This window comes from Acidobacteriota bacterium (genome assembly GCA_040754075.1).
In the GTDB taxonomy this organism is placed as follows: Bacteria; Acidobacteriota; Blastocatellia; order UBA7656; family UBA7656; genus JBFMDH01.
Window position 1 is genome coordinate 57,672 of sequence record JBFMDH010000009.1, and the last position, 57,671, is coordinate 115,342.

The window sequence follows — 57,671 nt, forward strand, 5'->3', positions numbered from 1 at the left end:
AACTGCGTATCGTGTGGCGGGAACTCCTTGATGAAAAAAACTGGCAGGAACGTTTGCAAATGCTCACCTGGACGCGCGTGCATTACCGTTTGCAAACCGTCGAAACCCGGTATAACCAGGCGCAGGAAGTCGCGGGCATTCGCGCGCTTGGCTGGATGCTTAAAGATTTATTCACCTTGAGAATCATCGCGCCAACCGAACCTTCACAAGGCACACCGGCGCACATTCGCGTCTTTGCCGAAAACCCTTTGACCCACCAACCGGTCGCCGGTGTGAATGTTGAAGCGGCGCTTGCGCTCAAAAGTTATGATGAGAAAACTAAAAAAGCGGAAACCCGGCAGGGTATGACTTCAGCCAATGGCAGCGTTGCCTTTGACCTTTTGCCACCAGTGACCGATGAACACGAAGAGCAGATTGAGTGCAGCTTGAAAATTGTTGCCACCCGTCCGGGATTCAGAATAGAAGAAGAACGCGAACTGGATTTTTATGACCGCGCTGCTGCCATCATCACCACAGACAAACCGCTCTATCAACCCGGTCAAATTCTGCATATTCGCACACTGGTTTTTGACGGGTTGTCGCGTCGCCCGCGCAAAAGCGAAAACCTGACCGTCGAAATTGAAGACGGGGAATACAAAAACGTTTTTGAACGCGAATTAGTGACCGACCGTTTCGGCGTCGCTACAGCCGATTGGACAATTCCCGCGACCGCGCCACTCGGGCAATATCAAGTCGAAATTCACAACCAGGATAATCAGCTTGCCGAAGCCAGCGTGCGCATCAGTCGTTATGAATTGCCGACCTTTGTCGTGAATGTCGAACCCGATAAACCGTTTTATCTCCCTGATGAAGATGCTCGTGTGAAAGTTAGCGCCGCGTTCGTATATGGTGAACCGGTAAAAGCCGGGCGTGTGCGCGTTGCCCGCGAAGAAGAGCGCGAGTGGAACTGGAGAGCACAGAAATGGGAGGTTGAAGAAAGCGCGGTATGGGAAGGCGAAGCCGAAAAAGACGGCGCGTTCACCGCCCAAATCGCGCTTACCGATGAACACCAAAAACTCAAAGAATCGGATTACTCTAAATATAGAGACATCAATTATGTCGCGCGCTATACCGAAGCCGCGTCCGGGCGCAGCGAAGAACGCCGCTTTCGTCTGCGCGTCACTAAAGACGCCATTCATCTCTATGTTTTTTCAACCGACATACGACAACCGACTGCCTTGCCGCTCAGGTTTTATGCGGTGGCGAACTATGCCGACGGCACACCGGCAACGGTTGATATGGCTTTGAAAGCGCAATACAAACACCGCTCGGATGAAAAAGGTTTGCCGCCGCTTTTTACAATTCACACGCGCACAGATAAACATGGCATCGCTTTGATTGAACCCGATGCGCGACTACAGGAAGCCGAAGATTTACAACTTGAACTTTCGGCGCGTGACGCGAAAGGGGCTACAGGAGCCATTTCTGAGGAATTGCCGATTTCCGGAGGCGACGCGCTGAGAATCAAAACGCCGCGCGCGCTTTATCATCGCGGCGAACCTTTGCAGGTAGAAATTCAATCAACCAGAGAGAGCATTCCGCGACTGTTGGTCGAACTGTTTGCCGATAATCGTTTGCTTCGCGTCGAAGAGGTCGCGGTTCGTGAAGGTCACGCAAACCTGGAGTTCGACGCGACCGCCGACTTGCGAGGTCGCGTCACGATTGTCGCTTATGACCCGCAGGAAGCAAGCGATTATCGTTGGGACGCCCGGCGGTTTGCGACACGTAGCGTGCTTTATCCGACCAGGCGCACACTTTCGTTAAATGCGCGATTCGAGCGCGATTCGGTGAAACCCGGTGAAGCGACGCGCCTCAGCTTTACCGCAAATGCGCCTGATGGTCGCGGGCGCGAAACCTCGCTTGGCGTGGTGGTCTATGATACGGCGGTCGAAGAACGCGAACGAACCGAATGCGAATCGGGGCAGGGGCGCAATTATTTCGGCGCGTACTATTCGCGATTTTTCAACTGGCACGAGGCGGTTTCGGATGTCACGCTCGGTGACCTCGAACAACTCGACGAAGCGCGCCCGTTTCCCGCCGACCTCGAACTGATTGCCGATGCCCTGTTGCAGCGCACAGGCAACGGCTACCGGTATCGTTCATATTCAGCGCGGGCTGAGGGTGAAAGCGTCGAAGCAGAATTTGATGATGCAATTGAACCATTGAAAATCACCATCAACTGGATACTCGGAAAACCATCGCTTGCCGCATTGCCGCGCGACCGCGAAAGTTTGCAGCGGTTGCTGGCGCGTCACGGCATTGAACTCGACCGCCTCGCAGATTTCTGGGGCAATCTTTACCGGGTGCAATTCGCCGTGCGCGATAAAAATTATACGGTGGATATTTTATCCAATGGTCCCGATGAACAACCCGGTACGAACGATGATTTTCGACTGGTGGAATATTCAAGAGCTTTCTGGGACACCACCTATAACAACGAATTGATCCGCGCGATTGACGGGTTCAAATCGCGGAAAGGTCGTTATCCAAATCGGGTTGCGGAAATTCTCGAGGAACTGCGTTTTTATGGCGCATCGTTTCTTTCTGCCAAAGACCCCTGGGGCGAAGCCTATAAAATCATTTATACCCCTTCGCGTTCGCGTTCGGTTTATGAATTGCGAGTGATGTCGACCGGCAAAAATCGCAAATTCGATAAAGACCGCTACGACGATGACCTCACATTATTTCAACTCGAACGCGATTGGTTTGCCGACAAGCGCGAAGCGATACGCCGCGTTTTAACCACCCGCTTCATTAATAAACAGGCGTTTCCCGAAAACGCTTCGCAATTTGAAGCCTATTTGAACGACAGCGGCATACCTGTTCAAGACCTGCGCGACCCCTGGGGATACCCGCTGCAAATCAATATCAATGAAACGGCGCGTTACGGCGTGCGCCCGCAAGTGACACGTGTAGCGGCGACGGTGAATGCGCCTGCGGTAGACAAGACAACCCTTGAACCGATAACCCAAACGATTCGCCGCATCTGGTTGAGTGTTTCAGTAAAACCGGGATTGGCAACCTGGTTCACCGGGGTGAATGAACCCATCAATTTTTCGGTTGCAACATATGATCAAATCGTGCGCGAAGAATCCCGAGAGGACGCGCTGCAACAAGCGAATGAATCAAAAAACAGCAATCAAACTTCAACGAATCGCAGAAAAGTGTTACCTGCCGGGTTGGGCGGCGCGATAAGCGGAATTGTCGTTGATATGAGCGGCGCAGTGATTCCAGGCGCGACCGTGACCCTGACCAATCAAGCAACCAACGTCGTGTTACAAACCAAAACCGATGATAATGGCTACTATGGATTTTCGAGTTTGAGTCCGGGAAAATATTCTTTAAAGGTCGAGTCACAGGGATTCAAATCATCAGAATTTTTGAGTATTGATGTTCGTCTCTCGGCAACCACGATTGTTGATGTGGAGTTGAATGTCGGTGGCGTAAGCGAAACGGTGATGGTTGCCGCAGAGCCAACTTCTTTGCAAACTGAGAGCACCCAAGTGTCGGCCTCGCAAACGCGCGACCAAAAAACCGCGAGCCTTCCGCAACGCGCCAATCCGGCAACCACGCCGCGATTGCGCCAGGATTTTCCTGAAACCCTGGTGTGGCAACCGACGCTTGTAACCGATGCGCAAGGGCACGCCGAATTGAAATTCAAGGTTGCCGATTCCATCACCACCTGGCGCATGGCGGTTATCGGTTCAACCGAAGACGGTTTGATTGGCACAACAACCGCTGACCTGCGGGCATTTCAACCGTTTTTTGTCGAACATCAACCGCCGCCATCGCTCACCATTGGCGATGAAATCGAAGTGCCGGTCGTGGCGCGAAACTTCCAGAAACGCGCTGCCAGCGTCAACGTCAAACTCGCGCCCGCCGCCTGGATGCAGCTATTTGCAGATGCCGAACAGACCCTGCGCGCCGCTGCCAATGATTCGGCAACGGCGCGCATTCAATTCAAAGCTATCAAAGCGGGCGAGTTCAAACAGGAAGCCTCAGCAATTGGCGACGATGACGGCGACCGGGTTGCCAGACCTGTTGCTGTGCGGTTCGATGGGCGCGACAATTGGCAAACCGCTGCGGATTTGTTCCAGCGCCAAACCACAATGGAGGTTCAGGTGCCAGGTCGCACGATCAACGGTTCATCGCGAGTTGAATTGAAAATTTACCCCGATTTATTTGCTCACGCGGTCGAAGGCATCGAAGGCATTTTGCAACGCCCGCACGGTTGCGCTGAACAAACCACGAGCAGCACTTATCCGAACCTCATCGTATTGCAATATCTGCAACGCACAGGGCGCAAGCTGCCAGCGATTGAACAGAAGGCTTTGCGATATCTTGGTGAAGGGATTGCCCGGTTGCGTTCGTTTGTCACACCAGGCGGAGGATATGCGTACTTCAACGGCTCAAGCCCGGATGTGCCGCTTACTGCCTACATCGCGCGTTTCCTGAGTGAAGCCGGAGAATTTGCAGCGGTTGATGAAGCGGCGCTTGACGGAGCGCGCCGTTATTTAGCCCATGAACAGCGCGTTGATGGTGGGTGGAGCGCCTATGGTTATGCAGGTTCCAATGAATCATCGGCAAGGGTTTCGGCAACCGTTGTTTGCTCACTGGTCTTTTCGCAAGCGCAATCAGCAGCGGATTCAAAGCCTACGGAAAACGACCCGCAAAAAGCCATTGTCAGAGGCTTGGATTTTCTGGCGCGCGCCACACGCGAAGGCGATGATGCTTATGCGCTGGCGCTTTATGTGCTGGCGGCGCTCAAAGCCGGACGGGTAGAGGCGGCAAGCGAATCTGCGAACACACTATTGAAACTGGCAAATGCATCATCGGGCGCATTGCACTGGGGGGTTGATTACACGCCTTATTACGGCTGGGGGCGCGCGGGGAAAATCGAAACCACAGGGCTTGCTGTTGAAGCATTGATGACCCTCAGCCAACAACCTAACGTGAAAGAGCGTGAAGCGTTTGCGCAGGCGGCGCGGCGCGGCTTGCTTTTCATTGTGCAGAGCAAGGATGAATATGGCATCTGGTATTCAACGCAGGCAACTATCAATGCGTTGCGGGCAATTATTGCGGTGGCTTCGCAGGACGACACTGTGAAATTATCAACCTTGAAGTTTGAAATTCAGGTTGATGACGGGGCTTCACAAATCGTTGAAGTGAAGGTTGACGCAGGTGAACCGGCTTTGGTTGATTTGACGGCGAGGTTCCCGCAAATCTTTGACATAGCGGGGACGCATCGCGTGAGCTTGCGAACCGAGGCTTCGCGCACCTTGAGCGCCGCAGTGGTTACCCGTTCAACCTTGAGATGGGATGACAAAGATGCGCGAGGCATCAGCGATGATGGGGCGCTGCGCTTGCGTGTCGGGTTCGACAAAACCGAAATCAAGCAGGGCGAAACCGTCACTTGTACGGTTCACGCCGAGCGCGTCGCATCCGGCTACGGCATGATGTTGCTTGAAGTCGGATTGCCACCGGGGGTGGATGTCGATGTCGAAAGTTTACGTCGCGCGTCGGTATCGCGATTTGATGTCACGCCCGACCGTGTGGTGATTTATCTCTGGTCAAAACCGGGCGGAATCGATTTCAGTTTTACATTTCGCCCGCGACTGAAAATCAACGCCAAAGCGCAACCGTCGTTGCTCTATGATTACTACAACCCGGATGCGCGGGTTTCCGTGCCACCGGCGCAATTTGTCGTGAACCGATAGCTTTGCTTCATCAATTTGATGAAGCAGTAGCGTGAAGAGGTGAGTTGACAACTTTCCTTGATTTCAGCATTCGCCTCGAAAATGGTTTTGGATTTTCGTTGGGTGAATGAAGTATGCCAGTTTAACTCAATTCACCTTTTCACCGCTTCATTTTTTGTTGAGCCAGATGAAGCTCTGGCTAATCCACGCTCACAAATGCGCCTTGCCGCGTGCCTTCACAATTTTTCAAGCGATGTGCTATATTGCTCGTCTTTTGAAATCAGAAATTTTCCATCATGACTTAACCATTAGGAGATTAGCTTGAGCATACTTGTTGATAAAAATACTCGCTTGGTGGTGCAGGGCATCACCGGTAAAGAAGGCACTTTTCACACCAAACAAATGATTGAATACGGCACCAACATCGTTGGTGGCGTCACTCCCGGCAAAGGCGGAACCACCCACGAAGGCGTTCCGGTTTTTAATACGGTTGCCGATTCGGTAAAACAGGCGGGCGCCAATGCCAGCGTCATTTATGTGCCGCCACCGTTTGCTGCCGATGCGATTATGGAAGCCGCCGACGCCGGCATTCCTTTAATCGTTTGCATCACCGAAGGCATTCCGGCGCTCGACATGGTCAAGGCGTTCGATTATTTGCAGGGCAAAAATTCGCGCCTCATCGGGCCGAATTGCCCTGGGATTATTTCTCCCGGCAAATGCAAAATCGGCATTATGCCCGGTCACATCCACAGTGAAGGTCGCATCGGCGTGGTGTCGCGCAGCGGAACCCTCACCTATGAAGCCGTGCATCAATTGAGCCTTGCGGGATTCGGTCAATCAACTGCCATCGGTATCGGCGGCGACCCGGTTATCGGCACCACGCACACAGACGCTTTGCGACTCTTCAACGAAGACCCCGACACCGACGCAGTGATTATGATTGGCGAAATCGGCGGCACCGCCGAAGAGACCGCTGCGGCATTCGTGAAAGAACACATGAAAAAGCCTGTCATCGGGTTTATCGCGGGACAGACCGCGCCGCCGGGCAGACGTATGGGACACGCCGGAGCCATCATTGCAGGAGGGAAAGGAACCGCTGCGGAAAAAATGGCGGCAATGGAAGCCGCAGGCATTCACGTTGTCAAAAGCCCCGCCGATATGGGCGCAAAGGTCGCGGAAGTGTTGGGCAAGTAGTTGGTCGTGCTTTGTACTTTGCGCTTAGTGTTTCGCGTTAATCAGGCTCGTGATGATCAGGTACGAGGCACAAAGTACAAAGCACAATTTCTATATGACCGATAATCAACCGGAAAATAAAAAAGTCAAAAAGAATGCGCGCATCGTTTGCGCCAATGATAATGAATTCTGGACGACGCAAAAACAGTTCTGGAAATGGGTGCGCGAAGGGTTGGTTGATGTGACCGGTCAGCACCCGTTGACCGGTCGTTTCGCAGGCAAACGCGAGCGCTTGCTGGTGATGGTGCGCCATGTCATTTTGGACAATGCCAATCCGATTCACAAACAGGAGGTTTTAGATAGTTACACCAAACTTCCTCCACATATCACCAAGAAGCAGGCTAAAGATAATGAAACGTTAAAGTGAATCTTGGCAGCAATCGGTTTAGGTCTTCCATCGTTTGAGCATCAGCGAAAATTGATTCAGAGGTTTTTTGCTGATGCTCTTGTGTTTTTAATCTTCAATCAATGCTCGAAAAATTATTTAAACTCCGGGAAAACCGCACAACCGTTAAGACCGAAATGCTTGCAGGCGCGACGACCTTTGCAACGATGGCTTATATCATTTTTGTGCAGCCTGTGGTGCTCGGTGCGGCAGGCATGGATGCCGGAGCGGTCTTCACTTCGACTTGTATCATCACGGCGCTTTCCACATTGTTAATCGCTTTGCTTGCCAATTACCCGGTGGCGGTGGCTCCGGCGATGGGGCATAACTTTTTCTTTGCCTATGTTGTGGTGATAGCTCTCGGCATCAGTTGGCAAAAAGCGCTTGGGGCTATTTTCATTTCCGGCATTATTTTCATTCTCGCCTCGGCTTTTCGGTTTCGCGAAAAGTTGATTGCGGCGGTTCCCGAATCGCTTAAAAGTTCAATCGCTGCGGGCATCGGTTTATTCATTACTTTGATTGGCATGGAGTGGGCAGGGTTGGTGCGGCTGCATTCAGAAACCTTGGTGTCGCTCGGCGATTTGAAAAGCCCGGCGGCGATGGTCGCTATCGTTGGCATACTGGCAACCGCCATTATGCTGGCTCGCAAAATCAAAGGCGCGATTTTATTTGGCATCGTCATCGCTGCGCTGGTAGCGATACCGCTTGGCGTTTTGAAAATGCCCGCGTCGGTTGTGAGCCTGCCGCCGTCGCTTGCGCCGACGCTGTTTAAACTCGATATTTGGGGGGCGCTTCGGGAAAATCTGTTTGCAATTATTTTTGTCTTCTTCTTCCTTGATTTATTCGACACCGTCGGGTCACTGATCGGGCTGGCGAAACAATCGGGTTTGATGCGCGAAGGCCAGATGCCGAGAATGGGACGTGCGCTTTTAGCCGATGCCATCGGCACGACCGGCGCGGCAGTGGTCGGCAACACGACGATGGTCAGTTATATCGAAAGCGCCGCAGGAATCGCAGCCGGCGGACGCACGGGACTTACAGGACTGGTCATCGCTGGTTTGTTTTTCGCGGCGATGTTTTTTTCGCCGCTCGTAAGCGCCATCAGTGGCGGCTATCCGATAACTGAAAGTGTGTTGATTGGCGGCGCGTCGGTGACGCGCCGCTTTACGCTTTATCCGATTACCGCTTCGGCATTGATTGTGGTCGGCAGTTTCATGATGCGCAATGTGCGCGATATTGACTGGGATGATTTTACCGAAAGCTTACCGGCGTTTTTGACGATGGCGATGATTCCGCTGACGTTTAGTATCACTGATGGCATTGCATTCGGCTTTATTGCTTATGCGCTGCTCAAACTCGTCAGCGGTCGCTGGCGCGAAGCCCACTGGCTGGTTTACCTCTTTGCCTTTCTGTTTGTGTTGCGGTACGCGGTGCCCGGTCTGCATTAAAGCGCATCGTTGACAAGGGCGTGAGTGAGGCTTAACATACAAACGCAATTTGACAGGCGCGAGTAGCTCAATGGTAGAGCATTGGCTTCCCAAGCCAAGGGTTGCGGGTTCGATCCCCGTCTCGCGCTTCAACAATAACCTTTCCTGTGCAAAAGCATTCCCTAAATCCCGATAATGCCCTTAAAACGCTTGAGCCAACTTACAGGGATTACTTAATTGACAACTTTTTTGCATGATCTGTCGAGTTAAGCATTGAGATAGAATGGATGTAACAACTTCTCAGAAGGCTGACCCAAGGAATCGAGACATCTTTATCACAATCGCTTACAGTTATTGTTGAGGATTTTGCTACAGTTGCAGCGCAATGTGAAAAGTGACGCGGCGACTTTCAGGCGCAACGCGAGTCATGACTTGGGAAATTTGTAGCGAATTGTTTAAGCTCTATCCGGAGCCTGACCTCTTGGCTAACCTCTGACACATTAAAGCCACCATACCTAAACGCCTGGTTTTGCCGCCAGCCACTCATATCCAATTGATACTGCCCCCTAACCGGTTTGTATTATCACTTGTGCGCCGTGTGGTGCTACTTAAGGGTTCCTAAATATTTCATGAGCGCCACCTTCATTGCTGGCTATTTCAGACATAACTCCAGGCGCCGATTTAGTGGATAGCGAACTTACCAGTTCAGGGTAAGTTAATCTCAAATAGCTAAGTACAGTTCCGGGTTTTTCAAGAAGTCGCAAGACCCGTTGGGCCTCCAGTTGCAGGTGGATGATGGTGTATTTTCCTGCGTCGGAAATTAGCCGCTCGTAAGTTCGACTGACAACCCCATCAGGGCGCGGCATTTTTTGAAACCTGTGCTGGAAATGCTTGATTAATATTGCCGTCGAATTGTCGAAACGGCTACTTACGGTCAGCGGTTTAGGTAAAGGAGATTTATAAACCCCTTTATTTGGAGAATAGATCAACTTCAGCAAAGCCTTGACCAATAGTATGTCGTCCCATCCGCCTGAGCCCTTGCCTACCTTAATATCAATATTGGCATAAAAATCATTGTCATCTGCAAATTTTATAACAAAAGCCATAAACACCTCTCTTTTTCAATTTGTTATCAGGTTATCGTTGGAATCAGGCGCCGAAACTCTTACAAAAGACTGAGAATCTGCCGAGACTTTGCCCGGTAGAACGATTGCTTTTAATTTTGTTTCGGGCGTATAATCGCGCCCGCCAACATCTTCAAAAAATTACATCTCCTGCACACGAACTAAAGGCTATGACAGAGGTGGAACAAATGTCTTTAGACGTATCTTCAAAGTATCTTCAAAATAACTTCAAAGCGGATAAACCCGACGATTTATCCAGTTACGAGTTTGAAGATTTTCGTCTCGATGCAACTCATCGGATGCTGTATAAAAATGAAGAGGTCGTTTCGCTGACTCCGAAGCAGGTTGAAACCCTCGTTGCGTTGGTCGAACGCTGTGGTCAAATCGTCAGCAAAGACGAATTGATGAGGCGGCTATGGGCGGATGCGACGGTCGAAGAATCGAATCTTTCGCAAAATCTTTATGTTCTGCGAAAGACGCTCGGTAGATGCGCGAATGGCAAACCGCTAATCGAAACCTTTCGACGGCGCGGTTATCGTTTTAATGGCGCACTAAAAAATTCAACTGAAATTGAACGTCTAGTTGCCTCGGGAACCAAAACACTCGCCTGCACCGAGGAAAAGACGAGCGTGCCAAGCGAAAACGGAGTCGAAACCAAAGCGGTTCAACCGATTCGACCGCATCACAGGCTGAATATTTCCCAGGTGGTCAGCAATAAAAAAATTTTTGCAGTATTGCTGACCACCATTGGTTTAGCCTTCGGCGTGTGGTTAGGCGCGCGACAATTATTGCGAAATTCGGAAAACCATCGTCGTTCGTTGCCAACGATGAACCTCGCGCGATTCACCAATTCGGGCAACATCGTAACCGCTGCCATTTCGCCCGACGGAAAATATGTCGCTACAGTGTTGGATATAAATGGACGGCAAAGTCTTTGGCTGCGACAAACCGCCGCCGCTGCCAGAGGTTTACAATTGACGGCGCCCACAATGGTCGAATTCTGGGGCATTACTTTTTCCAAAGACAGCAATTTTATCTATTACGTTTCGTGGGAAAGGAATCAATCTGATGCCGCACTTTATCGCATTCCCGCCTTCGGCGGGGTGGCGGAAAAAATCCCGGCGTTTTCGCTTGACACACCGATTACCTTCGCCCCTGACGGCAATCGTTTTGCTTATACTACGGCTATTTTAACCGCCACCGCCGAAAGCTATCTGGAGGTTGCCAAGGCGGACGGAAGCGAGCCGCAAACCTGGCTCAAACGTCCCAAGCCCTATTTCTTTGCCGTCTATCCGGGCGGCGCGGATTGGTCGCCTGACGGCAACCATATTGCTTATGCCGCAGGTGGACAAGCGGACAACAAAGAATTAGGAATTTTTGTGCTGGATGTGGAGACTCAACAGGAAACTGCGCTTGCTTCGCGGGGTTGGAATCACATCGGGCGCGTGGCATGGTTGGGCGACGGCAGCGGCATAATATTTTCAGCGAATGAGAGAATGGACGAACCGCGCCAACTTTGGTTTGTTTCTTATCCTGACGGGATGACGCGCAAACTGACGAGTGATTTGCACGATTATCAAAGCGTCAGCGTGACGGCGGACGCGAAAACCTGGGCGGCGATTCAAACTCAGGAAAATTTCGCGATTCTGGTTTCCGCCGGTGAAAATCTTTCCCGACCAAAAGAGATTTTTAAGGAGGTCGGCGCGCCGCGGGAAAAATTTTCATGGACGCCCGATGGCAAAATCGTCTTTGCCTCACGCGTTGGAGGCAGTTGGGATATTTTTATGATGGATACAGATGGCGACAACAAAAAGCAACTGACCAACGATCCGCACGACGATATTTTCCCGGCGGTTTCGCCGGATGGCAAGCACATTTACTTCGTGTCAAACCGCACCGGAAATTCCAATATCTGGCGGATGGAGATTGACGGCAGCAACCTCACACAGTTCACTGACGGCGCAAATGAAACGTTTCCTGAATGTTCTCCCGATGGGAATTGGCTGGTGTTTCAAAGAGGTTTCGGCACCGAAACGCCAACCGTCTGGAAAATTTCGACCAGTGGCGGCAAACCGCAGCCTTTGCAAGAGCGTTTCGCGCAAAGACCGACTTTTTCGCCCGATGGAAAATTGCTTGCTTACGTTAGTTTGGAAGGCGAAATTTGGCGCGTTAAAATAGTTTCGTTTGCAAGTGGCGAATTGATAAAAAGTTTTCCTTTTCCCCTCAACATTGTTTCGCGCACTTTTCGGTGGACTCGCGACGGACAAAATCTGGCTTATATCAGGAAAACAGACGATGTTTTAAGTTTGTGGTTTCAACCTTTAAACGGCGACCCGCCGAAACGGCAGAGCGATTTTAACGCCCAGTACATTGCTTTTTTCGATTGGTCGCCTGACGGAACATCGCTCGCCTTGACGCAATCCACCAAGACGAGCGATGTGATTTTAATGCGCGACGCTGATCAATAATTGGCTCACTCAAAATTGCCCGAACCCCAGATGAACCGGGTGTTATATGGTTTAGCAAACGACTGAAGTTCTGCGCTCGTTGATAAATTGAAAATGCAAACATCTCCTGACAGCAGCGGATGTTTCAAATCATCGAGCACAAGTGACAGTACGATTTCGCACTTCAAGAATTTTTTCAGGTTATTTGCCTGGGCTTGATAAAATCATCCACCGAACTTCTCATTAACGACAAGAAGCAACCTCAACGCAACTTTATCAAATCCAAATTCGGAAAACCTTTGTGCTATGATTGAACAGCACGGTTTTTATCGAATGGGAAATTTGCGATGCCGGAAGCGGTTCAATTTTTGAAAACTTTTCGCGCCCGCCTGGTGCTGTTGCTGGCGGCTTGTCTGGCGCTCACCATCGGCGTCGTGCTGGCGCTCGATTACTGGGCGCAACGGCGTATCAATGAAGAAATTGAAAAGCAGAGACAAAGTGTCGAGGGGGTGATTAACAATGGCTTTGGTGATTTAATGCAAGCCGTCAGCATCGCAACCGCAAGTTTGGGCAGCGACAAATATCTTTATGAAACGATCTCACCCGATGAGATGCCCAAAACTGTCGAAGCCATCATTGTCGCCAATAGTTCCGGCAAAATTACTGATAGCTCCGTAGAAAAATTTATTGATGATGGCAAGACCATCACGGTTCCAGATCAAAGCCAGAAAATTTATGTTCTTTCCGGCGACCCGTTTGTCGGCGCAGTTAATAACCAGGGGTATGCAGAGAAAACCTATTATTACTCGACTGACACCGCCAACCTGGGATTGCATTGGATTGTGATTGTGATGAAGCAGGACGCCATCATCAGTCAAATCAGCGCCGAAACCAACAAACTGGCAAACAGTAATCAGGAACTCTCGAATATACGGCAATGGCTGACGACCATCTTGTTGCTTTTTGCGCTGGCAATCGCGGTTGTTATCGGCTGGCAATTCACCCGTCCGATTCAGGAACTCGCAAGCGCCGCCCGCCGCGTCGCCGATAGCCAACTTGATTTTCGCGTCAACGTATTTCGCAATGATGAAGTGGGGCAACTTGCGGAAACCTTCAATGAAATGATTGACGGACTCAAACATAAACGCGAACTCGAAGAAAAGCTCAATCAGGCGGAACGCGCAGCGGTCATCGGTCGGCTCACCCAATCGGTGGCGCATGAAATCCGCAATCCGCTCAATGTTATCAACCTTTCAATCGACCTGGTGCGCAATAAATTTGCGCCCGCCGATGACCAGCAACGCGGGCAGTTCACGCGATTACTTTCTTCAATCAAAGATGAAATCGTCAGGCTCAATCGCATGGTGAGCGACCTGTTGAATTATGGTCGTCCGGCAAATCTCGCCGTGCATACTTTCGATATGCGTTCGCTCGTGGATGAAACAATTGCTTTGATTCGTCCGCAGGCTGACGATCAAAGTGTTGAAATTCAACTTGACGAAGATAACCTGCCTGCCGAAGTCAACGGCGACCGCGAAAAATTGAAATCCTGTTTATCGAATATTGCAATCAATGCGTTGCAGGCGATGCCATCGGGCGGCAGCCTGATGGCGAGCGTGCATAAAATGAACGGTCATGTTGAAGTCAAAATCGCCGATACCGGCACCGGCATCAGCGAAGAGAATTTAAATAAAATTTTTGAACCGTATTTTTCAACCAAACAGACGGGCTTCGGGTTGGGGCTTGCGGTGACCAAAAAAATTATCGAAGAACATCAAGGGACGATTGATGTGCAAAGCGAGATTGGACTCGGCACCACCTTCAGTGTGAAACTTGAAGCAGCGAAAGATAAGGACTGAGGACTGAGGACTCAGGACTGAGCGGAAAATAAATTTTCGGACGAGGTTTCATTGAGGATGGATCAAGCGATTACTCAGTCCTCAGCCCTCAGTCCTCATTACTGGAGAAGGGAATGGCAAGGAATAAAGTTTTAGTTGTTGATGACGAAAAGAATCAGCGCGAAATTTATATGATGATTCTGGAAGACGCGGGTTATCAGGTGACCACAGCGCAAAGCGGCGAACAAGCCGTCAAGTTTGCCCGCGAAAATAAATTTGATCTGGTGCTCACCGATTACAAAATGACCGGCATGGATGGGGTGCAGTTGGTCAATGAACTTTATGACCTTGACCCGTCGATTATCGTCGTGATGATGACCGCGCATGGCACCGTCGAATCCGTCAAAAGCGCCATGCGCGCGGGCGTCTATGATTATCTCGAAAAGCCTGTTGATCAGGAGCAATTGTTGAATGTCGTGAGAAGCGCGCTTGCCGGACTCGTTGCCATTGACGATGAAATCATCGGCGGGTCCGAAGAAATCGAGCGCGTCAAGAAGATGATTTTGAAAGTTGCCGGTTCGACCTCGACCGTGTTGATTCGCGGCGAATCGGGTTCCGGTAAAGAACTCGTCGCCCGCGCCATTCATAAAGCCAGTCCGCGCCGCAATGAAATTTTTCAGGCGGTCAACTGCGCCGCAATCAATGAAAACCTCTTGGAATCGGAACTCTTCGGACATGAGAAGGGGTCGTTTACCGGCGCGCATACGCAAAAGAAAGGACAGTTTGAAATTGCCGACAGAGGCACGTTGTTTTTGGATGAAATCGGCGATTTGAGTGTGCCGATGCAGGCAAAAATTTTGCGCGCCTTGCAGGAACGCGAAATCATGCGGGTCGGCGGTACGCGCCCCATTAAAGTCGATGTGCGGGTGATTGCCGCGACCAATCGCGACCTCGAAGCAATGGTTAAAGACGGGCGCTTTCGCGAAGATTTGTATTATCGGTTGAATATCATTCCGATTAATTTGCCGCCGCTTCGCAATCGCCGCGCCGATATTCCTCTGCTCATAGATTTTTTCATCGCCAAACACAGTCGCAACGCGCAACGGCGCATTAAAGGCATTACCGCTTCGGCAAAAAATGTTTTGATGAATTATTCGTGGCCCGGCAATGTGCGCCAACTCGATTCGGCAATCGAACGGGCAATTCTGCTTTGCGAAGGCGATGAAATCACCGTCGAAGATTTGCCGCTTGAAATTCGTCAGGAAGGCACACCCGCCGGTAATTTCAATTTCAAACTGCCACCCGAAGGCATCTCGTTTGAGGAACTCGAACGCTCGCTGATTACCCAGGCGATGGAACAGACCGGCTGGAATATCACCCGCGCCGCCAAACTCCTGGGATTATCGTTTCGCACCCTGCAATATCGTCTGGAAAAATTCGATATGAAAAAACCGACATCGGAATAAATGCGAGGGGTAACGCCTGTTAGTGGCGTGCAGTATTTGGTCATCGTCGGTTTGCCGCATAGCCGCCAGCAGTTTGATAACTTGTCACTGCACAGCGGTATAAAGCGTTTGAAGTCGCGTTGAGTTCATGTTAGCGTGTGCTGCGTTGTTTTCGCTTCCCGTGATCACTTTGCGATTCGATTTGAAAGGTGCCCAGCCTGCAATGCTAAAAAAATTCATTTCGCTACTCGTTTTCTATCTTGTCCTCTCCTGTCTGGTTTTTGCGCAGGAGATTGCGCCCCCCAAGCTTGAACCAAAGCCGACAACCGAAAAGCATGATGCCTTGATTCGCGATGGTATCGCTTTACATGACAAAGGAAATTTTGACGGCGCGATTGCCAAATATCAGGAGGTCTTAACGGAAAATTCCGAAGATGTGCTGGCTCTTTACGAACTTGGCTATTCCTATTTCGCCAAAAGCGATTATAAAAAAAGCCTTGAAATAGCTTATAAAGGCACACAGTACAAATCGAAATATTTAGTCGGGTTTTACGTTCTGATCGGCAATAATCTTGATAATCTGAATGAATCCGAAAAAGCCATTAAGGTTTACCAGTCGGGGCTAAAACTCTATCCCGATAACCAACTGCTGCATTTCAATCTGGCAGTAACCCTGTTGCGTTTGAACAAAACCGACGAAGGCAAAAAGAGTTTGAAAAACGCCATGATGGCTGACCCCAATTATCGCAGCAGCCACTATTTATTGGCGCAACTGTACCATAAGGAAAATTATAAAATTCCCGCGATTCTGGCGATTTGCCGGTTTCTGGTTGTCGAACCCGACTCGCCACGTTCGGCATCTGCGCTTCAAGGGTTGCTGAGTTTACTCTCAGAGGGAGCGACAAAGGGCAAAGATAATCAAATTAATATCGTCATCAATACCGATTCCAAAAACGATGAAGGCGATTTTGGCGCTCTGCAAGGCGCGCTGGCGATTATGAGCGCCGCAAAACATCTGGATGAAAGCAAAAAGAAGAGTGAAGTACAGTTGTGGGTTGAATCGCTCACTTTGCTTCTCTCGCTGATGGATGAAGCCAAAGATGGGAAAAAACAACCGGGGTTTGCGTGGAATTATTACCGCCCGTATTTTATCGAAATCAGGAAACGAAATTTTACAGAACCATTTGCTTACTTCATTCTGCAATCCAAACAATCTCCCGAAGTGCAAAAATGGCTGGTACAGAATTATCAGAAGGTGAATGAGTTTTTAGCGTGGTCGAAAAGTTATCAATGGTACAACGGAAAATAAGATTGAAGAATCGAGATTGCGTGGCTGCCTGAAAATGAAAAGTCTCAGAAGAAAAGAGTTTTCGGCGGTCTCTTTTAATCGAACTGTTTAAACCGCATTTCTCAGATGCCTGGTTATCTTCGGACTCTCAGTAGATTCCGACATCATAGGGCGATTCATCGGCGAGGTGTTGTAGGCGTCTGGAAAAAGTGGTTAATTCGTCTTTCCGTTGCGCCTCGGTCAAACGAGCAGGCGCGTAAACGATTTGTGGTTTGAGCACCTCGAAGCCGACAAATTGTAAGATGCCACGATGAATCGGACGTAAGATTCCAGCCATATCGCCATTGAATCCGCCTTTGCGAAACGCCTCTTCGGTTCCTCCGGCGGTCAGAGAAAGCAATGCCCGCTTTCCACGAAAAGCGCCGGTTTCGTAGTAACGCCCATTACCATAGGTGCGACCCAGCGCAAACACCCGATCAACCCACCCTTTGAAAACCGCTGGCAAGCCAGCCCACCATAAAGGAAACTGCCAGACCATCACATCGCACCATTCGATTTTTGCGATTTCCGTTTCAATCTCATCCGCAAATCCACGCATTTCGGTGGCGTGCATTTCTTCGAGCTGCGGTTTGAAATAGTTCGGGTTTTGAATCGTCGTAAAGTTCTTCCGACTGGAAACCGGATCGAAGCCCATCGTATGCAAGTCGGAGGTTTTGACTGCGTTGCCTGCTGCAAGGAACGCTTCACAGGCAGTTTGAAACATCGCGGCATTAAAGCTTTGCGGTTCGGGATGCCAATAGACAATAAAAACATTCATACACCAACTCCTTGCCACAGGGATTTTTCAAAACTATTCACACTTTTTCGGATTGACCATCCGCTCAATGCTTTTAATCTAACGAACCGAAGCTATTGAGGCAATCCCCCACAACTGATGAATTATTCCTGAAAAAGATTATTTTTATTGGTAAATCTGCGCTTGACCGGTGTTGACTTTCAGTAACCTTTTGCTTCAAAAAGCGCCGATGGATTGCAAAAAACGTTGCGATTATGAGCGTCACGGAAAGTGAACTTCTGAATATTTTGATTGCTGTGGAACTTCACGACTATGGAAGGCGTTCAAAACACCGATTTGAAAAACTCAAATTTTTTGTGCTAGCATCCAGACAGTTCAATGATGCAACGATTGGTACAACTGGTTTTGGTAATGGCGATGCTTTGCGGCGCGATGTCGCAAACGCTTGCCTGCGTGAGCGGTACCAGCGATCCGCATTCCTGTTGTCGGATGCTCACGGCAAACCAAAGCGCCGTGAAAATGCGACTCGCAACCGGCAGCCATCGTCAATCCGGTTCGCTGCCGCCCTGCTGCAAAATCTCGGTTCCCGAAGTTCCACAATCGACAACGGTCAATCATCAAAATATCCGGCAACCCGCTTCTACACCGACTATTGATGAACAAACAAGCGGCAAGGCTTTTGTTGAAAACCTGTCAGCCGCCGCAAAATCCTTAACGTGTAAGCGGCACAATTACTCGCCACCTCATTTTATTCTCCAATGCGCGTTGCTGATTTAATCGGCAATTCCTCTCATTGTTTGATGTCCACCCTCAAAGGCATTCGTTTGCCTGAACCATAGTTTTTAATCTTGCCGACTGATATTGAAGTCTGCAAAAGGAGAGGAACATGAGCAAACCTACAGGCTGGCGCGTCGGGAAAAATCACTACTCGCGCCGCCACATTAACCTTTATGCTTTATCGCTTTTTGTTTTACTTTCAGCGGTAGTCTTTCTTTCTGAGGGAGCGACCGACGCTTATGAAGGTGAGCAAAAAACCAAACCGGCGAACACAAATTTAACGACACTCGCTCGCGGACTAAATCACTTTGAGGCGCATTGCGCCGTTTGCCATGCCAATTCCGGCAAAGCCGATAATGAAAAAGGCAAAGCCCTGAGCGCGGCTGATTTGACAGCCAAAGAGATACAAGCGAAATCTGACGCGCAGTTGACGAAGATAATTCAAAACGGCATACCCGGAACCGCAATGCCTGCTTTCGGCAAAACCCACAGCCCGATGGAAATTAAACAGCTCATCGCCTTCATTAGAAAATTACCGACCTTGACGGATGCCGAACGAGAAAAAATCAGAGCCGCTACGCCGCCGGATGCGCGACATCAACACACGACTCACACCGAACACCAGGGCGACCAACACAAAGACAAACAGACGAACGAGCATCAACACAATATGCAATCGCAAAAAACTGCTGATGAACAACCCCTCTATATTTGCCCTATGCACGCGGATGTACAATCGAATATGCCGGGCAGTTGCCCCAAGTGCGGAATGAAGTTGGTCAAAAAAACTTCCGCATCGTCCGAACACCAAGACTTAAAAATGCAAAACCCTGATGGACAACCTGCGACACAAAAGAATGAATCGCACGCAGACCACAAAATGAATGAGATGAGAGTTCAACAAAATGCGCCGGATACGCCCTCAATGACGCTTGCGGAACTTGAACAACAGGCTTTGAAAAATAATCCGACGCTGGCGCAAAGCGAACTTGCGGTTCGCGCCGCCGAAGGCAGACGCCTTCAAGCGGGACTTTTGCCGAACCCGATTATCGGTTACAGCGGCGAAGAGTTTGCCTTTCGCGCCTTTTCAAATAAGAGCGAACATTTCTTTTTTGTTGAACAGGAAATTCCCCTTGGCGGTAAATTGAAAAAATCGCGGGCGGTTGCCGAGCAGGAAAAATTGCAAACCGCTGTGCTTGCCGAAGCCCAACGGGTTCGTGTTTTAAACACTGTGCAGATGCTTTTTTATCAAACCCTCGGCGCGCAACAACTGGTCGAAGCCAAAGCTGAACTTGCGAAAATCATCCACGAAGCCGTGAGCATTTCCGAAGAGTTACTCAACCTCGGACAAGCCGACCAGCCTGACCAACTCGATGTTGAAATCGAATCGCAAAAAACCGAAATCGAATTACTGAATGCCGAAAATAATCTGGCAAAATCCTGGCAACTCTTAGCGACCGCTGTCGGCAATCCCGCACTTGCGCAAACCCGACTTGCAGGCGATTTGGAAAAAAGCATTCCGACATTCGATAAAGAGACAGTGGCACAAACGCTCTTGCAACAAAGCCCGGAAATGAAAGTCGCAAGCGTCAACCTCGAACGCGCCCGCGCGGCGCTGACGCGCGCCAAAGCCGAGCGGGTTCCCGATATGGTTTTGCGCGGCGGTTTCGGTTACAGCACCGAAAAACTCGAACTCGGCAACGCGCCGTTTCCGAAAAAGACCGGACCCGAAGCGCGCATCGAAATCGGATTTCGTCTGCCGATTTTTAATCGCAATCAAGGCGGCATCGCCGCCGCCGAAGCGGAACTCGCAAGCGCCGAACGCGAAATCGCCCGCGTCGAACTCGCGATACGCGCGCGACTCGCGCAAGTCTGGACAAATTATCAAAACGCTGAACGCGCGGTAGCGCGTTATCGCGACGCAATTTTGCCGCGCGCCAAAAAATCTTATGAACTCTACACCGCAAGTTTCGCGCAAATGGCGGCGGCTTATCCGCAGGTCTTAATCGCCAAACGTTCGTATTACCAGGCGCGAACTGAATATTTGAATGCGCTGGTTGCGCTCTGGCAAAACGGCATCAGCATTCAAGGCTATTTGCTTACCGGCGGGCTGGATGGCTCGGCAACTCGCATGAATGAAAGCGAAGCAACACAGGGAGGAGAACGTCATGAATAAAGGTCGAAGAAATTTTTTAAGAGGTTCAGCAATGCTTGGCGCTGGTGCGCTCGCAAGCAGCAAAGTTTTAGCGCAACACGAAGGGCATCAACATTCAACGGAAGAAAAGAAGCCTGCAACCAAAGTGACGACCAAAGCAAGCAGTCAGGCAACGGTTCAACCAAGCGCCAGCGCGCCAGTGCCGTTTTATGCGCCTGACCTTCCAAAGTTGCCCTACACCGTTGAGAATGGGGTGAAAGTTTTTCGCCTGGTTGCCGAAGTCGTGCGAACCGAATTTTTGCCCGCTTCCGAACATATGGATGCGCGCATCGTTGATGCCTGGGGCTATAACGGCAGCGTGCCGGGTCCGACCATCGAAGTCAACGAAGGCGACCGCGTGCGCATCATCTTTGAAAATAAATTGCCCGAAGCCACGACGCCGCACTGGCACGGGCTTGAGGTGCCGATTGAAATGGATGGCACACCGGCAATCAGCCAACCGCTCATCTATCCGGGCGAATCCTTTACCTATGAATTCACCCTCAATCAAAACGGCACGTTTTTTTATCACTCGCACATGGCGATGCAGGAGATGATGGGAATGATAGGTTTTTTCATTATTCATCCGAAAAAACCGCACACGCCGCGCGTCGATAAAGATTTCGGCATCATCTTTCAGGAGTGGGCGTTGCTTCCCAATAACACGGTGCCCAATTCGCTTTCGATGGAATTCAACTGGCTGACCATGAATGGCAAAGCCGGACCCGCCTGCACGCCGATGGTTGTCAAACAGGGCGAACGGGTGCGCATTCGCCTGGTGAATATGGGAATGGATCATCATCCGATTCACCTGCACGGCACGCAGTTTTATGTCACCGGAACCGAAGGCGGGCGCGTACCGGAATCGGGTTGGTATCCGGGCAATACCGTGCTCGTCGGTGTGGCGCAGGCTCGCGATGTTGAATTTGAAGCGAAGTATATCGGCGATTGGATGTTGCATTGCCATTTGCCGCACCACATGATGAATCAAATGGTTTCGATGGTCGGCCCGATGGCGCACGGCGTGCACGGAATGCAAACCGGCAAAGGCATGGAAGAAGGCATGGGCATGATTCGCAAAGGCAATGCGCTGTCGGATGAACTGAGTCCCGCCTTCGGGCGCGGCATGGGCATGACGAAATCCGAAAGAGAGACCTCGAATCTCGTTGGGCAACAAAAGCCAGCAATGAGCGCGGCGCAGGAAACGGTCTACACCTGCACCATGCACCCCGAAGTCAAATCCAACAAACCGGGCGCGTGTCCGAAATGTGGCATGGCATTGGTTCCGCTCGGGCAAGCTGGCAAACGCGCCAAAGGCTATCCGCAGGATATGTGGATGCCGATGGATGATGAGGTCGCGAAACCGGAAACTTACGGCATGGCGAAAGACTGGACGGGCGCAAGCATGGGGATGATGACCTATGTGCGCGTGCTCACCCCGGAAATGTATGACAAGGTGATGGCGCGTATTAAAGAGGGGACAGTTGAAAAATCAGCGCCCGCGCCATCGCATAAACATCATGAAGAAGAGTGATAAAAAACTTGATGTTTATAGAGTTGTTTTAACTTTGTGTTTGCGAAGGCTGTGGCAAAGTCAGGTTCGGAAAAAGCATAAGCCCGGCAAGCATTTTACCGGGAGCGCGGACGTTCGCGCTCCCGGTTAGCCATTTTCCGACTTTGCCGCAATCCGGTTGCGATTTCTCGCCGCTTTACGACAAGCGTATAGTTAAAGCAGGCGAGGAAAGAGAGATGGAGATGGAAAAACATATTGACCCGATTTGTGGCATGACCGTAAATCCTGAAACCGCTGCCGGCAGTTTTGAATATCAAGGGAAAACCTATTATTTTTGCAACCAGAATTGTTTGAACAAATTCAGCCAGAATCCCGAAGCGGCGCTCAGTTCGCCCAAGCAGCCGATGAAGATGCAGCAACCGTTGATGCAGTTATCGTCAAAGAGCAAACCGCTGCCGGTGGTGACGCTTTCAGCTAAACCGAAAACCGATGAAGCAGCAGCTCACATAGACCCGGTTTGCGGAATGACGGTTCAGGCGGACACCGCTGCGGGAACCTATGAGTATCAAGGCAAGACTTACTATTTTTGTTCAACCCATTGCGTCAACAAATTTCGCAATGACCCCGAAAGTTTTTTAAATCCCCAGGCGAAAGCTGCAAAAGATGCCAGGATGCCTGTACAGGTATCGACGAGCGGAACGCCTGTTGAATACATCTGTCCGATGGACCCTGAAGTTCATCAAGACCATCCCGGCGCATGTCCGAAATGCGGCATGGCATTGGAACCTGCAATGCCTGGGTTTCCGGCAACGAAAATTGAATACACCTGCCCGATGCATCCTGAAATCGTGCGCGATGCGCCGGGCGCGTGTCCGATTTGCGGCATGGCGCTCGAACCGCGCACCGTTGTGCTCGAAGAAGAAAATCCCGAACTCAAAGATATGTCGCGGAGGTTTTGGATTAGTCTCGCGTTATCGCTTCCGGTCTTATTTTTAGCGATGACAGAGATGATGCCGGGAATGCCTGTTCAACATGCGATTGGCATGACGCTCACGAACTGGCTGCAATTCATACTCGCAGCGCCTGTGGTGCTATGGGGCGGGTGGCCTTTCTTTCAACGCGGTTGGGCGTCAATCGTCAATCGCAGTTTGAATATGTTTACTTTGATAGCCATTGGCACCGGCGCAGCCTTTCTCTATAGCGTCATTGCGCTGATTGCGCCGCAAATGTTTCCGGCTTCGTTTCGCGGGCACGGCGGCGCGGTGCCGATTTATTTTGAAGCGGCAGCGGTCATCACCACTTTGGTTTTGTTGGGACAGGTCTTGGAACTGCGAGCGCGTTCACAAACCAGCAGCGCGATTAAAGCCTTGCTTGGGCTTGCGCCGAAAACCGCAAGAGTGATTCACGCGGATGGCAGCGAATCGGATGTGCCGCTTGAACAGGTGGGCGTCGGCGATAAATTGCGCGTGCGTCCCGGCGAAAAAATTCCGGTTGATGGCGCAGTCATCGAAGGCGCAAGTTCAGTTGATGAATCGATGGTGACAGGCGAGGCGATTCCGGTTGAAAAATCCGTTGGCAGTAAAGTCACCGGCGGCACGGTCAATCAAAGAGGCGGTTTCGTGATGCAGGCTGAGCGCGTCGGAATGGATACGCTGCTTGCGCAAATCGTGCGACTGGTCGGTGAAGCGCAACGCAGCCGCGCCCCGATTCAACGACTCGCGGATGTGGTGTCGGGCTATTTCGTTCCGGCGGTCGTCGCGATTGCGATTCTCACCTTTATCATCTGGAGTTTCGTCGGTCCCGAACCGCGTTTCGTTTATGCGCTGGTCAATGCCGTCGCGGTGTTAATTATCGCCTGTCCGTGCGCCCTGGGACTGGCTACGCCGATGTCGATTATGGTCGGCACGGGGCGCGGCGCAACCGCTGGCGTGTTGATTAAAAATGCTGAAGCCCTGGAGGTTATGGAAAAAGTCGATACCATCGTCGTCGATAAAACCGGAACGCTTACCGAAGGCAAACCGCGTTTGCTGTCCGTCGTAGCATTGAATGCGCAAAGTGAAGATGAGGCGCTGGCGTTAGCGGCAAGTCTTGAACGCGGCAGCGAACATCCGCTGGCTTCGGCAATCGTCGCGGGCGCGCAGGCGAAAAAACTGACGCTCAACAATGCCGGAGACTTCCAATCGCTTACCGGCAAAGGGGTAGTTGGGCAGGTCAATGGCAAAAAAGTCGCGCTTGGCAATCGCCATTTGATGGATGAACTCGCGGTGGTAATTGATGCAGCGGTTGAATCGCAAGCCGAAACACTGAGAAAGCAGGGGCAGACCGTGATGTTCGTGGTCGTTGACGCACAGGTTGCCGGGTTGCTCGGGGTTGCTGACCCGATTAAAGAATCGACGCGCGAAGCCATCAATCACCTCCATGAACAAGGCATAAAGGTTGTGATGCTCACCGGTGATAATCGCACGACTGCCGAAGCAGTGGCGCAACAACTCGGCATTGATGAAGTGCAGGCGGAAGTGTTACCTGAACAGAAAAGCGAAATCATCAAGCAGTTGCAATCACAGGGCAAATTCGTGGCGATGGCGGGCGATGGCGTGAATGACGCCCCGGCGCTTGCACAGGCGCAGGTTGGCATTGCGATGGGAACCGGAACCGATGTGGCGATTGAAAGCGCCGGCATTACCCTCTTGAAAGGCGATTTGCGCGGCTTGGTGAGAGCGCGCAAATTGAGTCGCGCGACTTTGAAAAACATTCGTCAAAATCTGTTTTTCGCATTTGTTTATAATCTGCTTGGGGTGCCGATTGCCGCAGGGGTTTTGTATCCGGTTTTCGGGTTGTTGCTCAGTCCGATGATTGCCAGCGCCGCGATGACTTTCAGTTCGGTGTCGGTGATTACCAATGCCCTGAGACTGAGAAAACTTGAGTTGTGATTTGAAATGTATAAAAGAGTGGGCAAGTGGCTTTGCATTTTGGCACAATTACCATTTGCCAACCATTCATAATTTATATTTGCTTAAATTCAGCGTGGTTGAAAATCTGCTTTGCGGTCTTGGCGATAACCTTGCGGTTTTGCGAGAAACTATTTCAAATACAGGTTCACGCAAAATTCGCAAAGTCATCGCCGGGCACGCAAAGGTTGGTTGAAAAAATGCTGTATTGATTGAGGGTTTAGAATGAGCGAGAAAATGGAATCGAATCTTGAAAATAAACGGGCACAATTCGCCGGACAAAATCAAAAGAAAAGCCCGATAAAACTCATTGCTGGGGTTGCGGTGATCACCGCGCTTGCCATCGGCGCTTATTTCGTATTCAGCGGCTCAGGCAACGCGCCATCAGCCATCACTGTGAACCAGCCAAGCGCCGACACCATCAACGTTGCGCTTGCGGATTTGGAAAGCGGCAAAGCGAAATTTTTTGATTACACCACCGCAAACCATACGCCTGTGCGCTTTTTTGCAGTCAAAAGCGCCGATGGCAAATACCGCGCGGCGATGGATGCCTGCGACACCTGCTTTCACGCCAAGAAAGGCTACCGTCAGGAAGGCGACCAGATGGTTTGCAATAACTGCGGCTTGAAATTTCACACGAATTTAATCAACGAAGTGAAGGGCGGTTGCAACCCCGTGGGCGTCGCCTGCACGGTTGAAGGCGGGCAACTGGTCATCAAAACCAGTGAACTCGACAGCCGCGCCAATTATTTCCGATAGCTTTTGAAATCATCCTGGTGAGCAATGTTTTCAGAGAGAATGCGGAACCAACGGAAGGTAACGGAATCAACGGGATTTGCTCTTTCGTCTGTTCGGTTATTTCCGTTGGTTCCGTAGTTCTTTCAACCATGACCATGCAGTAGTTTGAGGATCCATCATGCGAATCAGCACCATCGCGTTTGCCAATTTGAAACGTCGTAAAGGCAAAGCCCTCTTTTTAATCGCCGGAATTGCCATCGGCATCGGCACCGCCGTTGCCCTGCTCAGTCTCAGCAATTCCATCAAAGAGGAAATCGGCACCCAACTTGACCAGTTCGGCGCAAACATCGTCATCGTTCCGCAAGCCAACAACCTGTCGCTCGATTACGGCGGCGTGTCGGTGTCGAGCGTGTCGTTCGATGTGCAACAACTGAAAGACGAAGACGCCGAGCACATCCTCGATATTCCCTACCGCAATCGTTTGAGTTTTATTTCGCCGAAACTGCTCGGCGCGGTCAAAGTCGAAAATCAGGAAATTCTGCTTGCCGGGGTGGATTTCGAGAGCGAATTGAAATTGAAACGCTGGTGGCAAATCGTTGGCAACGCGCCGGCGGCGGAAAACGAAGTGCTCGTCGGTTACGAAGTCGCGAAAACTTTAGGGTTGATTGATGAGCCGGTAAATGCAAAACCGCAACCGGTGACCAATCACACGGCAATAGACACGCATGAAGCTGAAAACCCGAAATTCAAAATTGTGCGCGATAAATTGTCGCTTGCAGGGCGTGAGCATCGCGTCACAGGGGTGCTGGGGCAGACCGGAAGCGCCGATGACCGCATCATTTTCGGCAAACTCGCCAATGTGCAAACGATTCTCGGCAAACCGCAACAACTCAGCTTGATTGAAGTGAGCGCGCTTTGCAAAGACTGTCCGATTGAAGACATCGTTTCGCAAATCAGCGAACGCTTGCCACAAGCCAAAGTTTCGGCAATTCAACAATCGGCACGGGCGCGCGCCGAAACCGTTGAGCGATTGACGCGCTTTGCGGCAGTGGTTGCCGCAATCGTTCTGGTGATTGCCGCACTGATGATTTTTACAACCATGATGTCCTCGGTTGTCGAACGCACCAAAGAGATTGGCGTGTTGCGCGCCATCGGGTTTCGCAAAACCCACATCATCAAAGAACTGTTGATTGAAGTTGCAGTCATCAGCGCCTTCGGCGGTCTCGTGGGGTGGGGCATCGGGATGCTTGCAAGCTACACCGCACTGCCTTATTTTGCCGAAACCGCGATTGCGCTGGAGTGGAAGCCGACGGTTGCACTGGTGGCGATTGGCGCGGGACTAGTGATTGGCGCGCTCAGCAGCCTCTATCCGATTCTCAGAGCTTCGCGTTTAGACCCTGCGGAATCGGTTCGTTATGTTTAAAAAAAGCGCCAAATACAAAATTCACCATGCCATTTGTTGCAATCGAAAATATCAGCAAAGTTTACGAATCGAGCGAATCATCAGCCGGGGTGTGTGTGCTTTCGGATGTGCATGCACAAATCGAACAAGGCGAGTTCGTCTGTTTGATGGGGCAATCGGGTTCCGGTAAAAGCACGCTGCTCACCATCGTTGGCGCAATGAATCGCCCGACTTCGGGGAAAGTGTTCATCCATAGAATCGATGTCTATGGGCTTGAGGATGAGCGCCGCGCCGATTTCCGCCGCGAATACCTCGGTTTCGTGTTTCAACAACATCATCTGATGCCTTATCTCAATGCCATTGAAAATGTCATGTTGCCGCTTGCGGCGATTCAGGAGAGCGCCAAAATCAAACGCGAAAAAGCCCTGCGGGTTTTAGAAAGAGTGGGGCTTGCGGATAAAACTTCGAGGCTCCCGAATCAACTATCGGGCGGCGAACAAGGGAGACTGGCAATTGCCCGCGCGCTGGTCAACGAGCCGCCGTTGATTCTGGCGGATGAGCCGACGGGCGCGCTCGACAGCAAAACCGGACGTGAAATCATGGAAGTATTTTTGCAGTTGAACGACCAGGGGCAGACGATTTTCATGGTGACGCACAATCCCGAAAATGCCGCGTTGGCGCACCGCACCATTCACTTGCAAGATGGACGGGTGGTTGATGTGAATGAGTCTATACCAATGGGAAGCGTTTGAAGAGAGGTGAATTTTTGCGCCTCTTGCCTCACCCGGCAGACACCAATAACCGAACCTGGCAATTGAGAGGTGAATAAATTTTAAGTTTGAATAATGCGGGTTATTTTACAGCAACGAGCTTTTTGAAAAATCCGGTCTTTGAATTCGCAGACTCTGCATTAGCCGTTTCAGCAAATTCCCATTTAATCACTTCATTGTGCAATTCGCGCGCCGGACGTTCGGCTCCGCATTCATAACAAACCTGCACCAGTTGATGATCTTCTGAGCGATGTGGCGTTGACCAGTAGTGTCTGCGACTCAGCTTGCAAAAAAAAGACATACTTTTAATTTTCCTTAACGGGAGATTATCTAGCCTCAGCTTTCAATTAAAAGAAGCGAAGCCCCACTCTCTTTGCAACTTTTCAAGGACAATGTTCCTGCATTGACCAAGAAAACCGTACTTTAGAAGCTGAGGGGATAAAGCAAAGTGAGGTTCGAGTATAAGCAATAAAAATAGGGCAGTGCAAGCATTTTTTTTGAAAAACCCTGATTTTATTGGTGATTTTGCGCCCGCCCTCGATTTATGACGGGAAAATAAGACTTTTTTTCGCTTTTTCGTAATCTTCGGGCGTGTTCACATTCTCAAAAAACAACTCGGCATTCGCTAAATCTTCGAGTTCAGCAAACCTAACTCGTCGGGTATTGATGCGCTCAAAAAGCTCGCTCACTTTACGCTCGCCGCTTTCAATCAACTGGGTGACCGCGGGTAAAGCCGCCCTCGCATACAGCGCACAAAGTGGTTCAAGCCGACCTTTCGCATCAAGTGGCACAACCGCCATAGGCTTTAAATCTGCACTGTTGAGTCTGGCGTCAGGAGTCAGGAGTCTGGGGTCTGAGGAGGCAAAAGTTGATTCATCATTTTGGCAGGCATCTTCTTCAATTGCGATGCGGATTAAAAATTTAAACAATTCCCAAGTCACAAAAGGCATATCGCAACCGACCAGCATCACCCATTCGGTCGGACTGTTTGCAAGCGCCGCGCGAATGGCTTCAAGCGGTCCGACATCGGTGTTGACATCGGCAAAAACCGGCAAGCCCAAACGCCGGTATTCCTCAGCGTTGGCAATGATGTTGAGGTTTGCGGTGACAGGTTTTAAAGCGTCAATGACTCTTGAAATCATCGGTCGCCCATCAAGTTCAAGCCAGGCTTTGTCGCGCCCCATGCGTGAACTGCGCCCGCCCGCTGTGATAAATCCGCTAATCGCTTTCATTTTGATGTATATCGTAGACTGTAAAAGTTACCCGGAAAAAATTCAAACCCTTGCTGAGAGAGCGGTCTTTGACCGCGATTCCTGGTATCCACACCATTCGACGGACAAGACGCTTGCGCTCGTGGTAGTATTCACGCTTCTTAAACTATAACTTTGAGAGAAAATTATGAGTTCACAAGAAATCAGCAATCAGGTACTCGCTATTTTTCAACAAACCGGCGCGCTTCTTGAAGGCCATTTTTTATTATCGTCGGGTCTTCATAGCCCGCGCTACCTGCAATGCGCGCGCGTTCTGCAATACCCTGAGCACGCCCAGTGGCTGGGCAAACAAATCGCCGAACAATTCACAGGCGAAGCTATCAACGCAGTGGTCGCTCCGGCAATCGGCGGCATCATCGTCGCTCACGAAGTCGCCCGCGCCCTTGGGGTTCGCGCTCTATTTACCGAACGCGAAAACCAGGTGATGACTTTTCGGCGCGGCTTCGCTTTGGAAAAAGACGAACCGGTGTTAGTGGTTGAAGATGTTGTGACAACCGGAGGTTCCACACGCGACACCATCGAAGCCGTCGAACGCACAGGCGGGCGAGTCGTCGCCGCCGCATCCATCATTGACCGCAGCGGCGGCACTGCCGATGTCGGCGTCAAACGCCTTGCGCTGCACACGCTCGAAGTGCCGACCTATCAACCGGACGCCTGCCCGCTTTGCGCTGCGGGGACGCCCGCCGTAAAACCCGGAAGCCGGAAATAGTAGGCAGTAGGCAGTAGGCGGTAGGCAGTCGCTCTCTCCACAAGTCTCTCGCCGTAAACAAAGGTCAGCTATTTTTACGCTGCCTACTGCCTACTGCCTACTGCCTACTGAAATGCAGAACTACAAAATCATCCTCGAATACGACGGCACGAACTATCACGGTTGGCAGGTGCAGCCGAACGGGCGAACGATTCAAGGTGAACTCACCAGGGTGTTGAGCTTGCTTGAGGGGCGCGAAGTGACCGTGCACGGCGCGGGGCGAACCGATGCGGGCGTTCATGCGGTTGGACAAGTGGCGAACTTTTTTCTTGAACGCCAGTTTCAAGCGGAGAAGTTGCGCGATGCGATTAACGGCAATCTCGAACGCGACATCCGGGTGTTGAAGGTCGAGTTGGTGAGTGATGAGTTTCATTCGCGGTTTTCGGCAAAAGAGAAGACTTATCGCTACGTGATTTGGACGGGCGCGGTGATGAGCGCCTTTGAATATCGCTATGCCTATCATCATCGCGATAGATTGAATGTTGAAGCCATGCGAGAGGCAACCAGTTGTTTGATTGGGCAACATGATTTCAGCGCCTTTACGGTTGCGGCTTCGGAAGTTGAAAGCCATGTGCGCGAATTGCGGCGACTGGATATTGAAGTTGAAAGCGAAGCGCCTGGCGAACGGTTGTTGATTTATGCAACGGCTGAAGGGTTTCTGCGTTATATGGTGCGAAACCTCGTCGGCACCTTGATTGATATTGGCAGAGGCAATCGCGCGGCAAGCGACATGCCTGAAATTTTAGCCAGTCGCGACCGCGCGCGCGCCGGACAAACTGCAAAACCGCACGGGTTGACTTTGCTGAAAGTCGGCTACTAAGATTGCCGCCGACAAATCAGTGCCGATGAATTTCGCCCTTAAATATCGAGAGGCATAATTCACAATGATTGGCAAATTCATCAAGTGCTCGATTGGTTTTGTATCGCTTGTGCTTGTGGCGAGTTTATTCTTGACTGGGTGTATCGTAAGTCAAATGGCAGCTAGAGAAACCGCTGCTTTGAGAGAGATACAAAGAATTCACGAAGCGGAACTAATATATCAAGCAAAGCATCTGCGATACGGCACGCTTGAGGAATTGGCAAACGAAAAGCTTATTGATGAAGCGATAGGCAAAGGCGCAAAGGGCAGCTATAAATTTGAAGTAGAAATCACCGCAGATGGTTTTAATGCTTATGCAATTCCGAAAAATTACGATAGCTGGTTTGGTCAATCTGTCAAACGTTCATTTTTCGTCAATGAAAAAGGCATTATGACTTATGCCGATAAACAGGGACGCCGAGCTGATGCGAATGACCAACGTGTTGAGCAATGAATTGTAGTTGATGTTTTGATGGACAATAAAATCCATAAAAATTTTGCAGGTATCATCGAACCGGGTTCGCGTGATGAAGCGTTGTTTCGTGAGCTTGATTTGACCTGCCTGCCGCGTCACATCGCCATCATTATGGATGGCAACGGGCGCTGGGCGAAGCGGCGCAATATGCCGCGCGTTGCAGGGCATCGCGCCGGTGCAGAATCGGTGCGCGCGTCGGTTGAAACCTGTGCGCGGTTGGAAATCAATTGTCTGACGCTATACGCCTTTTCGACGGAAAACTGGAAACGCCCGAAACTCGAAGTGCAAGCCTTGATGTCGCTGCTGAAAGAATTTTTGAAAAAAGAACTCGGCACCCTGCAAAAGAACAACATCAAATTTCAAACCATCGGACGCGAAGACGAACTCGAAGATTCGGTGCGCCGCGAAATCGAATCGGCAAAACGCGACACCGAAAATAATACCGGAACCGTTTTGAGCATCGCGCTCAACTACAGCGGTCGCGCCGAAATTGTTGATGCCATCAAACGCATTGCGCAGGAAACCGTCACTTTGCATAACGACCCTGATGCGATTTCGGAAGCAGACATTGCGCGCCATCTTTACACCGGCAGTTTGCCTGACCCTGAGCTATTGATTCGCACCAGCGGCGAACTCCGCATCTCAAATTTTTTGCTCTGGCAGATTGCCGAAAGCGAAATCTATGTGACCGAAACCCTGTGGCCTGATTTTCGCCGCCCCGATTTATTTGCAGCCGTCATCGAATATCAGAAACGCTTGCGCGAAAAAGTTGTCAATCGGGAAGTCGAAAGCGATTTGCTGGTTACCACAAGCGGAAAATAGAGAGCTGTTCATACTGACCGGGCAAATCGTCAACCGCAGTTGAGTGAATGATTTTTCACTGACCAAACGATTGCGAGTTGCTTCTGAAGGGATGACAACTTGAGTTTCTGAATTGCCCACAGCTTTAGCTTTGGGGCAAGCAGGCAAGCAGGATAGGCTTTAGCCGAAGTTGAAAATTGCTCAAGCCCTGTGAAAAAAATATGCTTATTCCTACAGTTAAACCTGGAGGCAATTCATCGGAATATCCGGTTCTTAATTGCTAAATCATCTGGAAACTACTTAGCCGCGATGCGGCGAAAAATAATTTATGAAACGCATACTCACAGCCGCTGTCGCGATTCCGATTTTGCTGTTTACTATCTGGAGTTCGATTCCTTATTTTTTCGTGGCGCTTGCCGCCATCGCGGTTTTCATCGCGCTCAACGAATTTTACAATCTCGCTTCGCGCATCGGTTATAACGCCCATAACATCCTGGGTTATGTCGCGGGATTTGGTGTTCTCGCCTGTTTTGTGTTCGACCGGCTTGAGATGGTGGTTGCGGTGCTGACCGGTTTAATTATCCTGTCCTTTGCGATGCAGCTTGCCAAACCTGATGAAATGAAAACCGCGCTCGCCTCGGTGTCGGCAACCGTGATGGGTGTGGTGTACGTGGCTTTGCTTGCGGGGTTTCTCGTCGGCGTGAGAATGGTCGAAGACACGTCGCATACGACAAAACTTGCCGCGAAATTGCTCACGACATTTTTTGCGATGGTGATTTTTACGGATACCGGCGCGTTTTACGCGGGGCGCGCTTTAGGACGCCATAAACTCGCGCTGCGCATCAGTCCCGGCAAAACCATCGAAGGGTTCATCGGCGGATTGCTTGCGGCAATCGGCGTCGGCGCGTTGTGCAAATATACTTTCTTTCCCGAATTGAATTTAATTCATGGGTTGATTTTAGGCGGGCTGATTGGACTCATCGGTCCCGTCGGTGATTTAAGTGAATCGTTGCTCAAGCGCGGCTCGGAGGTGAAGGATTCGGGAACCATCATGCCCGGTCACGGCGGCATGCTCGACAGAGTCGATAGCGTATTATTTTGCGCGCCGCTCGTCTATTTTTACTGGCGGTTGTTCATGGCGTATTTGTAAGCCGTCAAAGATGACTTTGGTTGAAACCTTGAAAGTGGCTCCTGTAGCTGCTTTGGCGTCTTTGCAATTTTGTCGGATGCAAGCAACTCACTACAAAGAGCAGAAGGAGTTATGGCGGTTTGGCTGCTTCATCTCGATTGCAATTTTTATTCTCGGAAGTTATTTCGCCGGACGTTCGGGCGCGAATCCAGATTCCTACAGCAACGATTTCAACGTCTATTATTTTGCGGCGCAAGAAGTCGCTCAAGGGCGCACCCCTTATGACCATTCACTTGGCGCGTGGACGCCGTATCTCTACCTGCCATTGCTTGCCGAAGTCATGTTGCCGCTTACGCTCCTGCCGGTGGAGCAGGCGGCGTTTCTATGGTTTCTGATTAGCGCGGCAGCCATTCTGTTAGCGGCGCGAATGTCCGTATCGCTGACAAATCCTAATCATTTCCCATCGAAAGCGACTTGGATTGCAGCGATTTCGCTTGTGGTTTTATTGCGCTTTATTTTTGATAATTTTGATTACGGGCAGGTCAATCATGTGGTGGCTTTTTTGTCGGTCGCGCACTTTTATTTCGACGCCAGGAATAAAAAGTTCCTGTCGGTTTCGGCATTCGTTTTTGCGGCTTCCATCAAACTTACGCCGCTGGTGTTCATCATTTATCATCTGGCGAAAAAGCGTTGGCAATATGCAGCGGCTTGCGCCAGCGGGTTTGTTGTCTTAACCGCATTGAGCTTTGCGCCCTTTGGTTCGCGTGCCGATGAAGCGTTCACCGTTTTTTGGAAGCGCACCATTCAAAATCAACAAGGGTTTGATTTCGCTTATCACGGCAATCAATCGCTGCGGGCGGCAATTGAACGTATGGTTGGCAATCGTCAAGTCACTGACCCCGCCAGTGCGACGACCACCGTCATCGGCTTACTTTTAATCGGCGTGGCATTTTTTACAGCGATACGCGCACAAAATAATCTCGCGGCAATTGCTGCGTTTTTTTGTTTGACGGTAATGCTCTCGCCGCTCAGTTGGAAACAGCATTTTGTGATATTGATTTTGCCGGTGGTCTGTTTAATCGGCGAAGCGCTGCGTGAACAGCAAAGAAAATATCCCATCTGCATTCTTCTTGTCCTCCTCTTCGCCCTCTTTAATTTGACCAGTCCAAAGCTCATCGGCATTGCGGCGGCTGAGTGGTGCGAAGCGCATTCACTGGTTTTTGCAGGCGCGTTGCTTATCAATATTGCCTGCCTGTACCTCGCCTTGCGTCATCATTCCCGTCGTCTGGTCGGGGAAAACGGCAGCCCCCAATCAATTCCTTAGGCGAAAGGAATTGATTGGCAACCGGATAAAATCGCTCTTGTTGAACGAGCCGCCAAAGCCTGCGGGTTATTTGAGTTTCATTGCTGCTGAGGTCAAGGTCTTCGAGATAGTAGCGAACATTACAAACCGGGCGAATTTAAATCAACGTCGCAAATGCCGGTAACGGCATCCGGGTCGCTCGAACTGACTTGTTGACCTGGGGCGTTCCTCCAGGCTGTTTACGCAGCGCCGGTTCCAATTCGTTGTCGGGTTGAACCAATAAGTCTGAGTGCGCTGACGCTTTTGCCAAAACGATTCATCACACATCCTAAAGCCACAAACCGAATGTTACCGCAGCGTCCGACGCCCGGCGGGTGTGCCGACAATCAGCCCGCGAAAAATCTTCGGTGAAACGCGGCGTAAACCAAACGCTTACCATCTGTCACCGACTGGCAAGCCCTAAAAGCTTTTGTTACCCTCAAGGCGAAATCATCGAGGATAAATTTTATGAGCAAAAGCAAACCTGAAATCCGCAAAGCCGCGACCAGTTCCGGCATTGAATTGAAAACTCTGTTTAAACCCGAAGACGCGCCGGTCGATTATCCGAACGACCTTGCAGACGCCGGTGAGTTTCCCTTTACACGCGGACCTTATCCGACCATGTATCGCAGCAAACTCTGGACGATGCGCCAGTACGCGGGCTTTGCCACGGCTGCGGAATCGAATCGGCGTTATCGCTATCTGCTCACGCAAGGGCAAACCGGTCTATCGGTGGCTTTCGATTTACCAACGCAGATGGGCTACGACTCTGACCACGCAATGGCGTATGGCGAAGTTGGCAAAGTCGGCGTAGCGATTGATTCACTCGAGGATATGGAAATGCTGCTCAGTGAAATTCCGCTCGATCAAGTTTCAACCTCGATGACCATCAATTCGACAGCGGCGATTTTGCTGGCGATGTACATTGCGGTTGCCAAAAAACAGGGCGTGGCGCTCGATAAAATTTCCGGCACCATTCAAAACGATATTCTCAAAGAATACATCGCGCGCGGCACTTATATTTATCCGCCGCGTCCGAGTCTGCGCATCGTCACAGACATTTTCGCTTTTTGCGCCAGAGAGGTTCCCAAGTGGAACACCATTTCGATATCGGGTTATCACATACGCGAAGCCGGTTCGACCGCCGCGCAGGAAGTCGCGTTCACGCTTGCGGATGCGATTTTGTATGTACAATCGGCGGTTGATGCGGGTTTGAACGTTGATGAATTTGCGCCGCGTATCGCTTTCTTTTTTAATTCGCATAATCAGTTTTTGGAAGAGGTGGCGAAATTTCGCGCGGCGCGACGACTTTGGGCGCGGATTATGCGTGACCGCTTCAATGCCAGAGATGCGCGTTCGCAAACTTTGCGTTTTCACACCCAGACCGCAGGCTCTACGCTCACCGCGCAACAACCCGAAGTCAACATCGTACGCACGACGATTCAGGCGCTGGCTGCGGTTTTCGGCGGCACCCAATCTTTGCACACCAATTCGATGGATGAAGCGTTGGGACTACCGACCGAGCATGCGGCGCGCGTTGCGCTCAGAACGCAACAGGTCATTGGTTATGAATCGGGCGTAGCGGATACGGTTGACCCGCTTGCCGGTTCTTATGTGATTGAATACTTAACTGATGAAATCGAAAAGCGGGCAAGCGAGTATATTCAAAAGATTGACGACCTCGGCGGGATGCTCGTGGCGATTGAAAAAGGTTTTGTGCAACGCGAAATCGAACATGCGGCTTATGATTATCAACGTGCAGTTGACGCGAATTCTCAGGTCGTCGTCGGCGTCAATCGTTTCCGTCTGGAAGAAGAAACCGGCGTTCCGGTGATGCGCATTGACGCGCACCTTGAACGCGAACAGATTGAACGTGTGCAAGCGGTGCGCGCCCGCCGCGACAACGTGAAAGCCCAAACTGCATTAGAAAAAATCGAACAGGCCGCAGGCACAGACGAAAACCTGATGCCGCACATCATCGCGGCAGTTGAAAGTTATGCAACGCTTGGCGAAATCAGCGATAGATTACGCCAGGTCTTCGGCGAATATGTTGCCGCAGAGTAAGGAGGTGTATCGTATGCCTATGAGTCAGGATTTCAAAGCCTATCATCGCTCGATAGCTCGAGAGTTCAAATGAGGATAGGCAATTGACCACAGGTGGAATGCACCCGTTCATAAGGATAGGTGCTCGAAAATGAGTGTGCGATATACTTTGCATGAAATCGAATTTGAATGGGATGCGCGTAAGGCTGAATCGAATCTGAGAAAGCATGGTGTCGGGTTTGAAGAGGCTTGCGAAGTATTCTTTGACCCCTTTCTTTATGCGCTTGAAGACGTGGGCGAAAAAGGCGAAGCGCGTGAAGCTGTGATGGGAATGATGACGGACTGGCGACTAATCTACGTCGTCTATGTTGAACGCGAAAATTCGATCAGAATCATTTCGGCGCGTTCAGCTACTAAACAAGAAAGATGGCAGTATGAAAATCAATAAACTTAAACAACGATTGCACAAGGATAGATCGAAAACCAACATCAGTTTGAAAATGCCTGAGGATGTTGTTGAGGATTTAAAATCGGTCGCCTTGCGTCTGGGCTTTTCTAACTATGAAGCATTGATTCGCGCTTATGTCGGACAAGGATTGCGAAATGACTTGGCAAGATTGGAAGCCAATCCCGAAATCTCCAGTTTGATTGATAGCCTTCGTAAACACGGAGTTGATGAATCAGTGCTTGCCAGCGCGATGGCGGATGCTACGAAAAACCGGTTGAATGCGGACAGTTTGTAAAGAAATTGCTATTCGACGGTTGAATTGCAGCCGAAATCCAAAAAAAACTTCTTGAGCCTGACGTTACGTCATAGCTTAGGATGCTCCACGATGAGAGAAACGGCGACGAAAACTGCACGAATTGCGAAGCGTTGGTATCAGGCGAGCGAGTTTGCGCGCCGCGCGGGTGTCACGGTGCGCGCACTGCATCATTATGACCGCCTCGGACTTTTGAAACCGAGCGGGCGCACACCATCGGGGTATCGTCTGTACGCGGAACAGGATTTTGCCCGCCTCCAACAAATCGTTACGTTGAAATTTATCGGCTTTTCTCTCACACAAATCAAAACACTTCTCGAAAAGGACGCTTTCGATTTGCAAAAAATGCTCAGGCTGCAACGCGACATCCTCGCGGAAAAACGCGCCCACCTCGATAAAGCCGTAAAAGCCATTGAGACTGCCGAAAGCCTTTTGACAGCGAACGAAGAACCGAACTGGGAAGCGTTTGCAAAAATCGTGGAGGTTATCAATATGTCAACACCAATGGAATGGACGAAAAAATATTACAGCGAAGAAGCCCGCCAGGAAATCGAAGCGCGCGCCAAACTCTGGACGCCCGAACTGCAACAGAAAGTTGAAGCCCAGTGGAATCAACTCTTCAAAGAGATTGAAGAAGCCGCAAGTCACGGCGAAGACCCGGCAAGCCCGAAATCCCAAGCCTTCGTTGATCGCTGGAACCAATTGGTCAAAGGCTTCACCGGCGGCAATGCGGAAGTCGCTAAAGGTTTGAATCAACTCTATGCCGACCAGACGAATTGGCCCGCAACTTTCAAACGCCCCTGGAGCGATGCGGTAGATGAATTTATGAACAAAGCCCGCGCGGCGCGTAACCCTTAACCCAAACACAAATCATTTCACTTTCAAGTGAGCGTGAGTTGCGCAAACTTTGTGCGGTTGGTGTCCTTGATAAATTTGGTGAGAAATTTGATTTACCCAAATGCCATTGAGGACACCGGTACACCCCCCCCCAGCATTTCCTCTCATTAATTCACAATTGCTTTTCTAAAAAACGCTTCACCAGTTGATTTGTGGTTTCGCCGCGTATATCTTTTTCTCGCTACTTTTCCTCAAAACGGTTCCCGACAAGGTGATGAAAATGGTTGACCCGGTATTCATGAAACGTGTCTACAAAACTTGTCTTGTTCTGTTTTTCGCTTTTTTCTGGTCGCTGGTTTGGCAACCAAGCGAAGCCGCAAGCGATGCTTTCACGGAAAAGGTGCTGCCGATTTTCGAGAAAAATTGCCTCGCCTGTCACGGCGCGAAAATTCAGCGAGGCAGGTTAGACCTGCGCTCGGAAGCCGCGATTTTACGCGGCGGTTCGCGTGGCACGCTCATCATTCCCGGCGACCCGGAAAAAAGTTTGCTCTATCAATTCATCACTCATAAACAGGAACCGGCAATGCCTCTGGGAATGGATAAACTCGCTGACTCTGACATTGCCACCATTGCCGAGTGGATTCGCGGCATCAATGTAAAGTCTGCGCCTGCGGCTATAGAGACAACGCCGGTTCGCGCGCCAGGCGCACCGATTACCGAAAAAGATAAACAGTTCTGGTCATTTCAAAAACTGGCGCAGGTCAAATCACCGGCGGTTAAAAATCGCGCCTGGGTTCGCAGTCCCATTGATGCCTTCATTCTCAAAAAACTCGAAGACCATCATCTTGCGCCATCTTTGCCAGCCGAACCGCGCGTATTGATTCGCCGCGTCTACCTCGATTTAATCGGATTGCCGCCGACACCGGAAGAAGTCGAGGCATTCGTAAAAAGCCCGACCGATGCGGCTTATCGCCGAGTGATTGAAAAATTACTCGCCTCACCGCAATACGGCGAGCGTTGGGGGCGACATTGGTTAGACCTGGCGCGTTACGCAGACAGCGGCGGCTATGAATTTGATGTTGACCGTCCCAACGCCTGGCGCTATCGCGACTATGTCATCCAAGCTTTTAACGATGATAAACCTTATGACCAGTTCATTCGCGAACAATTGGCAAACGACCAACTGAGTCCTGATTCAACCGAAGCCTTGATTCCCACAGGGTTTTGTCGCAACGGCCCGACGGTTGATAACGCTGACAATGAAGAGACCCGCATGGATGAACTCGACGATATGGTGACCACGACTTCATCGGTGTTTCTCGGTTTAACGGTGGGTTGCGCGCGTTGCCACGACCACAAATACGACCCGATTCCGCAAAAAGATTATTACCGCATGCAGGCAGTCTTTTTTGCCTTTCAAAAAGCTGATAAACCGTTTGCCGCACAAGCAGAAATAGAGGCGCATAAGATTCGCAACCGGGAAATCGATGCGCAGGTTCGTCCCTATCGCGAAAAAATTATCGCTATCGAAAAGCCTGTGCGCGATAAATTGCTTGCCGATAAAGTTGAATTCCATGTGCGGCTTGCCGAGTCAACCAATGGTTTCGGCGATAAATCGCGCGAGCAATATCGCGAAGAGACCGCCAAACGTTTTGCCAAAGATGTCCAACTGCAACCCGAAGAAATTGACGCGCTACTGAGCGCCGAACAGTTGCAATCCCGCAAAGCCTTGCAGGAAGAGATAGACAAAATCAATCGCGCGCGCCCGAAATCATTGCCAGCGGTAATGGGCGTAACCGACAGAAAAAATCCCGCACCGGCGCACCTTTTAAAACGTGGCGACTGGCGCAACAAAGGCGAAGCGGTGCAGCCCGGATTCCCAACCGTGTTAGCGGGAGGCGCAGACCTTGCGCCGCAGAATGCGCGATTGCGACTTGCCGAATGGATAGCCAGCGCCGATAACCCGTTGACGCCGCGTGTCGCCATCAATCGCATCTGGCAATACCATTTCGGCAAAGGCTTGGTGAAAACGCCCAGCGATTTCGGGGCGACCGGCGACCGTCCGAGTCACCCGGAATTGCTCGATTATCTGGCTGTACAGTTCATTAAAAGCGGCTGGAGTTGGAAAGCCATGCATCGCTTGATTCTCACCTCAAATACTTATCGACAGGCGAGCCGTTATAACGCCAAAGCTGCGGCAGTCGATACAGAAAATCGATTGCTCTGGCGACAGAATCCGCGTCGCATCGAAGCCGAAGTGGTGCGCGACAGCATTCTGGCGGCAAGCGGCAAACTCAATCCGAAGATGGGCGGCGCAGGCATTTATCCGCGTATCAATCCTGATGTGGTGAATACCGGCTCGCGTCCGCGCTGGCCCTTGAATGCCAAAGACAACGACGAGACCTTTCGCCGCAGTGTCTATATTTTCGTTAAACGTTCGGTGTTGTTGCCATTGATTGAAGTCTTCGATTGTCCTGTGACCACTGTATCTCAACCGGTGCGCGCCAGTTCAACCGTTTCGCCGCAAGCGCTGGCGTTGATGAATAACGAATTTGTTTTGCAACAGGCAGAATTTTTTGCTGAGCGCATCAAGCGCGAAGCCGGTGAAAATATCAATGCCCAAATCGTTCGCGCTTTTATGATGGGCTTGAATCGCCAGCCGACCCGAAAAGAGTTGCGGTGGGCAACGGCATTTATGCAAAAGCAGGCTGCCGGATACCTGCAACGCGGCGATGAAAAACCGGAAGCCGCAGCCCTGCGCGATTTCTGCCATGCGATTTTTAATTTGAATGAATTTTTGTATGTGGATTAACGCAGACTACGGAACACACGGAAAGAGAATACGGAACAAACGGAATTTTTTAAGCGGGGGAATTACCATGATTTGAGAAGAGGCTGAAATGAGCGGTGAGTTGATTTATGAAGCCGAGAGTTATGCGATTAAAGGGGCGTGTATGGAGGTTTATAAAACTCTGGGCAATGGATTTCTTGAGCCGGTTTATCAGGAATGCCTGGAGTTTGAATTGGAACGGCGTAGAATCCCATTTGATTCGCAAAAGCTTCTGACGCTCACCTATCACGGTTAGACGCTCAAGCATAAATACAAACCCGATTTTATGTGTTATGACAAAATTATTGTCGAATTGAAAGCGGTCTCAAAACTGGCTCAAGAGCATAAAGCCCAAGTGATAAATTACCTTAAAGCCACGGGATTGCAGTTGGGATTGCTTTTTAATTTTGGACATTTTCCATTACTTGAACAAATTCGCATCGTGAATATTGAAGGCTTTCGTTAAAAATTTTCCGTTTTTATTCTGTATGTTCCGTAGTTGGTTTGAAACCGTTTAGGAAAAGTCATGAAAAAAGCATTGCCGATATTAACTCCGAAACCGATGACCCGGCGTGAATTGATTTTTCGCGCCGGAGCGGGATTTTCGGGTCTCGCCTTGTTGAGTCTTCTCGATAAAGACGGCGCACTGGCAGCCGAGCCGAATCAAAAAACGCGCACCAGTCCGCTTGCGCCTAAGCCCACGCATTTTACGCCGAAAGCCAAATCGGTCATCTTTATTTTCTGTTACGGCGGACCCAGTCACGTTGATACTTTTGACCCGAAACCCGACCTCACCAGGCATCACGGCAAACCGATGACCGACAAAGGCAAAATCGAAGTCTTTTTCGGCAACCCCGGCAATCTCATGGCTTCTCCTTATTCATTTAAAAAATATGGGCAAGCCGGAATCGAAGTTTCTGAACTCTTTCCGCATACTGCCGCAATGGTTGATGACCTCTGTTTGATTCGTTCGCTGTATACGACGAGCAACAATCATTCGCCGGCTATCTTTATGATGAACAGCGGCAATATGCGACCGGGCAATCCTTCGTTAGGTTCCTGGCTGACGTATGGATTGGGCAGTGTCAACGAAAACCTGCCGGCATACATTGTGATGTATGACTGGCGCGGCGGTCCGATTGGCGGTGCGCCGAACTGGTCTTCGGGTTTTATGCCTGCGGCTTTCCAAGGCACGGCATTTCGTTCGGGCAATGTGCCGATTGTTGATTTGAATCCGCCGAAATGGGTTGACCCGCACCTGCAACGCAATGAACTGGATTTCATTCAACAACTCAATCAGGAACACCAGGAACGTCACGCGGGCAATTCCGACCTCGATGCGCGCATCGCATCATATGAGTTGGCTTATCAAATGCAGACGCACGCGCCCGAAGCGGTTGATATTGCCAAAGAATCTGAAGCGACGAAAAAACTTTATGGTGTCGGTGAAAAGCCGACCGATTATTTCGGGCGTCAATGTCTCGTAGCGCGCAGGCTTGTCGAACGCGGTGTGCGGTTCATTCAACTTTATAGCGGTGGCGGTCATCAACAGGAATCCTGGGACGCGCATTATGGACTGGATGAAAACCATCGGTTGCACTGCGCTGAAACCGATAAGCCGATTGCCGGACTTATCAAGGATTTAAAATCGCGCGGACTGCTCAACGACACTTTGATTGTCTGGGGTGGCGAATTCGGACGCATGCCGATTTCGCAATCTGCTATCGGGCGCGACCACAATCCGCATGGCTTTTCCATGTGGCTTGCGGGTGGCGGCATCAAAGGCGGACAGGTCATTGGCGCAACCGATGAGTTCGGTTACAAAGCCGTCGAAGAGCCTTACTCGGTTCACGATTTGCACGCGACCATACTACACGCGCTTGGATTGGATCACCGCAATCTGACTTACTATTACGGCGGGCGCGACCAACGCATCACCAATTTCGGCGGCGACCCGATTCTTAAAATGTTTGCGTGAGGCTACGCACATTGCCAGTGCGGTTCGCGTGAGCAGGCGGTGCTGACACGGCAGGTGGTTATTTTGATTGGGGAATCAGTCAATGAAAAAGCTTAAATGGGGGGTATTCAGCACAGCTAAAATTGCCGTCGAAAAAGTCATTCCGGCAATGCAGCAGTGCCAGTACGCGGAAATCGCGGCAATTGCTTCACGCGATTTGCAAAAAGCGCAGGCGGTTGCCGAACAACTCGGCATCGCCAAAGCCTATGGCTCATACGAAGCCCTTTTAGCCGATAAAGAAATAGACGCCATTTATAACCCTCTGCCCAATCACCTGCATGTCAGTTGGTCGCTTCGCGCTCTCGAAGCCGGAAAGCATGTGCTCTGTGAAAAGCCCATTGGTTTGTCATCCGCCGAAGGCGAGCGGTTGTTTGAAGCGGCAAAACGGTTTCCGAATCTGAAAATCATGGAAGCGTTCATGTATCGCTATCACCCGCAATGGCAGATGGCTAAACGTCTGGTTGATGAAGGAGCGATTGGCGAACTCATCACCATTCAATCGGCATTTTCCTATTTCAATCGCGACCCGCAAAACATTCGCAATCAGGCAGAGATTGGCGGCGGCGCATTGATGGACATCGGCTGTTATGCGATTTCACTATCAAGATGGTTATTTGACGCCGAGCCGCAGCGGGTTTTCGGTATTGTCGAATACGACCCGCAATTTCAGACTGACCGCCTGGTTTCGGGAATTCTGGATTTCGGACGCGGCACGTCAACGTTTATCTGTTCGACGCAGATGGTCGCTTATCAGCGCGTCAATATATTCGGCAGCGTGGGGCGCATCGAAATCGAAATTCCGTTTAACGCGCCGCCCGATAAGCCCTGCAAGTTGTGGCATCAGGTCGGCGATGAAATCCGCGAAATCATTTTTGAGGTTTGTGATCAATACACGATTCAAGGCGACCGGTTTTCCCAATCAGTCTTGAACAATACAGCAGTACCGACACCGCTAATTGATGCAGTAAACAATATGAGAGTCATCGAAGCGATTTTTGCAAGCGCCAAAAAAGGCGTTTGGGGGTAGATAATCATCAAATTAAAAGGAGGACGAGAGGTGAACAAAATGGCAAAACGCATTTCTTTGAACTATCGAATCGGTATCGGTTGGTTGATAGCTTCGTTGATTTTTTTGGCAGCTTGCAACTCGGCAAACAACGGCAATACATCAAGCCCGACGAAAAAATACAAAGTCGCATTTGTTACCAACAACGCTTCGGATTTCTGGACGATAGCCCGTAAAGGCACAGAGAAAGCCGCCGCCGAATTTCCCAATGTCGAAGTCGAATTCAAAATCAACCCGGACAACACGGCAGCCGAACAGCAACGCATCGTTGATGATTTGCTTGCCAAAGGTGTCGAAGGCATCGCCATCAGCCCTGTAGACCCGGACAATCAATCACAGATGCTCAACCGCGCAGCGGCGCAATCGCTGGTCATCACCCAGGACAGCGACGCGGTCAACAGCAAACGCGCCTGTTATGTCGGCACTGATAATGTCGCTGCCGGTCGTCAGGCGGGCGAACTCATCAAAGAGGCTTTGCCACAGGGCGGCAACATTATGGTTTTCGTCGGCACCCTCGATGCCGCCAACGCGCAGCAACGCTTGAAAGGCATTAAAGAAGCCATCTACGGAACCAAAATCAATATTCTTGATGTCCGCACAGACAACACAGACCGCGTGCGCGCTAAATCGAACGCTGCGGATGCGCTGGTGAAATATTCGGATGTGGCGGCGCTCGTCGGTCTCTGGTCATACAACGGGCCGGCGATTTTAGGCGCGGTGCGTGATGCGGGTAAAATCGGCAAAGTGAAAATCATCTGCTTTGATGAAGAGGATGAAACCTTGCAGGGCATCAAAGAAGGCGCGATTTATGCGACGGTGGTTCAACAACCCTTTGAATTCGGTTACAAATCCATCGAAATCATGTCCAAGGCGCTTGCCGGTGATAAATCGGTGATTCCTGCCGAAAAACAGATTTTCGTGCCGACGCTGACGATTAAAAAAGAAGGGGTTGAAGAATTCATCAGCAAAATCAATAAACTAAGGGGGCGCGCTTAATTCACACGCCATTCATGCACGAAGAAACCCATCAAATTCCTGTTTTGCAAATGCGCGGCATCAGCAAACGTTTTCCCGGTGTAATTGCGCTTGCTGATGTCGCCTTTGAAATTTATGCGGGCGAAGTGGTCGCGCTCATCGGCGAAAACGGCGCGGGCAAATCGACGCTCATGAAAATTCTCGGCGGCGTTGAATCGAGCGATGCCGGAGAAATTCGTCTGGATGGTGAAGTGGTAAACATCCGTTCGCCGCGCCAGGCTTCAATGCTTGGCATCGAATTCATTCATCAGGAATTGCGCGTTCTCGATAACCTCGACGTTGCCGCAAACATTTTTTTGCGTCGCGAACCGACAACCGGCGGCTGGCTCAAACTCATCGACCGCAAACGCATTTACGGAGCGGCTGACCAACAACTCAAAAAAGTCGGCTTGGATATTTCCAGTCGCGCGATGCTCGCCACGCTTTCCATCGCGCAAAAACAATTGGTTGAAATTGCCCGCGCTTTATCTGCCGGGGCGCGCATTTTAATTATGGATGAGCCGACATCGAGTTTGACGCTCAGTGAAACCAACCGCTTGCTCGACATTATTCGCGAGTTGAAAAAACAGGGCGTGAGCATCATCTACATCACGCATCGACTCGAAGAGGCGCAATTGATTGCCGATAGAGTGGTGGCACTGCGCGATGGTCACAATGTGGGCGTGCTCAAACGCGCGGAGATTTCCCGCGAGGTGATGGTGCGGATGATGGTCGGGCGCGATTTGCGGGATATGTTTACCCATTCGACAAATGCCGATGCGGCGCAAAGCAACAGTTTTGCGGTGAGCGAACTCAGAACCTTGAAATATCCGCACACGGCGGTTTCATTCACCGTGAGGCGCGGCGAGCTGATTGGGCTTGCGGGACTCGTCGGCGCGGGGCGTTCGGAAATTGCCCGCGCGATATTCGGAGTTGATGAAAAACTTGGCGGTGAGATTTCGCTTGGCGGCAAAAAACTCGCCATCCATACGCCACAGGATGCGATTCGCGAAGGCGTGTTGCTGGCGCCCGAAGACCGGCGGCAATCAGGGGTGATTGTTGAATTCAACATTCGCGAAAATATTTCGCTTCCGGCGCTTAAAAAATATTCGCGTAGCGGGTGGATCGATTCCGCAAAAGAGACGCGGGTGGCGCAAGAGATGACCCAGGCGATGAATATCAAAGCGCCAACCAGTGAAGTTCAGGTCGCAACTCTCAGTGGCGGCAATCAACAAAAGGTGGTGTTGGCGAAATGGCTGTCGCTTGAACCCAAGGTATTGATTTTCGATGAACCGACACGCGGCATCGATGTTGGCGCGAAAGCAGAAATTTACGCCTTGATTCGCAACCTCGCCGCCAAAGGCGTGGCAATTATCGTCATCAGCAGTGAAATGGAAGAAGTCTTAGGCATCAGTGACCGCATCGCGGTGATGCACGAAGGCAGTGTTGCAGGCATTCTCGAACGCCACGAATTTAGTGAAGAGGCGGTGATGCATCTGGCAACCGGCGGGGAAAGGTAAGTAAAAAGGCAAAAGGCAAAAGGCAAAAGGCAAAAATTGAAAGTAGAAGTTGAGAAAGCAATCTTTGACCGCGCTTCATCCGAAAGTTGAGAGAGCGGTCACAGACTGCGATGCGCCAAAAAAGATAGATGCGGTCACAGACCGCGCTTCATTTCAAAATAAGCGGGGGATGGTTGAGAAATTTTTAAGAACAGGAAAATGAAAAGATAAAGGTTCAGGCGCAGCTTTTGTAATTCAACTCGGCGTTCATCAAGACGTTTGCGCATTCATCGAAAAATCATGAAAAAAGAATTAGGCATTTTTATTTTATTGCTACTGCTCTGCATTGTGGTTTCGGCAATCAATCCGCGATTTTTGAATCCCACCAACTTGCAAAATATGGGGCGCTTGATCGGCGCATTCGGTATTTTCAGCCTCGGTCTTGCGCTGGTGATTATCACCAGCGGCATCGAACTGTCAGTCGGTTCAATGATGGCGCTGCTTGGCGTGTTGCTTTCGATGATGCTGCTCGAATGGCACTGGGCTTCGTCGCTTGCGATCTTGGCGTGCATTGCGCTTACCATGCTGCTCGGTTTATTGCATGGACTGTTGGTGACGCGTGTAAAAATTCAACCGTTCATCGTGACTCTGTGCGGGTTGTTGTTTTATCGCGGACTTGCGAGGTTTGTGACCAACGACGAAACCAAAGGCTTTGGCAATGCCGAAGGCTTTGACACTTTGCGCTATCTCGCCAACGGCAATCTGTTCGGGGTGCCGATGCCCTTTGTACTATTAATCATTATCAGCGTCATCGTCTGGGTGTTTTTGCATCGCTCGGTTTACGGGCGTTATCTATTTGCCACGGGGCGCAACGAAGAAGCGGCGCGTTATTCGGGCATCAATACGCGCACGATTGTTACGCTGGCGTATATGAGCGCGGGAATGCTCACGGCGATTTCGGGAATCATCTTTGCGTTTTATACCAACTCGGTTTCACCGGCTTCGCACGGGAATTTTTATGAACTGTATGGGATTGCCGCGGCGGTGCTTGGCGGGTGCAGTCTGCGCGGCGGCGAAGGCTCAGTGGTTGGCGTGTTGATTGGCACGGCGCTCTTGCAGGTCTTGCAAAATCTGGTGAATTTACTCGGCATTCCCAGTTCATTGAATTTCGCGGTGATGGGCGCGGTGATACTACTTGGGGTGCTGGCTGACCAGTTTATTACGGCAAGAAAATCGCGACAACAAATTGTTTCGGTGAGCGAACCGGCAAAGGCAGTTGCCGAACAGGAGACGAAATCATGAATCTGAAAAAATTGAATGCAGCATGGGTATTGGGCATTTCCATCTGGTTGCTTTATGGTTTTAGTAGCGGGAGGCAAGCAGCGGTGAAGAAAGAAAACTTCGGAAAAACCAATTCGGGAGAGCCAGTCGAAATTTATACCTTGACCAATACTAGTGGCATGGAGGTAAAAATCACCAATTACGGCGGCATCGTCGTTGCCCTGAAAGCGCCTGACCGCAACGGCAAAATGGATGATATTGTGCTCGGCTTTGATTCGCTGGATGGCTATTTGAAAGGGCACCCTTATTTCGGTTGCATCGCCGGGCGTTACGCCAACCGCATTGCCAAAGGCCATTTCAAACTCGACGGCAAAGCCTACCAACTGACTCTCAACAACGGCGCACACCATCTGCACGGCGGCGTTGAAGGATTTGATAAACGAGTGTGGAACGCCAGAGAAGTCAAAGCCAAAAACGGCAGCGCCCTTGAACTCAGCTATGTCAGCAAAGACGGCGACCAGGGGTATCCGGGCAATCTGTCGGTTAAAGTAGTTTACACGTTGACGAATGCGAATGAATTAAAGGTTGATTACACGGCGACCACTGACAAAGCGACAGTAGTGAACCTCACCAACCATGCCTACTTCAATTTGGCGGGGCAGGGAAACGGCGACATTCTAAATCACCAGTTGCAGATTAACGCCAACCGCTTTACGCCGACCGATGAAACCGCAATTCCGACGGGCGTTTTGCAAAGCGTGAAAGGAACGCCTTTTGATTTTACGAAACCGCAAGCTATCGGCGCGCGCATCAATCAAAACGACGAACAAATTAAATTCGGCAAAGGCTATGACCACAACTTTGTGTTAAATGGCAAAATGGGCGTGCTTCGTCAGGCGGCAATCGTGCAGGAACCAACCAGCGGTCGCGTGTTGGAAATTTGGACAACCGAGCCGGGCATTCAATTTTATACGGGCAATTATCTTGATGGGACGCTTACGGGCAAAGGCGGCAAAGTCTATCAGCATCGTTACGGATTTTGTTTAGAGACCCAGCATTTTCCCGATTCACCCAATCAAGCGAAATTCCCTTCGACCGTTTTACGACCGGGGGGGCTTTACCGCACGACAACCGTGATGAAATTTTCTGCCAAATAAATTTGACTCAAGAACAGAAACCGCAAAGGACATAGAGGCTTCGCAGAGAAGATTTAAATCAATCTGCGCCCTCTGCAAAGCCTCTATGTCCTTTGCGGTTTAAAGCAATTTTCAATCACTATAGCAGTTTGCTATTTACTCAAGTTGAGGAAGCGGCTGAGTAAACTCATTTGCAAATTGCTCTAACCTTTGCCAACCTTTCCCGGTTTGTGGAAATTGCTCAACATACTCGCTTATGAATTATCGAATCAGCGGATAAAGAAATCTCAAGACTTTGTGAAATCTTGCGCCCCAGGCAGATTCATCGTGCTGGGCTTTGGGCACTTCCAGATAACGAAAATCCGCCAGTCGCGCGTTGCGATGTTTACGCCAGCCTTTTCTGAGCAAGAGGTCGTGTAACAAGCGCGCCTGAGTTTTATGGTGGCGACCTTCGCGCCTGCCGATGTCGAGCCAGATTCTCAGCGGCAAGCGATTCGGAAGCGCGGCGATTTCCTGCAACAGAAATCCATTCGCCCACCACACCGAAGGCGACATCACCGCCAACCGGCTGAACACATCGTGTCTTTTGATGCCGAGATAAAGTGACAACAAACCACCGAGCGACGAACCGCCCAGCCCCGTGTATTCGCGCTCAGGCAAGGTGCGATAGGTATGGTCGATGAAGGGTTTCAATTCTTCGATAAACATTTTTCCGTAAAAGTCGGCATTGCCACCGCGCCCGCGCGAATGAACCGGCGTGTATTCATCAATGCGCTGTTCGCCTGTGTTATCGATGCCGACGATAATCAACGACGGGATTTTCTTTTCCAGAATCAATTGCTGCGCGGTTTCATCAACCTGCCACGCGACGCCTGAATAAGCGGTTTGCGGGTTAAAAAGATTTTGCCCGTCCTGCAAATACAAAACCGGAAATCGGGCTTCAGCTTTAAGATGGTAATCCGGCGGCAGATAAACGCTCACGTTGCGTTTGGGAACCAACGCTCCCGAACCGAACGAATAATGCGTTTCAATTTGCTCGACGACCATATTGCCATTATAGAATCGAAAAATCGATTCGGCATCCGGGCACAGCAAAATAAACGCCGTTACAAAAACATCATCTATTCCCACCCCGATTCTCATTCCAACTTCGCTGTGCTTGACAAAGGCTTTGCTGACCTTTAGAAAGACTGCTGCCTGAGAAAATCCAAAATCATTCAGTGGAAGGTTGAAAAAAATTTGCCCGGAGGCTGTTATGAAACGTCTGTCTGCCGTTTTAATTGTTATCGTTTGGTTATCGTTAAACACCGCGCCACTGACTGCGCAACAAAATGGAGCGCTTTCCGAAAAAGCTAAAAAGCTTCATTTCTCTTCTATCGTTTTAGATACCCATATTGACGTGACGCCGAAACTGCAACGCAAAGATTGGAACTTTGCCGAAGAGCACAAAGACGGCGCGGTCGATTTACCACGCATGCAACGCGGCGGGTTGAATGGTTTGTTTTTTTCAATCTATATGTCCGGCACCGTCACCGGACCCAAAGCGGTGAATGATGCGATTGAACGCATCGCGGCGGTTCATAAACTGGCTGCTGATATGCCCGATAAAGTAATGCTCTGCGCCACTGCAACAGATGTGCGCCGCGCTCATCGTGAAGGCAAAATCGCTGCGCTGATGGGAATGGAAGGCGGGCATATGATTAATAACAGCCTGGCAATTCTCAGAATGTATGCGGCGCTCGGTGTGCGTTATTTAACGCTCACGCATTCGGTCAATACCGATTGGGCAGATTCGTCGGGCGACACGCCGAAACATAACGGACTGACGGATTTTGGCAAAGATGTGGTGCGCGAATTAAATCAATTGGGCGTGATGGTCGATATTTCACACGTTTCCGATAAGACCTTTTATGATGCGTTAGCGGTGAGTCGCGCGCCGATGATTGCTTCGCATTCGTCGTGCCGCGCTTTGTCTGACCATCCGCGCAATATGACCGACGAGATGATCAAAGCGCTGGCGGCAAAAGGCGGCGTCATTCAAATCAATTATCTCGATGGGTTCATCGGTAGCGAGCTTGCCGAATACAACAAAAAACGCGCGGCGATGATGCGCGAGTTGGAAAAAGACATTCCCGGCAGTGACCGAGAATCGATGTTGAAACGCCGCGAAGAAGCGACCAAACGTTTGGGCACGCCGCCGAAAGTCAGTTGGGAAGTCATCGTCGAACATATCGACCACGCGGTGAAACTGGTTGGCGCAAGTCATGTCGGTCTCGGTTCGGATTTCGATGGCGGTTCGATGCCCGTCGGCATGGAAGATTGCGCGCAACTGCCAAAGATTACCGAAGCCTTGCTTAAAAAAGGTTACAGCGAATCGGACATTAGAAAAATTTTAGGCGAAAACACGGTTCGCTTGCTCGCCGATGTTGAGCGAGTTGCGCGACAGTTGAAGGCAGAAGGGGAGAAAGGGAGAAAGGGAGAAGGGGCAAAAGCAAAGTAGTCTGCAAAATGATTTGTATGCATCCGACACCGGACTCCAGACTCCAGACTCCAGACTGTTTTTTATGGATAACATTCTCGAAGTAAAAAATCTCAGTACCCATTTTTTTTCACGCGTGCAGGCGAAGTGAAAGCAGTCAGTGATATGAGCTTTGTCGTCGAATGCGCGCTTATTTGCGCGGCAATTGAAGGCAGAGGAGAGAAACAAGATACAGTGAAAGGGTGTGGAATTTTCATACTCTTGAAACCCTCATGAAAAAAGAGATTTTCCTACAGGAGTTAAGAGCATTTGTTAAAGGGTTGGATGAGTACGTTTCAACTAAGGATAATCAATGGACGGTCAAGGGATTTATAGATGTTTTCAAAAACATCTATACGATTTCAGCAGATACAAAGATCGTTTCTAAGATTCTCGAAATTCACCTGCTTCCAAAATTGTTGGAGTTTGCTCAAGGTCAGGGTTTTAAAATAGTTTTACCAGACCATCAGAATTATTACCCTGATATATCGTTTGTTTATGCGGCTGATGAATCAATCAAGTATGCTTTGGATTTCAAAACAACTTATCGCTTGAGTGATTACCCAAATCATTGCAACGGATTTACACTCGGTTCACATGGGGAGTATTTCATCAATCGTTCGAGTCGGAAAAATATTCAATTTCCCTACAAAGAGTATTCCGGTCATTTCGTACTCGGCGCAATTTATACAAGAACTGCGCCGGAACAACTCAGTGAAACCCAAGTCGCCGGACTTAATCAACTGCGCTCGATAACCTCGGTCATCAAAGATATACAATTTTTTGCCAACGAAAAGTGGAAGATTGCCAGCGACCAGAGAGGCAGCGGCAACACCGCAAATATCGGAAGCATTTCCAGTATTGAAGACCTCCTGACAGGCAATGGAATGTTCAGCCAACTGGGCGAGCAATGGTTTGATGATTACTGGATGAATTATGGGAAAATCACTACTATTGATGAAACTGGCAAAGAAAAGAAAATCAAAACCCTCGCGGAATTCGCACAATTTCGTGGCGGTGAGGTGAAACTGATTGTGACCAGAACCAGGAAAACGAAGGTGAGCAAAAACCGAAATGCCTAAAATATATGTGCCGCCAATCAAATGTCAGGGCATAAAAACCAAACTCGTAAGCTGGATTATTGCGGCTACTCAGGGTGTTGATTATGAACGATGGATAGAGCCGTTTATGGGGTCTGGAGTGGTCGGATTTAATTTGAGACCGCAACGCGCTCTGTTTTGTGACCGAAATGTTCATCTGATTGGTTTTTATAATGCGATTAAAACGAATCGCCTTACCCCGACCCTTGCAGGAGAGTTTCTCGAAGATGAAGGCGCAAAGTTATCGCAAATCGGTGAGGCGCATTACTACTCGATTCGAGACCGCTTTAACAAAACGCAGCATCCCTTGGATTTTCTTTTTCTGAACCGTGCCTGCTTTAACGGGGTAATTCGTTTCAATCGTCAGGGAAAATTCAATGTGCCGTTTGGTCATAAGCCGAATCGCTTTGCCAAATCGTACATCACCAAGATCGTTAATCAGATTAAGTATGTTCAAAGCGCGCTTCAATACTATGATTGGGAATTCCGCTTGTGTGATTTCAAGGATTGTATAAAAGAAGCGAGCGAAAGCGATTTGATTTACTGTGACCCACCTTATGCCGGACGCCACACAGACTATTACAATAATTGGTCTGAACAAGATGAAATGGATTTAAGTAAATTGTTGAAATCTACTCGCGCTAAATTTCTGCTTTCAACCTGGCACAGCAATCAATATAGAGAAAACCCTGCAATACATACTGCCTGGAAAGATTTCTCTTTTATTACCAGAGAGCATTTTTACTACGTCGGCGCAAGCGAGAGGAATCGCAACCCGATGATTGAAGCACTGGTTCTGAATTATTCTTCCACTTTGGCAAAACCTGTTCAATCTCAAAAGCCGCAATATAGCGCGCTGAACTTATTTGGTGTTTGAGCAATGGATAACATTCTCGAAGTAAAAAATCTCAGTACCCATTTTTTTACCCGCGCAGGTGTCGTAAAAGCGGTGAATGATGTGAATTTTGCTATCGAACGCGGGACGACCTTGGCGTTGGTTGGTGAATCCGGCAGCGGCAAATCAGTTACCAGCCTTTCGGTGATGCGACTCGTGCAACCGCCCGGCGAGATCGTTGTCGGTGAAATTTTATTTAATGGAAAAGACCTGGTGCGGACAGGCCTTGATGACATGCGCAGGATTCGCGGTGCGGAAATCGCCATGATTTTTCAAGACCCGATGACTTCGCTTAATCCCGTTTACACCGTCGGCGACCAGATTGCCGAAGCCATTCGTCTGCATGAAAAACTCGATAAACGAGCCGCGTGGGCAAAAGCTATCGAGATGATGGAGCGCGTCAGAATTCCCGATGCGGCGCGCCGCGCCAGTGATTACCCGCATCAACTGTCTGGCGGTATGCGTCAGCGCGTGATGATTGCCATGGCTTTGTCGTGCAATCCCGAACTGTTGATTGCCGATGAACCGACCACGGCGCTTGATGTCACGATTCAAGCGGAAATTTTGGATTTGTTGCGCGGGCTGAAAAATGATTTTGATTTGTCGATGCTGCTCATCACCCATGATTTGGGCGTGGTCGCAGAGACCGCCGATAGAGTCGCGGTGATGTATGCCGGGCGCATCGTTGAAGAAGCCGGTGTCCGCGATATTTTTCATGCGCCGCGTCATCCTTATACCGAAGGCTTGTTGCGCTCTGTGCCCAAACTTTCAGACGCAGGGCTGAGGCAGCGACGCCTGGATACCATTGAAGGCACAGTGCCGAATTTATTGGCTTTGCCCGATGGGTGTGCGTTTGCGCCGCGTTGCGCTTATAAAATTGCCGAGTGCACGAAAGGCGAAATTCCATTGATAGAGATTAATCGGGAACGCCGGTCGCGCTGTCTTCGTTATGAAGTGATAGGCAACGAAGATGCCAAAACCCAAATCATCAAACAACGTGCAGGATAAAGGATCTTATGTATTGTCCAAAATGCGGTCACGAACAGGCTTCCGAAGCGATGCGCTTTTGTTCCAAGTGCGGGCTGTCGCTTGATGGTGTCAGCGATTTAATTGAGACCAGCGATGTGCGATTTCAACGCGAGAAGAAAGAGGTCAGGGGAATCGGTATGTTGATTGGCACGGTGATGATTCTGCTTTTCTATTATTTGATGTTTGGCGCATTGACGCTCCCGAAAATTACCGATGAAGATGTGTTTGCCGGATGGTTTATCGGGCTGTCCATCGCTCTGCTTTTGGGAAGTATCGGACTCTACAATCTCATCAGTAGTGGTTTTTTTCGTAAATTCAAAGAGAGACGAATTAAAATTCATCTTGAAAGACTAAAGAAGCGAGAACGCCAACTGGAAGCGCGCCTGAAAAATAAAATGATTGAGGAAAAACCTGGGTTACAGATGAATGACACCGCGCAGATAAGTGAATCTTCAAGCATCACCGAAGCGACGACGCGCAACCTTGAAGAAAATTATCGAACCCCTGAAAGCTTGCGAAACGCCCAATAAATAATGACAAACGATACACTCATCGAAGTAAAAAATTTAACCAAATATTTCCCGGTTGGCGCCGGGCTTTTCGGCAAAGGCGCAGAGGTCGTCAAAGCCGTTGATGATGTGAGCTTCACGATTCGCAAAGGCGAAACTTTTGGACTGGTGGGCGAATCGGGTTGCGGCAAATCGACTACCGGGCGTTGTATTCTGAGACTCATTGAACCGACGAGCGGCGAGGTCGAGTATGAGGGCAAAGATTTTTTGTCAGTCGGCAAAGAACCTTTGCGTCAACTGCGGCGCGATATGCAAATCATTTTTCAAGACCCCTATTCGTCACTCAATCCGCGAATGCGTGTCGGCAACATCATCGCTGAACCGTTAGTGATTCATAAAGTCGGCAGCAAAGCGGAACAACGCGACCGCGTCGAAGAGTTGTTGAAACTCGTCGGGCTTGACCCGTCGCACGCCGAACGTTACCCGCATGAGTTTTCCGGCGGGCAACGTCAACGCATCGGCATTGCGCGGGCACTGGCGTTAAAGCCGAAATTTATTGTCTGTGACGAGCCGGTTTCGGCGCTTGATGTTTCCGTGCAGGCACAGGTCGTCAACCTGTTACAGGATTTGCAGGAGCAACTGCATTTGACCTATTTGTTCATCTCGCATGGGCTTTCGGTGGTTGAACATATTTCGACGCGCGTCGGCATTATGTATCTCGGCAAACTGGTTGAAGTCGCATCAAGCGAAGAGATTTTTAAAAACCCGCTGCATCCGTACACGCGGGCGTTGCTTTCGGCGATTCCGCAACCCGACCCCGATGTGAAACGCCAACGCTTGCCGCTTACCGGTGAAATCCCTACGCCGATTAATCCGCCATCGGGTTGCCGGTTTCGCACCCGTTGTGCGCTTGTCGAACCGCGTTGTGAAGAGGTTGAACAACAGTTAATCGAAGTCAGTCCAGATCATTTCGTCGCCTGTCAGGTGGTTGCGCCACATTGATTGCGAATTGCGGATTTTGCAAAATGGTCGTTTCTGTTATAGATTGCCCGCACTTTTGCGCGCAAAGTCAGTAGCCCTGGCATCAGCGCGGGCGTTTGAAAAAACGTAAGCCACATTACTTTACTTGTTACTTCACCTGGCCCTCCCTTATGGTCGGGCTACTGATGGTATTTAGGAGGAGATTATGGAACAACCGGAAAATCAAATTGAAGCTGTACCAACTTACAGTGCGCCAGTTGCGCCGCAACCAGAAGTACAGCCCGAAGAGCCTGCACAGATGAACTGGTTTCAGCGTCTCATCGGGGTGCTGCTTTCACCTACGGAAACCTTCACAGACGTCAACCGCAAGCCGACAATTATTGCGCCGATGATTATCGTGATGGCGCTGGTCATCGTTACGATTGGCCTCACGAACTGGAAGCTTGGCCCCTTTATGGATGACATCATGCGGGCGCAAATTAAAAAACAACTTGAGCGGCAAAACGTGACCTTGACCGAAGAGCAGATGGCGCAACAGATGACCCTTGCTAGAACGATTAACAAATTTATGCCCTTTATTGGCGCGGCTTTTGTGCCGATTATCTATCTCATCATTGCCGGACTCTTTGCATTAGGCATGATGATGATTCAAGCCAAAGCCACCTTCAAAAAAATCTACTCGGTGGTGCTGTGGACATTTGCAGGACTTGGCATCGTCGGCAATGCAATTTACTGGGGCGTGTTGTTTATGAAGGATGAAGAGGCATTGCGGGCGATGGATGTTCAAGACCCGACCGCAGGGGTGCCGACAAACCTGGCGGTGTTTCTCGATGCCGGAACCTCGCCTGCAATCAAAGCCCTCGCCGGTTCGATGGATATCATCTCTTTCTGGACAATTGCCGTGCTGTCAATCGGGCTTGCAGCAATCGCCGGTTCAAAGAAAATCAAACCCGGAAAGACGGCGATGATTGTTATCGCTTTCTGGGCGATTTATGTAATTGGTCGAATGGGATTGGCTGCTTTGCGTGGGTAGTCTCTTAACGAAAAACTCTACAGAAGTGGTTGAAATCTGGCAATGATTTTAACCACTTCTGTAGAACGATTTTCAATTAAAAATTTTCAACACTTCACTCATACCTTAACGCTTCAATCGGGTCGAGGCGCGCGGCTTTCATTGCCGGCCAGATGCCGAATACTAACCCGACCGAACAGGACACCACGAAACCTGTGATGATTGCCCACAGCGGAATCACCGAAGGCAAGGTCGGCGCAAGCATTCGCAAAATCAAACTCACCAGCCAACCGACAAAAATGCCAATCAACCCGCCGGTTCCCGTTAGCGTGATCGCTTCGGTTAAAAATTGCCAGATAATATCGCCTTTTTTCGCGCCGATAGCACGCCGTATGCCAATCTCTTTGGTGCGCTCGGTGACGCTGACCAGCATAATGTTCATTACTCCAATGCCCCCG

Annotated in this window: 45 protein-coding genes, 1 tRNA gene and 1 pseudogene (2 of these 47 cut by a window edge); 41 read left to right on the top strand and 6 right to left on the bottom strand. The window is 50.2% G+C overall.

Annotated features, from left to right (window positions below; translation table 11 throughout):
* From AB1757_11900 to AB1757_11920, 5 genes are all read left to right on the top strand, one after another.
* Window positions 1–5,756, top strand: the 3' portion of a protein-coding gene (locus AB1757_11900; GenBank protein MEW6127732.1) for a carboxypeptidase regulatory-like domain-containing protein. The gene continues 274 nt to the left of window position 1, outside the view; only the last 5,756 of its 6,030 coding nucleotides appear in the window; its start codon lies off the left edge, out of view; the stop codon is at window positions 5,754–5,756.
* Between the two features lie 300 nt (window positions 5,757–6,056).
* Window positions 6,057–6,929 (top strand): succinate--CoA ligase subunit alpha, encoded by an 873-nt coding sequence (sucD, locus tag AB1757_11905; GenBank protein ID MEW6127733.1) that lies wholly within the window; start codon window positions 6,057–6,059, stop codon window positions 6,927–6,929.
* A 94-nt stretch (window positions 6,930–7,023) separates the two neighbouring features.
* Window positions 7,024–7,335, top strand: coding sequence for a hypothetical protein (locus tag AB1757_11910; GenBank protein ID MEW6127734.1), 312 nt, complete (start codon window positions 7,024–7,026; stop codon window positions 7,333–7,335).
* Between the two features lie 101 nt (window positions 7,336–7,436).
* On the top strand, window positions 7,437–8,801 hold the full coding sequence (locus AB1757_11915) for an NCS2 family permease (GenBank protein ID MEW6127735.1): 1,365 nt from the start codon (window positions 7,437–7,439) through the stop codon (window positions 8,799–8,801).
* Window positions 8,802–8,857: 56 nt separating this feature from the next.
* Window positions 8,858–8,929: transfer RNA gene (locus tag AB1757_11920), tRNA-Gly, on the top strand.
* Between the two features lie 459 nt (window positions 8,930–9,388).
* On the opposite strand, the gene AB1757_11925 is transcribed toward AB1757_11920, so the two are convergent.
* Window positions 9,389–9,886: a hypothetical protein gene (locus AB1757_11925; GenBank protein MEW6127736.1), complete on the bottom strand. Its 498-nt coding sequence runs from the start codon at window positions 9,884–9,886 to the stop codon at window positions 9,389–9,391.
* 206 nt (window positions 9,887–10,092) lie between these two features.
* On the opposite strand from AB1757_11925, the gene AB1757_11930 reads away from it, so the two are divergent.
* The 4 genes from AB1757_11930 (at window position 10,093) to AB1757_11945 (ending at window position 16,943) form a co-directional block, all read left to right on the top strand.
* A complete protein-coding gene (locus tag AB1757_11930) occupies window positions 10,093–12,372 on the top strand; it encodes a winged helix-turn-helix domain-containing protein (GenBank protein ID MEW6127737.1) in 2,280 nt (759 codons plus the stop codon).
* Between the two features lie 326 nt (window positions 12,373–12,698).
* Entirely contained in the window at window positions 12,699–14,210 is a 1,512-nt protein-coding gene (locus AB1757_11935; GenBank protein MEW6127738.1) for an ATP-binding protein, read from the top strand.
* A 113-nt stretch (window positions 14,211–14,323) separates the two neighbouring features.
* Window positions 14,324–15,655, top strand: a complete 1,332-nt coding sequence (locus AB1757_11940; protein ID MEW6127739.1) for a sigma-54 dependent transcriptional regulator — start codon at window positions 14,324–14,326, stop codon at window positions 15,653–15,655.
* A gap of 202 nt (window positions 15,656–15,857) precedes the next feature.
* Entirely contained in the window at window positions 15,858–16,943 is a 1,086-nt protein-coding gene (locus AB1757_11945) for a tetratricopeptide repeat protein (protein ID MEW6127740.1), read from the top strand.
* 127 nt (window positions 16,944–17,070) lie between these two features.
* Here the strand turns inward: AB1757_11945 and AB1757_11950 are convergent, their stop codons facing one another.
* A complete protein-coding gene (locus AB1757_11950; GenBank protein MEW6127741.1) occupies window positions 17,071–17,739 on the bottom strand; it encodes an NAD(P)H-dependent oxidoreductase in 669 nt (222 codons plus the stop codon).
* Between the two features lie 233 nt (window positions 17,740–17,972).
* Here AB1757_11950 and AB1757_11955 point away from each other — a divergent pair, with 233 nt between their 5' ends.
* The 7 genes from AB1757_11955 to AB1757_11985 all read left to right on the top strand — a co-directional run bounded on the left by AB1757_11955 (window position 17,973) and on the right by AB1757_11985 (window position 28,042).
* A complete protein-coding gene (locus AB1757_11955) occupies window positions 17,973–18,374 on the top strand; it encodes a hypothetical protein (GenBank protein ID MEW6127742.1) in 402 nt (133 codons plus the stop codon).
* 230 nt (window positions 18,375–18,604) lie between these two features.
* The gene (locus AB1757_11960; GenBank protein MEW6127743.1) at window positions 18,605–20,671 is read left to right on the top strand and encodes a TolC family protein; all 2,067 of its coding nucleotides are present in this window, start codon (window positions 18,605–18,607) and stop codon (window positions 20,669–20,671) included.
* Complete coding sequence (locus tag AB1757_11965; GenBank protein MEW6127744.1) at window positions 20,664–22,223, top strand: multicopper oxidase domain-containing protein; 1,560 nt, start codon at window positions 20,664–20,666, stop codon at window positions 22,221–22,223. Before AB1757_11960 ends, AB1757_11965 begins: the two co-directional genes overlap by 8 nt.
* A gap of 221 nt (window positions 22,224–22,444) precedes the next feature.
* On the top strand, window positions 22,445–25,132 hold the full coding sequence (locus tag AB1757_11970; GenBank protein MEW6127745.1) for a heavy metal translocating P-type ATPase: 2,688 nt from the start codon (window positions 22,445–22,447) through the stop codon (window positions 25,130–25,132).
* 243 nt (window positions 25,133–25,375) lie between these two features.
* Window positions 25,376–25,909, top strand: coding sequence for a DUF2318 domain-containing protein (locus AB1757_11975; protein ID MEW6127746.1), 534 nt, complete (start codon window positions 25,376–25,378; stop codon window positions 25,907–25,909).
* Window positions 25,910–26,066: 157 nt separating this feature from the next.
* Window positions 26,067–27,311: an FtsX-like permease family protein gene (locus AB1757_11980; protein ID MEW6127747.1), complete on the top strand. Its 1,245-nt coding sequence runs from the start codon at window positions 26,067–26,069 to the stop codon at window positions 27,309–27,311.
* Window positions 27,312–27,337: 26 nt separating this feature from the next.
* The gene (locus AB1757_11985) at window positions 27,338–28,042 is read left to right on the top strand and encodes an ABC transporter ATP-binding protein (GenBank protein MEW6127748.1); all 705 of its coding nucleotides are present in this window, start codon (window positions 27,338–27,340) and stop codon (window positions 28,040–28,042) included.
* Between the two features lie 100 nt (window positions 28,043–28,142).
* Here the strand turns inward: AB1757_11985 and AB1757_11990 are convergent, their stop codons facing one another.
* On the bottom strand, window positions 28,143–28,361 hold the full coding sequence (locus tag AB1757_11990) for a hypothetical protein (GenBank protein ID MEW6127749.1): 219 nt from the start codon (window positions 28,359–28,361) through the stop codon (window positions 28,143–28,145).
* Between the two features lie 241 nt (window positions 28,362–28,602).
* On the bottom strand, window positions 28,603–29,292 hold the full coding sequence (locus AB1757_11995; GenBank protein MEW6127750.1) for a molybdenum cofactor guanylyltransferase: 690 nt from the start codon (window positions 29,290–29,292) through the stop codon (window positions 28,603–28,605).
* Window positions 29,293–29,458: 166 nt separating this feature from the next.
* Here AB1757_11995 and pyrE point away from each other — a divergent pair, with 166 nt between their 5' ends.
* The 18 genes and pseudogenes from pyrE to AB1757_12085 all read left to right on the top strand — a co-directional run bounded on the left by pyrE (window position 29,459) and on the right by AB1757_12085 (window position 49,190).
* On the top strand, window positions 29,459–30,040 hold the full coding sequence (pyrE, locus tag AB1757_12000) for an orotate phosphoribosyltransferase (GenBank protein ID MEW6127751.1): 582 nt from the start codon (window positions 29,459–29,461) through the stop codon (window positions 30,038–30,040).
* Window positions 30,041–30,152: 112 nt separating this feature from the next.
* Window positions 30,153–30,899 carry a tRNA pseudouridine(38-40) synthase TruA gene (gene truA, locus AB1757_12005; GenBank protein ID MEW6127752.1) on the top strand — a complete coding sequence of 249 codons (747 nt, stop codon included), beginning with the start codon at window positions 30,153–30,155 and terminating at the stop codon, window positions 30,897–30,899.
* 64 nt (window positions 30,900–30,963) lie between these two features.
* Window positions 30,964–31,392, top strand: a complete 429-nt coding sequence (locus AB1757_12010; protein MEW6127753.1) for a hypothetical protein — start codon at window positions 30,964–30,966, stop codon at window positions 31,390–31,392.
* Between the two features lie 18 nt (window positions 31,393–31,410).
* Window positions 31,411–32,235 carry an isoprenyl transferase gene (locus AB1757_12015; GenBank protein MEW6127754.1) on the top strand — a complete coding sequence of 275 codons (825 nt, stop codon included), beginning with the start codon at window positions 31,411–31,413 and terminating at the stop codon, window positions 32,233–32,235.
* A gap of 307 nt (window positions 32,236–32,542) precedes the next feature.
* Window positions 32,543–33,364 carry a phosphatidate cytidylyltransferase gene (locus AB1757_12020; protein MEW6127755.1) on the top strand — a complete coding sequence of 274 codons (822 nt, stop codon included), beginning with the start codon at window positions 32,543–32,545 and terminating at the stop codon, window positions 33,362–33,364.
* A 76-nt stretch (window positions 33,365–33,440) separates the two neighbouring features.
* On the top strand, window positions 33,441–34,667 hold the full coding sequence (locus AB1757_12025; GenBank protein ID MEW6127756.1) for a glycosyltransferase family 87 protein: 1,227 nt from the start codon (window positions 33,441–33,443) through the stop codon (window positions 34,665–34,667).
* Window positions 34,668–35,153: 486 nt separating this feature from the next.
* Window positions 35,154–36,749, top strand: coding sequence for a methylmalonyl-CoA mutase family protein (locus tag AB1757_12030; protein MEW6127757.1), 1,596 nt, complete (start codon window positions 35,154–35,156; stop codon window positions 36,747–36,749).
* A gap of 130 nt (window positions 36,750–36,879) precedes the next feature.
* On the top strand, window positions 36,880–37,176 hold the full coding sequence (locus AB1757_12035; GenBank protein ID MEW6127758.1) for a BrnT family toxin: 297 nt from the start codon (window positions 36,880–36,882) through the stop codon (window positions 37,174–37,176).
* Window positions 37,163–37,471, top strand: a complete 309-nt coding sequence (locus tag AB1757_12040; GenBank protein ID MEW6127759.1) for a hypothetical protein — start codon at window positions 37,163–37,165, stop codon at window positions 37,469–37,471. The genes AB1757_12035 and AB1757_12040 overlap by 14 nt, the downstream gene beginning before the upstream one ends.
* Window positions 37,472–37,561: 90 nt before the next feature.
* Complete coding sequence (locus AB1757_12045; GenBank protein MEW6127760.1) at window positions 37,562–38,347, top strand: MerR family transcriptional regulator; 786 nt, start codon at window positions 37,562–37,564, stop codon at window positions 38,345–38,347.
* A gap of 259 nt (window positions 38,348–38,606) precedes the next feature.
* Window positions 38,607–41,138: a DUF1553 domain-containing protein gene (locus tag AB1757_12050; GenBank protein ID MEW6127761.1), complete on the top strand. Its 2,532-nt coding sequence runs from the start codon at window positions 38,607–38,609 to the stop codon at window positions 41,136–41,138.
* Window positions 41,139–41,226: 88 nt separating this feature from the next.
* Window positions 41,227–41,622: pseudogene (locus AB1757_12055) on the top strand (GxxExxY protein).
* Window positions 41,623–41,682: 60 nt separating this feature from the next.
* Window positions 41,683–43,134, top strand: a complete 1,452-nt coding sequence (locus AB1757_12060) for a DUF1501 domain-containing protein (GenBank protein ID MEW6127762.1) — start codon at window positions 41,683–41,685, stop codon at window positions 43,132–43,134.
* 82 nt (window positions 43,135–43,216) lie between these two features.
* On the top strand, window positions 43,217–44,200 hold the full coding sequence (locus tag AB1757_12065; protein ID MEW6127763.1) for a Gfo/Idh/MocA family oxidoreductase: 984 nt from the start codon (window positions 43,217–43,219) through the stop codon (window positions 44,198–44,200).
* A 39-nt stretch (window positions 44,201–44,239) separates the two neighbouring features.
* Window positions 44,240–45,235, top strand: a complete 996-nt coding sequence (locus AB1757_12070) for a sugar-binding protein (GenBank protein MEW6127764.1) — start codon at window positions 44,240–44,242, stop codon at window positions 45,233–45,235.
* Between the two features lie 14 nt (window positions 45,236–45,249).
* Complete coding sequence (locus tag AB1757_12075) at window positions 45,250–46,773, top strand: sugar ABC transporter ATP-binding protein (protein ID MEW6127765.1); 1,524 nt, start codon at window positions 45,250–45,252, stop codon at window positions 46,771–46,773.
* 279 nt (window positions 46,774–47,052) lie between these two features.
* Window positions 47,053–48,054 (top strand): ABC transporter permease, encoded by a 1,002-nt coding sequence (locus AB1757_12080; protein ID MEW6127766.1) that lies wholly within the window; start codon window positions 47,053–47,055, stop codon window positions 48,052–48,054.
* Window positions 48,051–49,190 (top strand): aldose epimerase family protein, encoded by a 1,140-nt coding sequence (locus tag AB1757_12085; protein MEW6127767.1) that lies wholly within the window; start codon window positions 48,051–48,053, stop codon window positions 49,188–49,190. The genes AB1757_12080 and AB1757_12085 overlap by 4 nt, the downstream gene beginning before the upstream one ends.
* Before the next feature lie 240 nt (window positions 49,191–49,430).
* On the opposite strand, the gene AB1757_12090 is transcribed toward AB1757_12085, so the two are convergent.
* Complete coding sequence (locus AB1757_12090) at window positions 49,431–50,312, bottom strand: alpha/beta hydrolase-fold protein (GenBank protein ID MEW6127768.1); 882 nt, start codon at window positions 50,310–50,312, stop codon at window positions 49,431–49,433.
* Between the two features lie 112 nt (window positions 50,313–50,424).
* Between AB1757_12090 and AB1757_12095 the strand changes: the two genes are divergently transcribed.
* From AB1757_12095 to AB1757_12125, 7 genes are all read left to right on the top strand, one after another.
* Window positions 50,425–51,669 carry a dipeptidase gene (locus AB1757_12095; GenBank protein MEW6127769.1) on the top strand — a complete coding sequence of 415 codons (1,245 nt, stop codon included), beginning with the start codon at window positions 50,425–50,427 and terminating at the stop codon, window positions 51,667–51,669.
* A 251-nt stretch (window positions 51,670–51,920) separates the two neighbouring features.
* Window positions 51,921–52,769 carry a type II restriction endonuclease gene (locus AB1757_12100; GenBank protein MEW6127770.1) on the top strand — a complete coding sequence of 283 codons (849 nt, stop codon included), beginning with the start codon at window positions 51,921–51,923 and terminating at the stop codon, window positions 52,767–52,769.
* A complete protein-coding gene (locus AB1757_12105) occupies window positions 52,762–53,664 on the top strand; it encodes a Dam family site-specific DNA-(adenine-N6)-methyltransferase (GenBank protein MEW6127771.1) in 903 nt (300 codons plus the stop codon). Before AB1757_12100 ends, AB1757_12105 begins: the two co-directional genes overlap by 8 nt.
* 3 nt (window positions 53,665–53,667) lie before the next feature.
* On the top strand, window positions 53,668–54,690 hold the full coding sequence (locus tag AB1757_12110; GenBank protein ID MEW6127772.1) for an ABC transporter ATP-binding protein: 1,023 nt from the start codon (window positions 53,668–53,670) through the stop codon (window positions 54,688–54,690).
* An 8-nt stretch (window positions 54,691–54,698) separates the two neighbouring features.
* Entirely contained in the window at window positions 54,699–55,241 is a 543-nt protein-coding gene (locus tag AB1757_12115; protein ID MEW6127773.1) for a hypothetical protein, read from the top strand.
* A gap of 3 nt (window positions 55,242–55,244) precedes the next feature.
* Window positions 55,245–56,222: a dipeptide ABC transporter ATP-binding protein gene (locus AB1757_12120; protein MEW6127774.1), complete on the top strand. Its 978-nt coding sequence runs from the start codon at window positions 55,245–55,247 to the stop codon at window positions 56,220–56,222.
* Window positions 56,223–56,406: 184 nt separating this feature from the next.
* Entirely contained in the window at window positions 56,407–57,234 is an 828-nt protein-coding gene (locus AB1757_12125; protein MEW6127775.1) for a YIP1 family protein, read from the top strand.
* A 94-nt stretch (window positions 57,235–57,328) separates the two neighbouring features.
* Here the strand turns inward: AB1757_12125 and AB1757_12130 are convergent, their stop codons facing one another.
* Window positions 57,329–57,671 carry the end of an ABC transporter permease gene (locus AB1757_12130; GenBank protein ID MEW6127776.1) on the bottom strand. 917 nt of this gene lie beyond the right edge of the window, so only the last 343 of its 1,260 coding nucleotides appear in the window; its start codon lies beyond the right edge, outside the window; the stop codon is at window positions 57,329–57,331.

Bases quoted from the DNA above. Each gene is read 5' to 3' on its own strand.
- AB1757_12030 (MEW6127757.1), top strand. From the start codon at position 35,154: ATGAGCAAAAGCAAACCTGAAATCCGCAAAGCCGCGACCAGTTCCGGC.
- AB1757_12065 (MEW6127763.1), top strand. From the start codon at position 43,217: ATGAAAAAGCTTAAATGGGGGGTATTCAGCACAGCTAAAATTGCCGTC.
- AB1757_12040 (MEW6127759.1), top strand. From the start codon at position 37,163: ATGAAAATCAATAAACTTAAACAACGATTGCACAAGGATAGATCGAAA.
- truA (MEW6127752.1), top strand. From the start codon at position 30,153: ATGCAGAACTACAAAATCATCCTCGAATACGACGGCACGAACTATCAC.
- AB1757_11970 (MEW6127745.1), top strand. From the start codon at position 22,445: ATGGAAAAACATATTGACCCGATTTGTGGCATGACCGTAAATCCTGAA.
- AB1757_11910 (MEW6127734.1), top strand. From the start codon at position 7,024: ATGACCGATAATCAACCGGAAAATAAAAAAGTCAAAAAGAATGCGCGC.
- AB1757_12085 (MEW6127767.1), top strand. From the start codon at position 48,051: ATGAATCTGAAAAAATTGAATGCAGCATGGGTATTGGGCATTTCCATC.
- pyrE (MEW6127751.1), top strand. From the start codon at position 29,459: ATGAGTTCACAAGAAATCAGCAATCAGGTACTCGCTATTTTTCAACAA.
- AB1757_11955 (MEW6127742.1), top strand. From the start codon at position 17,973: ATGAGCGTCACGGAAAGTGAACTTCTGAATATTTTGATTGCTGTGGAA.
- AB1757_12110 (MEW6127772.1), top strand. From the start codon at position 53,668: ATGGATAACATTCTCGAAGTAAAAAATCTCAGTACCCATTTTTTTACC.
- AB1757_11930 (MEW6127737.1), top strand. From the start codon at position 10,093: ATGTCTTTAGACGTATCTTCAAAGTATCTTCAAAATAACTTCAAAGCG.
- AB1757_11940 (MEW6127739.1), top strand. From the start codon at position 14,324: ATGGCAAGGAATAAAGTTTTAGTTGTTGATGACGAAAAGAATCAGCGC.
- AB1757_12015 (MEW6127754.1), top strand. From the start codon at position 31,411: ATGGACAATAAAATCCATAAAAATTTTGCAGGTATCATCGAACCGGGT.
- AB1757_12050 (MEW6127761.1), top strand. From the start codon at position 38,607: ATGGTTGACCCGGTATTCATGAAACGTGTCTACAAAACTTGTCTTGTT.
- AB1757_12020 (MEW6127755.1), top strand. From the start codon at position 32,543: ATGAAACGCATACTCACAGCCGCTGTCGCGATTCCGATTTTGCTGTTT.
- AB1757_11965 (MEW6127744.1), top strand. From the start codon at position 20,664: ATGAATAAAGGTCGAAGAAATTTTTTAAGAGGTTCAGCAATGCTTGGC.
- AB1757_12060 (MEW6127762.1), top strand. From the start codon at position 41,683: ATGAAAAAAGCATTGCCGATATTAACTCCGAAACCGATGACCCGGCGT.
- AB1757_12045 (MEW6127760.1), top strand. From the start codon at position 37,562: ATGAGAGAAACGGCGACGAAAACTGCACGAATTGCGAAGCGTTGGTAT.
- AB1757_12070 (MEW6127764.1), top strand. From the start codon at position 44,240: ATGGCAAAACGCATTTCTTTGAACTATCGAATCGGTATCGGTTGGTTG.
- AB1757_12035 (MEW6127758.1), top strand. From the start codon at position 36,880: ATGAGTGTGCGATATACTTTGCATGAAATCGAATTTGAATGGGATGCG.
- AB1757_12025 (MEW6127756.1), top strand. From the start codon at position 33,441: ATGCAAGCAACTCACTACAAAGAGCAGAAGGAGTTATGGCGGTTTGGC.
- AB1757_12010 (MEW6127753.1), top strand. From the start codon at position 30,964: ATGATTGGCAAATTCATCAAGTGCTCGATTGGTTTTGTATCGCTTGTG.
- AB1757_12090 (MEW6127768.1), bottom strand. From the start codon at position 50,312: ATGAGAATCGGGGTGGGAATAGATGATGTTTTTGTAACGGCGTTTATT.
- AB1757_11945 (MEW6127740.1), top strand. From the start codon at position 15,858: ATGCTAAAAAAATTCATTTCGCTACTCGTTTTCTATCTTGTCCTCTCC.
- AB1757_11935 (MEW6127738.1), top strand. From the start codon at position 12,699: ATGCCGGAAGCGGTTCAATTTTTGAAAACTTTTCGCGCCCGCCTGGTG.
- AB1757_11960 (MEW6127743.1), top strand. From the start codon at position 18,605: ATGAGCAAACCTACAGGCTGGCGCGTCGGGAAAAATCACTACTCGCGC.
- AB1757_12080 (MEW6127766.1), top strand. From the start codon at position 47,053: ATGAAAAAAGAATTAGGCATTTTTATTTTATTGCTACTGCTCTGCATT.
- AB1757_11925 (MEW6127736.1), bottom strand. From the start codon at position 9,886: ATGGCTTTTGTTATAAAATTTGCAGATGACAATGATTTTTATGCCAAT.
- AB1757_11995 (MEW6127750.1), bottom strand. From the start codon at position 29,292: ATGAAAGCGATTAGCGGATTTATCACAGCGGGCGGGCGCAGTTCACGC.
- AB1757_11975 (MEW6127746.1), top strand. From the start codon at position 25,376: ATGAGCGAGAAAATGGAATCGAATCTTGAAAATAAACGGGCACAATTC.
- AB1757_11915 (MEW6127735.1), top strand. From the start codon at position 7,437: ATGCTCGAAAAATTATTTAAACTCCGGGAAAACCGCACAACCGTTAAG.
- AB1757_12095 (MEW6127769.1), top strand. From the start codon at position 50,425: ATGAAACGTCTGTCTGCCGTTTTAATTGTTATCGTTTGGTTATCGTTA.
- AB1757_11950 (MEW6127741.1), bottom strand. From the start codon at position 17,739: ATGAATGTTTTTATTGTCTATTGGCATCCCGAACCGCAAAGCTTTAAT.
- AB1757_12125 (MEW6127775.1), top strand. From the start codon at position 56,407: ATGGAACAACCGGAAAATCAAATTGAAGCTGTACCAACTTACAGTGCG.
- AB1757_12120 (MEW6127774.1), top strand. From the start codon at position 55,245: ATGACAAACGATACACTCATCGAAGTAAAAAATTTAACCAAATATTTC.
- AB1757_11985 (MEW6127748.1), top strand. From the start codon at position 27,338: ATGCCATTTGTTGCAATCGAAAATATCAGCAAAGTTTACGAATCGAGC.
- AB1757_12075 (MEW6127765.1), top strand. From the start codon at position 45,250: ATGCACGAAGAAACCCATCAAATTCCTGTTTTGCAAATGCGCGGCATC.
- AB1757_11990 (MEW6127749.1), bottom strand. From the start codon at position 28,361: ATGTCTTTTTTTTGCAAGCTGAGTCGCAGACACTACTGGTCAACGCCA.
- AB1757_12105 (MEW6127771.1), top strand. From the start codon at position 52,762: ATGCCTAAAATATATGTGCCGCCAATCAAATGTCAGGGCATAAAAACC.
- AB1757_12115 (MEW6127773.1), top strand. From the start codon at position 54,699: ATGTATTGTCCAAAATGCGGTCACGAACAGGCTTCCGAAGCGATGCGC.
- AB1757_11980 (MEW6127747.1), top strand. From the start codon at position 26,067: ATGCGAATCAGCACCATCGCGTTTGCCAATTTGAAACGTCGTAAAGGC.
- AB1757_12100 (MEW6127770.1), top strand. From the start codon at position 51,921: ATGAAAAAAGAGATTTTCCTACAGGAGTTAAGAGCATTTGTTAAAGGG.